Source organism: Micromonospora sp. U56 (assembly GCF_018070095.1).
GTDB lineage: Bacteria > Actinomycetota > Actinomycetes > Mycobacteriales > Micromonosporaceae > Micromonospora > Micromonospora purpureochromogenes.
Genome location: NZ_JAGPYL010000029.1, coordinates 1 through 57,499, shown reverse-complemented (window position 1 = coordinate 57,499; position 57,499 = coordinate 1). Strand labels below are relative to the sequence as shown.

General features: G+C 72.7%; 51 protein-coding genes (1 of these 51 cut by a window edge). 22 read left to right on the top strand and 29 right to left on the bottom strand.

Going from position 1 to position 57,499, the window contains the following annotated elements; genetic code table 11:
* Positions 1-523 carry the final stretch of a metallophosphoesterase gene (locus KBX37_RS13120; protein WP_210776170.1) on the top strand. It extends 1,256 nt beyond the left edge of the window, so only the last 523 of its 1,779 coding nucleotides appear in the window; the start codon falls outside the window, past its left edge; its stop codon occupies positions 521-523.
* Positions 524-580: 57 nt separating this feature from the next.
* Here KBX37_RS13120 and KBX37_RS13115 read toward each other — a convergent pair whose 3' ends face one another.
* The 6 genes from KBX37_RS13115 to tmk all read right to left on the bottom strand — a co-directional run bounded on the left by KBX37_RS13115 (position 581) and on the right by tmk (position 6,594).
* Positions 581-1,420: a regulatory iron-sulfur-containing complex subunit RicT gene (locus KBX37_RS13115; protein WP_210776169.1), complete on the bottom strand. Its 840-nt coding sequence runs from the start codon at positions 1,418-1,420 to the stop codon at positions 581-583.
* Between the two features lie 260 nt (positions 1,421-1,680).
* Entirely contained in the window at positions 1,681-2,346 is a 666-nt protein-coding gene (locus KBX37_RS13110; RefSeq protein WP_210776168.1) for a hypothetical protein, read from the bottom strand.
* Positions 2,346-2,651: a hypothetical protein gene (locus KBX37_RS13105; protein ID WP_210776167.1), complete on the bottom strand. Its 306-nt coding sequence runs from the start codon at positions 2,649-2,651 to the stop codon at positions 2,346-2,348. The genes KBX37_RS13110 and KBX37_RS13105 overlap by 1 nt, the downstream gene beginning before the upstream one ends.
* A gap of 1 nt (position 2,652) precedes the next feature.
* Positions 2,653-2,979, bottom strand: a complete 327-nt coding sequence (locus tag KBX37_RS13100; protein ID WP_210776166.1) for a YbaB/EbfC family nucleoid-associated protein — start codon at positions 2,977-2,979, stop codon at positions 2,653-2,655.
* Positions 2,980-3,253: 274 nt separating this feature from the next.
* Complete coding sequence (locus KBX37_RS13095) at positions 3,254-4,495, bottom strand: DNA polymerase III subunit delta' (RefSeq protein ID WP_210776165.1); 1,242 nt, start codon at positions 4,493-4,495, stop codon at positions 3,254-3,256.
* Complete coding sequence (gene tmk, locus KBX37_RS13090) at positions 4,495-6,594, bottom strand: dTMP kinase (RefSeq protein ID WP_210776179.1); 2,100 nt, start codon at positions 6,592-6,594, stop codon at positions 4,495-4,497. The genes KBX37_RS13095 and tmk overlap by 1 nt, the downstream gene beginning before the upstream one ends.
* A 276-nt stretch (positions 6,595-6,870) precedes the next feature.
* Here tmk and KBX37_RS13085 point away from each other — a divergent pair, with 276 nt between their 5' ends.
* Entirely contained in the window at positions 6,871-8,079 is a 1,209-nt protein-coding gene (locus KBX37_RS13085; protein ID WP_210776164.1) for an alanine racemase, read from the top strand.
* Positions 8,080-8,102: 23 nt separating this feature from the next.
* Here the strand turns inward: KBX37_RS13085 and KBX37_RS13080 are convergent, their stop codons facing one another.
* The gene (locus tag KBX37_RS13080; protein WP_088959222.1) at positions 8,103-8,675 is read right to left on the bottom strand and encodes a TetR family transcriptional regulator; all 573 of its coding nucleotides are present in this window, start codon (positions 8,673-8,675) and stop codon (positions 8,103-8,105) included.
* A gap of 227 nt (positions 8,676-8,902) precedes the next feature.
* On the opposite strand from KBX37_RS13080, the gene KBX37_RS13075 reads away from it, so the two are divergent.
* Positions 8,903-10,207, top strand: coding sequence for a D-arabinono-1,4-lactone oxidase (locus tag KBX37_RS13075; protein WP_210776163.1), 1,305 nt, complete (start codon positions 8,903-8,905; stop codon positions 10,205-10,207).
* A 33-nt stretch (positions 10,208-10,240) separates the two neighbouring features.
* On the opposite strand, the gene topA is transcribed toward KBX37_RS13075, so the two are convergent.
* From topA to KBX37_RS13045, 6 genes are all read right to left on the bottom strand, one after another.
* Positions 10,241-13,066 carry a type I DNA topoisomerase gene (gene topA / locus KBX37_RS13070; protein ID WP_210776162.1) on the bottom strand — a complete coding sequence of 942 codons (2,826 nt, stop codon included), beginning with the start codon at positions 13,064-13,066 and terminating at the stop codon, positions 10,241-10,243.
* A gap of 429 nt (positions 13,067-13,495) precedes the next feature.
* Positions 13,496-14,113: a hypothetical protein gene (locus KBX37_RS13065; RefSeq protein WP_210776161.1), complete on the bottom strand. Its 618-nt coding sequence runs from the start codon at positions 14,111-14,113 to the stop codon at positions 13,496-13,498.
* The gene (locus tag KBX37_RS13060; protein ID WP_210776160.1) at positions 14,104-14,646 is read right to left on the bottom strand and encodes a hypothetical protein; all 543 of its coding nucleotides are present in this window, start codon (positions 14,644-14,646) and stop codon (positions 14,104-14,106) included. Before KBX37_RS13060 ends, KBX37_RS13065 begins: the two co-directional genes overlap by 10 nt.
* A 114-nt stretch (positions 14,647-14,760) precedes the next feature.
* Complete coding sequence (locus KBX37_RS13055; RefSeq protein ID WP_210776159.1) at positions 14,761-17,112, bottom strand: sodium-translocating pyrophosphatase; 2,352 nt, start codon at positions 17,110-17,112, stop codon at positions 14,761-14,763.
* Between the two features lie 319 nt (positions 17,113-17,431).
* A complete protein-coding gene (locus tag KBX37_RS13050; protein ID WP_210776158.1) occupies positions 17,432-17,869 on the bottom strand; it encodes an ATP-binding protein in 438 nt (145 codons plus the stop codon).
* A complete protein-coding gene (locus KBX37_RS13045) occupies positions 17,866-18,222 on the bottom strand; it encodes an STAS domain-containing protein (RefSeq protein ID WP_179802793.1) in 357 nt (118 codons plus the stop codon). Before KBX37_RS13045 ends, KBX37_RS13050 begins: the two co-directional genes overlap by 4 nt.
* A gap of 131 nt (positions 18,223-18,353) precedes the next feature.
* Here KBX37_RS13045 and KBX37_RS13040 point away from each other — a divergent pair, with 131 nt between their 5' ends.
* The 3 genes from KBX37_RS13040 to KBX37_RS13030 all read left to right on the top strand — a co-directional run bounded on the left by KBX37_RS13040 (position 18,354) and on the right by KBX37_RS13030 (position 21,888).
* Positions 18,354-20,909: a DEAD/DEAH box helicase gene (locus tag KBX37_RS13040; RefSeq protein ID WP_374103737.1), complete on the top strand. Its 2,556-nt coding sequence runs from the start codon at positions 18,354-18,356 to the stop codon at positions 20,907-20,909.
* 146 nt (positions 20,910-21,055) lie between these two features.
* Positions 21,056-21,262 carry a hypothetical protein gene (locus KBX37_RS13035; RefSeq protein ID WP_210776157.1) on the top strand — a complete coding sequence of 69 codons (207 nt, stop codon included), beginning with the start codon at positions 21,056-21,058 and terminating at the stop codon, positions 21,260-21,262.
* A 47-nt stretch (positions 21,263-21,309) separates the two neighbouring features.
* On the top strand, positions 21,310-21,888 hold the full coding sequence (locus KBX37_RS13030; RefSeq protein ID WP_210776156.1) for a hypothetical protein: 579 nt from the start codon (positions 21,310-21,312) through the stop codon (positions 21,886-21,888).
* A 449-nt stretch (positions 21,889-22,337) separates the two neighbouring features.
* Here KBX37_RS13030 and KBX37_RS13025 read toward each other — a convergent pair whose 3' ends face one another.
* The 7 genes from KBX37_RS13025 to ssd form a co-directional block, all read right to left on the bottom strand.
* The gene (locus KBX37_RS13025) at positions 22,338-22,658 is read right to left on the bottom strand and encodes an Rv3654c family TadE-like protein (protein ID WP_307849053.1); all 321 of its coding nucleotides are present in this window, start codon (positions 22,656-22,658) and stop codon (positions 22,338-22,340) included.
* 101 nt (positions 22,659-22,759) lie between these two features.
* Positions 22,760-23,128, bottom strand: coding sequence for a TadE family type IV pilus minor pilin (locus tag KBX37_RS13020; RefSeq protein WP_210776155.1), 369 nt, complete (start codon positions 23,126-23,128; stop codon positions 22,760-22,762).
* Complete coding sequence (locus KBX37_RS13015; protein ID WP_208418639.1) at positions 23,125-23,253, bottom strand: DUF4244 domain-containing protein; 129 nt, start codon at positions 23,251-23,253, stop codon at positions 23,125-23,127. The genes KBX37_RS13020 and KBX37_RS13015 overlap by 4 nt, the downstream gene beginning before the upstream one ends.
* Positions 23,254-23,317: 64 nt before the next feature.
* A complete protein-coding gene (locus tag KBX37_RS13010; protein WP_210776154.1) occupies positions 23,318-24,058 on the bottom strand; it encodes a type II secretion system F family protein in 741 nt (246 codons plus the stop codon).
* Positions 24,055-25,335 carry a hypothetical protein gene (locus KBX37_RS34440; RefSeq protein ID WP_247657869.1) on the bottom strand — a complete coding sequence of 427 codons (1,281 nt, stop codon included), beginning with the start codon at positions 25,333-25,335 and terminating at the stop codon, positions 24,055-24,057. Before KBX37_RS34440 ends, KBX37_RS13010 begins: the two co-directional genes overlap by 4 nt.
* The gene (locus tag KBX37_RS13000; RefSeq protein ID WP_210776153.1) at positions 25,332-26,537 is read right to left on the bottom strand and encodes a TadA family conjugal transfer-associated ATPase; all 1,206 of its coding nucleotides are present in this window, start codon (positions 26,535-26,537) and stop codon (positions 25,332-25,334) included. The genes KBX37_RS34440 and KBX37_RS13000 overlap by 4 nt, the downstream gene beginning before the upstream one ends.
* Positions 26,534-27,589: a septum site-determining protein Ssd gene (gene ssd, locus KBX37_RS12995; protein ID WP_210776176.1), complete on the bottom strand. Its 1,056-nt coding sequence runs from the start codon at positions 27,587-27,589 to the stop codon at positions 26,534-26,536. The genes KBX37_RS13000 and ssd overlap by 4 nt, the downstream gene beginning before the upstream one ends.
* Positions 27,590-28,041: 452 nt before the next feature.
* Here ssd and KBX37_RS12990 point away from each other — a divergent pair, with 452 nt between their 5' ends.
* A complete protein-coding gene (locus tag KBX37_RS12990; protein ID WP_210776152.1) occupies positions 28,042-28,842 on the top strand; it encodes a hypothetical protein in 801 nt (266 codons plus the stop codon).
* 58 nt (positions 28,843-28,900) lie between these two features.
* A complete protein-coding gene (locus KBX37_RS12985; protein ID WP_210776151.1) occupies positions 28,901-29,644 on the top strand; it encodes a cyclopropane-fatty-acyl-phospholipid synthase family protein in 744 nt (247 codons plus the stop codon).
* A 63-nt stretch (positions 29,645-29,707) separates the two neighbouring features.
* Here KBX37_RS12985 and KBX37_RS12980 read toward each other — a convergent pair whose 3' ends face one another.
* Positions 29,708-30,238: a hypothetical protein gene (locus KBX37_RS12980; protein WP_210776150.1), complete on the bottom strand. Its 531-nt coding sequence runs from the start codon at positions 30,236-30,238 to the stop codon at positions 29,708-29,710.
* A gap of 82 nt (positions 30,239-30,320) precedes the next feature.
* Between KBX37_RS12980 and KBX37_RS12975 the strand changes: the two genes are divergently transcribed.
* The 6 genes from KBX37_RS12975 (at position 30,321) to KBX37_RS12955 (ending at position 35,873) form a co-directional block, all read left to right on the top strand.
* Complete coding sequence (locus KBX37_RS12975; protein WP_374103736.1) at positions 30,321-31,346, top strand: alpha/beta fold hydrolase; 1,026 nt, start codon at positions 30,321-30,323, stop codon at positions 31,344-31,346.
* Positions 31,347-31,607: 261 nt separating this feature from the next.
* Complete coding sequence (locus KBX37_RS12970) at positions 31,608-32,807, top strand: low temperature requirement protein A (RefSeq protein ID WP_247657866.1); 1,200 nt, start codon at positions 31,608-31,610, stop codon at positions 32,805-32,807.
* A 600-nt stretch (positions 32,808-33,407) separates the two neighbouring features.
* Positions 33,408-33,755, top strand: coding sequence for an RRQRL motif-containing zinc-binding protein (locus tag KBX37_RS12965; RefSeq protein ID WP_210776149.1), 348 nt, complete (start codon positions 33,408-33,410; stop codon positions 33,753-33,755).
* Entirely contained in the window at positions 33,755-34,228 is a 474-nt protein-coding gene (locus KBX37_RS34435; RefSeq protein WP_247657865.1) for a hypothetical protein, read from the top strand. The genes KBX37_RS12965 and KBX37_RS34435 overlap by 1 nt, the downstream gene beginning before the upstream one ends.
* Positions 34,191-34,745 carry a site-specific integrase gene (locus tag KBX37_RS12960; protein ID WP_307849052.1) on the top strand — a complete coding sequence of 185 codons (555 nt, stop codon included), beginning with the start codon at positions 34,191-34,193 and terminating at the stop codon, positions 34,743-34,745. Before KBX37_RS34435 ends, KBX37_RS12960 begins: the two co-directional genes overlap by 38 nt.
* Before the next feature lie 324 nt (positions 34,746-35,069).
* On the top strand, positions 35,070-35,873 hold the full coding sequence (locus KBX37_RS12955; RefSeq protein ID WP_210776148.1) for an HAD family phosphatase: 804 nt from the start codon (positions 35,070-35,072) through the stop codon (positions 35,871-35,873).
* Positions 35,874-36,026: 153 nt separating this feature from the next.
* Here the strand turns inward: KBX37_RS12955 and KBX37_RS12950 are convergent, their stop codons facing one another.
* Positions 36,027-36,773 (bottom strand): oxidoreductase, encoded by a 747-nt coding sequence (locus tag KBX37_RS12950; RefSeq protein WP_210776147.1) that lies wholly within the window; start codon positions 36,771-36,773, stop codon positions 36,027-36,029.
* A gap of 347 nt (positions 36,774-37,120) precedes the next feature.
* On the opposite strand from KBX37_RS12950, the gene acs reads away from it, so the two are divergent.
* The 5 genes from acs to KBX37_RS12925 all read left to right on the top strand — a co-directional run bounded on the left by acs (position 37,121) and on the right by KBX37_RS12925 (position 48,147).
* Positions 37,121-39,085, top strand: coding sequence for an acetate--CoA ligase (gene acs / locus KBX37_RS12945; protein WP_210776146.1), 1,965 nt, complete (start codon positions 37,121-37,123; stop codon positions 39,083-39,085).
* Positions 39,086-39,356: 271 nt separating this feature from the next.
* Positions 39,357-42,149 carry an immune inhibitor A domain-containing protein gene (locus tag KBX37_RS12940; protein ID WP_247657864.1) on the top strand — a complete coding sequence of 931 codons (2,793 nt, stop codon included), beginning with the start codon at positions 39,357-39,359 and terminating at the stop codon, positions 42,147-42,149.
* Between the two features lie 370 nt (positions 42,150-42,519).
* Positions 42,520-44,826 carry an immune inhibitor A domain-containing protein gene (locus tag KBX37_RS12935; RefSeq protein ID WP_210776144.1) on the top strand — a complete coding sequence of 769 codons (2,307 nt, stop codon included), beginning with the start codon at positions 42,520-42,522 and terminating at the stop codon, positions 44,824-44,826.
* A gap of 320 nt (positions 44,827-45,146) precedes the next feature.
* Positions 45,147-47,534, top strand: a complete 2,388-nt coding sequence (locus tag KBX37_RS12930) for an immune inhibitor A domain-containing protein (protein WP_210776173.1) — start codon at positions 45,147-45,149, stop codon at positions 47,532-47,534.
* 202 nt (positions 47,535-47,736) lie between these two features.
* Positions 47,737-48,147, top strand: coding sequence for a hypothetical protein (locus KBX37_RS12925; protein ID WP_307849051.1), 411 nt, complete (start codon positions 47,737-47,739; stop codon positions 48,145-48,147).
* A gap of 7 nt (positions 48,148-48,154) precedes the next feature.
* On the opposite strand, the gene KBX37_RS12920 is transcribed toward KBX37_RS12925, so the two are convergent.
* The 3 genes from KBX37_RS12920 to KBX37_RS12910 are packed head-to-tail and all read right to left on the bottom strand — an operon-like array spanning position 48,155 to position 49,531.
* A complete protein-coding gene (locus KBX37_RS12920; RefSeq protein WP_210776143.1) occupies positions 48,155-48,730 on the bottom strand; it encodes a TIGR03086 family metal-binding protein in 576 nt (191 codons plus the stop codon).
* Positions 48,717-49,184 carry an SRPBCC family protein gene (locus tag KBX37_RS12915; RefSeq protein WP_210776142.1) on the bottom strand — a complete coding sequence of 156 codons (468 nt, stop codon included), beginning with the start codon at positions 49,182-49,184 and terminating at the stop codon, positions 48,717-48,719. The genes KBX37_RS12920 and KBX37_RS12915 overlap by 14 nt, the downstream gene beginning before the upstream one ends.
* On the bottom strand, positions 49,181-49,531 hold the full coding sequence (locus KBX37_RS12910; protein ID WP_210776141.1) for a metalloregulator ArsR/SmtB family transcription factor: 351 nt from the start codon (positions 49,529-49,531) through the stop codon (positions 49,181-49,183). The genes KBX37_RS12915 and KBX37_RS12910 overlap by 4 nt, the downstream gene beginning before the upstream one ends.
* A 169-nt stretch (positions 49,532-49,700) precedes the next feature.
* Between KBX37_RS12910 and KBX37_RS12905 the strand changes: the two genes are divergently transcribed.
* Positions 49,701-50,633 carry an alpha/beta fold hydrolase gene (locus tag KBX37_RS12905; protein WP_210776140.1) on the top strand — a complete coding sequence of 311 codons (933 nt, stop codon included), beginning with the start codon at positions 49,701-49,703 and terminating at the stop codon, positions 50,631-50,633.
* 16 nt (positions 50,634-50,649) lie between these two features.
* Here KBX37_RS12905 and KBX37_RS12900 read toward each other — a convergent pair whose 3' ends face one another.
* Entirely contained in the window at positions 50,650-51,015 is a 366-nt protein-coding gene (locus KBX37_RS12900; protein ID WP_154940315.1) for a hypothetical protein, read from the bottom strand.
* Positions 51,012-54,194, bottom strand: coding sequence for an SseB family protein (locus KBX37_RS12895; protein WP_210776139.1), 3,183 nt, complete (start codon positions 54,192-54,194; stop codon positions 51,012-51,014). The genes KBX37_RS12900 and KBX37_RS12895 overlap by 4 nt, the downstream gene beginning before the upstream one ends.
* A gap of 140 nt (positions 54,195-54,334) precedes the next feature.
* On the opposite strand from KBX37_RS12895, the gene mycP reads away from it, so the two are divergent.
* Entirely contained in the window at positions 54,335-55,558 is a 1,224-nt protein-coding gene (gene mycP / locus KBX37_RS12890; protein WP_210776138.1) for a type VII secretion-associated serine protease mycosin, read from the top strand.
* A gap of 67 nt (positions 55,559-55,625) precedes the next feature.
* Here mycP and KBX37_RS12885 read toward each other — a convergent pair whose 3' ends face one another.
* Together KBX37_RS12885 and KBX37_RS12880 are read right to left on the bottom strand one after the other, a co-directional pair.
* Positions 55,626-55,919, bottom strand: a complete 294-nt coding sequence (locus KBX37_RS12885) for a WXG100 family type VII secretion target (protein ID WP_210776137.1) — start codon at positions 55,917-55,919, stop codon at positions 55,626-55,628.
* A gap of 26 nt (positions 55,920-55,945) precedes the next feature.
* Positions 55,946-56,263 (bottom strand): WXG100 family type VII secretion target, encoded by a 318-nt coding sequence (locus tag KBX37_RS12880; protein WP_088959256.1) that lies wholly within the window; start codon positions 56,261-56,263, stop codon positions 55,946-55,948.
* Between the two features lie 266 nt (positions 56,264-56,529).
* On the opposite strand from KBX37_RS12880, the gene eccE reads away from it, so the two are divergent.
* On the top strand, positions 56,530-57,499 hold a 970-nt coding region (gene eccE / locus KBX37_RS12875), incomplete at its 3' end, for a type VII secretion protein EccE (protein ID WP_210776136.1).

The following is a 57,499-nucleotide window of genomic DNA, read 5'->3' as shown; positions in this document are numbered from 1 at the left end:
GCTCGGGGCGGCCCTCTTCGCCAAGCCACCGAGCGCCGGCGGGAAACGGCACGTCCGGCACTGGATCCTCGGGGTGAGCCACGGGCTTGCACAGGTGGGGCTCGCCGCCGCCGGCACTTGGGCCTGGCTTGCCCTGCCCTTCTACGACTGGCCCTGGCCGCTGCCGGCGGCCGCCGCGGCGGTCGTCTACGGCCCGGTGATCGGTCTGGTGTCCAGCCAGGTGGTGGCGGCGTACCTGCTGGTGGCGGGGGCGTTCGGAGTGAACGTCAACGAGCTCTTCGCCGGCCAGGGCATCGAGGACTCCAAGTCGTTCCTGCGAATGCGGATCGACCCGGACGGCTCGCTGACCATCTACCCGATCGCCGTCGACCGGGTGTCCCGGGACTGGCAGTTGAACCCCGACCAGTCCCCCACCGCCTCCTGGCTCACCCCGAAGACCACCCTCACCTACCGCCTGGCCGAACCCCCGGTCACCCTCGACGGACCCTCAACCCGCGTTGATCATGAAGTTGGCCGCGGTTGAAGAGATCGACTTCGCCTTCATGGTCAACGGAGCCGGAGAGGGAGGGGGGAGAGGCGGTCAGGTGGAGTAGTGCTGGTCGTGGGCCTGGCGGGGGGCGCAGACCGAGGCGCGGGAGCAGGAGCAGCGGGAGCCGTCGGCGTCCAGCCGTACCGTGACCGCGTCCCGGGGGACGCTGTGCCCGACCACCTTGCCGTCGCCCTCGGGCGTGGAAACCCGGGTGCCGACCGGCGGGGCGGACTCCTGGAACCGCTGGTAGAGCGGGTGCTCATACTTCAGGCAGCACATCAGCCGGCCGCAGGCGCCGGAGATCCGCAGCGGGTTGAGCGGCAGGTCCTGGTCCTTCGCCATCCGGATGGTCACCGGCTCGAAGTCGTTGAGGAAGGTGGCGCAGCACAGGTCGCGACCGCAGGACCCGATGCCGCCCTGCACCCGCGCCGAGTCCCGGGCGGAGAGCTGGCGCAGCTCGACCCGGCAGCGCAGGGTCGCGCCCAGGTCGCGGACCAGGGAGCGGAAGTCCACCCGGTGCGGGGCGGTGAAGTAGACGGTGGTCCGGTCGCCGCCGGCGTCGCCCTCGCCCAGGACGTGGTCCACGGCGACGACCTTCATCGGCAGCCCGTGCTCCCGGATCAGCCGCTTGGCGGCCACCTTCGCCTCGGCCTTGCGCCGGCGCAGCAGCTCGTCGCGGCGCAGGTCCTCCTCCTGGGCCAGCCCGGCCAGCTTCGGGAAGCCGTCGGTCTCCTCCGTCACCCACTGCGCCGCCCAGACGCACTCGGCCACCTCGGGCCCGTCGTCGGTCGGGACCAGCACCCGGTCGCCGACCTGCGGCCGCAGCTCACCCGGGTCGAGGTAGTAGAGGCGCCCGTACCGGTTGAAACTGACCGCGCAGAGCATGCCCATGCGGTCCACCCTACGACGGACGACCGGCGCCGGCCCGGCCACCCGTCGCCACGTGGTTACCCCGTGCAGTCATCCACGATCGTCGACTCGTTTCCTTGCACCTCGCCCGGACGGCTGAATCGGGCCCCGGGGCGGGACAAACGCCGGGGTGGAGGCGTTGAGTGGAGGCAGACCTGCGGGGGGTGCAGGGAATGGCCACGGCGCTGCCGCCGGGCCCCGGTCCAGGCCGGGCGCCGCGCGCGGCGCCGTGGACCACCCGGTCAGCGGCCCACCCGGGTGGTGCTGTCGTAGCGGACCGGGCCGCCGGCCGACGCCCGCCAGGTCGACTCGGCCAGGCTCGGCGACCACTGGCGCAGCAGCGTCTCCGCCCCGTCGTACGCCACCCCGAGCACCGCGAGCACCCTGGTGGCGATCTCGGCCGCCGCGCCGGCGCCGCTGGCGGAGTCGCCGCCCGGCGCGGTCGCGGCGAGGACGCGTACCGCCTCGGTGGAGCCGAGCACCTCGGCGAGGACCCGGGCCACCGCCAGCCGGCTGCCCTCCACCCAGTGGGCGAGCGCGTCGGCGTACCCGGCAGTCGACTCGATCCGCCCGACCAGGCTCTCCGGCCCCTCGTCGAGGTGGCGCAGCAGCGCCGAGCGGGCCTCGTCGTACGCGGCGGCGGCCGGGCCGGACCACAGTCCCGGATCGGTGAGGGCGGCGCACGCGTCGTCGTACCCCCGGACCAGCCGGCGCACGGCGTGCCCGGCGGTCGTCAGCGGCGCCGGGTGCAGGTCGAGGAAGGCGCGCAGCGCGTCGCCGGGCAGCACCTGCATCCGGCGCAGCAGCGGCCAGAGCCGGTGGCCCTCGGGAGCGCCGGCGGCGAGCAGGTGGTCGACCCGGCGCAGCAGTTCCAGGCCGGGCTCGGCGAGCCGGTCCAGGGCGTCCATCAGCGGTCCCCGAACAGCCGCCGGCCGGCGGTGTCGTCGGTGCCGGCGTAGCGGTCGGCGGCGCTGCGGACGGCGGCGGCCGCGGCGGCGAGCCGGGCGGCGGCCGCCCCCGCCTCGCGGGCCCGGTCGCCGGTGGCGGCGGTCCACTGCCAGTGCAGCGCCCGGCCGACCTCGCCGGGGCGGCCCGGGGCGTCCGCGCCGAACGCCGGGTGGGCGGGGTCGGTGGCGGTCACCGTGCGGGCGAGCACGGCCAGCGTGTCGCTCGCCTCTTCCAGGCGGGCGGCGAGGGCGCGCAGCGCGTCCATCTCAGGCTCCCGCCAGCGGCCGGTACGCCGCGAAGGTCTCGTTGTGCAGCTTCTCCCGGGCCCACTGTGCGGCGTCCGCCGCGGCGGTGACGGCGGCCTGCACCGAGCCGGCGACGTCGCGCGGGTGGCGGGAGTGCAGCGGGCCGAGGAAGCGGACGTCGGTGATCCGGCCGCCGGCCGTCACCACCACCTCGACCAGCCCGTCCGGCGACCGGACGGTGACCTCGACGGTGTTGATCGCCTGGTCGAACTCGGCCTGGAGGGATTCGATCCGGCGGTAACGCCGCACCGCCTCCTCGATCCACGCCTCGTCGATCTCGCGCGGCATCGGTTCTCCCCCCGGCCGACCATCACCCTGCGTGCCCTCACCGTCACCACGGCACACCGGACCGTACCGCACGCCCGCGACACCTGTCGATGCCTGTGGACAGCGGAAACCAGGCCGCGTTTCACAAGGGCGGTCGAGCCGAGGCGGAGCCCAGGCGGCGGTCCGGCAAGGCGCGGCTTCGGCCGGATACCGGTGTTGTATCCGGCCGAAGCCGCAACGCCGCCGGCCGTCGTCTGGGCCCGCCGCAGGCCGGCCAGTCCTTGTGAAACGCGGCCTAGCCCTTCCAGAGGGTGAGCATCATCGCCTCGACCGCGATCCGGGGCTTGACGTTCGCCTCGATCGCCGCCCGGCACTCCAGCACGGCCTCCAACCGCCGCAGCGCGCCCTCGGCGTCCCACTTCTGCGCGCCCGCCTCGGCCATCGCGGCGGTGTCGGTGTGCACCGGGGCCACCGGGGCGCGCAGCGCCATGGTGAGCGCATCCCGGTAGAAGGCGGCCAGGTCGACCAGGGCCCGATCCAGCGCGTCCCGCTGGGCGCGGGTGGCCCGGGACTTCTGCCGCTTCTCCAGGTCCTTGAGCTGCCCGGCGGCGCCGCGCATGGCCCCGGCCGCGCCCCGCCCGGTGCCGCCCGCGCCGAGCGCGGTCTGCAACGCCGCCCGCTCGGCCGCGTCGGCCTCGGCCACGGACGCCTCGGCCTCCGCCTCGGCCGCCTCGATCAGGGCCGACGCCGCGTCGAGCGCGGCACCGACGCCGGTCAGCCGGCGGGGCACCGCCAGCACCGCGTCCCGGCGCTGCCGCGCCTCGGGGTCGCGGGCCAGCCGCCGGGCCCGCCCGACGTGCCCCTGCGCGGCAGCCGCCGCCCACTGCGCCACGTCGGGCGCGATGCCGTCCCGGCGCACCAGCACCTCGGCCACCGCGGCGGCCGGCGGCTGCCGCAGCGGTACGACCCGGCAGCGCGACCGGATGGTCACCGACACGTCGTCCGGGTGGGTGGACGGGGCGCAGAGCAGGAAGACGGTCCGCGGCGGCGGCTCCTCGATCGCTTTGAGCAGGGCGTTGCCGGCGGCCTCGGTGAGCCGGTCGGCGTCCTCGATGATCACGATCTGCCAGCGTCCGCCGGACGGCGTGCTGGCCGCCCGGAGCACCAGCGCGCGCATCTCGCCGACCCCGATGGAGAGCCCCTCGGGCACCACCAGGCGCACGTCGGCGTGGGTGCCGGTCATCGTGGTGTGGCAGCCGGGACACTCCCCGCAGCCGGTGCCGTACGCGCACTGCAGCGCGGCGGCGAAGGCGCGCGCGGCCACCGACCGGCCGGAGCCGGGCGGGCCGGTGAAGATCCAGGCGTGGGTCATCCCCGCACCCGGGTCGACCCCCGGCTCTCCCTCGACCTCGGCCTGTCCCGATCCGACGGCGGCCGGGTGGGCGGCGCGCAGCACGGCGGCGGCCGCCGCGGCGGCGTGGCGCAGGGTGGCGACCGCCTCGTCCTGACCGACCAGGTCGGCGAAGACGTCCGGCATCAGGTCCGGTGCTCCATCGTCACCAGCTCCGCGTCGGATAACTCGGGCTGCACCGAGGTGTCCGGCCCGTGGGCGGGGCGCGGGTGCACGATGGCGGCCGGGTCCACCAGGAACTCCTCGACCCGGCGGGCGACCAGGGCGGCGATCTCCTCGGCCGGCCGGGCGGCGTCCAGCACCAGGTAGCGCTTCGGGTCGTTGGCGGCGAGGTCGAGGAAGGCGTACCGGACCCGCTCGTGGAAGGCGAGCGACTCGGCCTCCAGCCGGTCGGTGCCCTGGTTGCGGGACTCCACCCGGGACAGGCCGGTGCGCGGGTCGACGTCGAGCAGCACCACCAGGTCGGGCTTGAGCCCCCCGGTGGCCCACGAGGAGAGCCAGGAGACCTCCTCGACCGGCAGGGTACGGCCGGCGCCCTGGTAGGCCAGGGAGGAGTCGACGTAGCGGTCGCTGATCACCACCGCGCCCCGGACCAGCGCCGGGCGGACCACGGTGGCGACGTGGTGCGCCCGGTCGGCGGCGTAGAGCAGCGCCTCGGCGCGTGGCGAGGGTGCCTCGGCGCCGGCGTTGTCGAGCACCAGCGACCGGATCCGCTGGCCCACCCCGGTGGCGCCCGGCTCGCGGGTGACCACCACGTCCCGGCCCTGCCCGCGCAGTCGCTCGGCGAGCGTGTCGAGCTGGGTGGACTTGCCGGCGCCCTCGCCGCCCTCGAAGACCACGAAGAGGCCGGAGGAGACGAACGGCTCGGCGGGCATCAGCGGGCGACCCCGGATCGAGCCCCAGAGGTCGGCGAGGACCGGCACGCCCTTCTTGTCGTCCATCTGCCCGAACGCGCTGATCCCGGCGAAGATGCCGGCGGCACCGGCCGCGAGCAGCAGCAGCCGGGTGGAGGAGACGGAGACGCCGAGGTCGGCGATGGTGAGCTTGCGGGAGCCGCCGACGCCGACCAGGAGGCTGCTCAGCGCGATGGCCAGGATCAGCACCAGCCGGGTGCCGATCTGCACCACCGCGAAGACCCGGCCGCGTACCTCGTCGGCGACCTCGCCGCCGAGCAGCGTGGTGCCGGCGAGGAAGGCCATCCCGGCCCCGGCGCCGACCAGGATCGCGCCGAGCATGGCCATCGACAGGTGGATGGCGAAGGCGAGCACCAGCACGGACGCGCTGGCCAGCACGATGCTCATGCCGAACCAGCGGCGGCGGGACATGTCCCGGACGATCATCGGGCCGAGCCCGATGCCGAGGGCCAGGCCGATGAAGATCGCTCCGAAGAGCATGTAGAAGGCGGCGTCGCCGGCGCCGAGCGAGGCGGCGAAGAACTTGGCCGTGCCGATCACGATGCCGCCGCCGGCGAACGCGCCGAAGATGCCCAGCACCAGGCCGCGTACCAGCGGGGTCTGCTTGATGAACTTCCAGCCCTCGGTGAACTGGCGCATCATGCTCTGCTCGGTGCGCTCCCGCTCGCCGGCCTGCGCCTGGCTGATCTCCTTGATGCCGAACGCCACCACCAGCGCGGTGGCCAGCCGGGAGATGGAGTTGAACCAGAGGGCGAGCTGGGCGGGCTCGGCCCAGCCCGGCATCTCGCCACCGGTCGCCGCGCGGACGCTGCGGTCGAGCACCGCCAGGGCGATCGCGGCGGCCACCGGGGTCAGCCCGTACGTGGTGATCAGCGTGAGCTGGTTGGCGCTCTCCAGCCGGGCGCGCGGGATCAGGTTGGGGACCGCGGCCTCCTTGGCCGGGATCCAGAGCAGGGTGACGGTCTCGATCAGGAAGGTGGCGACCGCCGCCCAGCTGACCACCACGGCACCGCTGGCCCCGGTGAGGGCGAGCAGCGGGATCGAGGCGAAGAGCACGAAGCGCAGCAGGTCGCAGATGACCATCGTCCAGCGCCGGTCGAAGCGGTCGGCGAGCACGCCGGCCACCGGCCCGAGAATCAGCGCCGGCAGCAGCCGGACCGCGATCAGCGTGCCGAAGGCGGCACCCTTGGCGGTGCTGCCGGAGACCTGGGCGGCGGCGAAGACGGAGGTGGCGAGCAGGCCGAGCCAGTCGCCGAAGGAGGCCGCGCCGAGCACGATCCAGAGCCGACGGAACGGCCGGATGCGCAGCACCGAACGGATCGCGGCGGCGCCGGACCGGTCGGCCTGGGCTGCCCCGGGCGTCGACACGCCGGGCGACTCGCCGTTCTTCTGGCTTTCGATGGCCGTACCTCCACGTGCCGGCCCAACGCTGGGCAGTCCCGGTGCAACACTCTAGTCCCGGTGGGGGGCCTCCCCACCGGCGACATTCTCCTGCTCGCCGAGCGTAGGCCGCCAGGACCAGCGACCGCAGCCCGGCGGTACATGAGGGTATTTCGCATTACTATCCCGGACAGTTAGCGTGCACCCGTGGCCATCGACAGCGACACCCTGCGCGAGCGCCTCGACTCGGCGACCGCCCACCTCGACCCGCCGTACGCCGTGGTCGACCTCACGGCCTTCAACGCCAACGCCGCCGCGCTGGCCGACCGGGCGGGCGGCAAGCCCGTCCGCGCCGCCAGCAAGTCGATCCGCTCCCGGGAGCTGACCGCCCGGGTGCTGGGCCGACCGGGCTGGGCCGGCGTGATGGCGTTCACCCTGTCCGAGGCGATCTGGCTGGTCCGCTCCGGGGTGACCGACGACGCGCTGGTCGCGTATCCGACAGCGGAGCGGGCGGCGCTCGCCGAACTGGCCGCCGACCCGGCGCTCGCCGCGGCGGTCACCCTGATGATCGACGGCACCGAGCAGCTCGACCTGGTCGACGCGGTCCGCGCCCCCGGCTGGCGGCCGGAGCTGCGGGTCTGCCTCGAACTGGACGCCTCCTGGCGACCGCTGGGCGGGCGGGTGCACATCGGGGTGCGCCGCTCACCGGTGCACAGCGCCCGGGCCGCCGGCGCGCTCGCCGCCGCCGTCGCCGCCCGGCCGGGCTTCCGGCTGGTCGGGCTGATGGCGTACGAGGCGCAGATCGCCGGTCTCGGCGACGCGCCGCCGGGGCGGGCCGTCATGGGCGCCGCGATCCGGCTGGCGCAGCGCGGGTCGTACCGGGAACTGCTGGCCCGCCGGGGCGCGGCGGTCGCGGCGGTACGCGAACACGCCGACCTGGAGTTCGTCAATGGCGGCGGCACCGGCAGCGTCGCCGCCACCAGCGCCGATCCCGCGGTCACCGAGGTCACCGCGGGATCGGGCCTGTACGGGCCGACGCTGTTCGACGCCTACCGCGCCTGGCGGCCGACCCCAGCGGCGTTCTTCGCCTGCGCCGTGGTCCGCCGACCGACGCCGCAGCTGGCGACGGTGCTCGGCGGCGGCTGGATCGCCTCCGGCCCGGCCGAGCGGAGCCGGCTGCCCCGGCCCTGGCTACCGGCCGGGCTGACCCTGGTCGGCACCGAGGGAGCCGGTGAGGTGCAGACCCCGCTGGCCGGCGCCGCGGCGGCCGGGCTGCGGGTCGGCGACCGGGTGTGGTTCCGGCACGCCAAGGCGGGCGAGCTCTGCGAGCACGTCAACGAGTTGCACCTGGTCTCCGGTGACGAGGTGGTCGCCACCGTGCCCACCTACCGCGGCGAGGGGCACGCCTTCCTCTGACCGGGGCCGCCCGGCCGGGGCCGTCAGCCGGGTTGGACGGCCTCGGTGGCGTCCACGTGGCGGTGCAGGTACTCGCGGATCAGCGCCTTGGCCTCGGCGAGGACCCGCTCGTCGCCCTCGGGCTTGCGGCGGAACGCCAGCTTGATCAGGGCGTCCGCGGCCTCGACGGCGATCTCCAGGCAGAACCGCAGCCGCGGTTCGTCGGTCATGCCGAACCGCTCGGTCAGCACCCGGGCCAACTGGTCGGCGATCACGCCGTTGTTGTCCCGCTGCTCATCGAGCAGGTGCAGGTCGACCACGTCGCCGAAGTGCAGGGTACGGAACCCCGGGACCGTCCGGTGCATCGTGATGTACTCGTCGATCCCCGCGTCGACACCGTCCCACCAGTGGGTCAGGTCGTCCGAGGCGAACCGCTCGTCGAGCCGCTGCAGGTAGGACTCCATCGTGCGCAGGGTCAGCGCCTGCACGATCGCCCGCTTGTCCGGAAAGAACTGGTAGACCGACCCGATCGCCACCTCGGCACGTTCGGCGAGCAGCGTGGTGGTCAGTCCCTCGTACCCCACTTCGTCGACGAGTTCGGCACAGGCGTCCAACATCCGCTGGACCCGCGCGACACTTCGACCCTGCACCGGAACGCGGCGCAGCGGCCCGGTCGTGGCGGCTGGTGTGGACACTCGGCGCCACCCCCCTTCGACGGAAGAAACTATCTGGTTGTCACGAGTCCGTGACTACCGGTACAACGAGCGGACCTCGATTGCGGTATTTACCAGGAACAACGTTCCTGATATGAAGTCAGTTCATATTCATGTCGAGGAGCGCGCCGATGGCCGGTACCGCCACCGCATGGTCCAACTGGGCCGGCAACCAGCACAGCACCGCCACCGCCATCCTGCGCCCCGCCACGCTGGACGCCGTCACCGAGGCCGTCCGGGACGCCGCCGCCGCAGGTGTTCGCATCCGGGTGGTCGGCAGCGGCCACTCGTTCACCCCGATCGCCGTGGCCGACGGCCGGCGGATCGAGTTGACCAGCCTGGCGACCGACGTCCGGGTCGACCGGGACCGACGCCTGGTCACCGTGCCCGCCGGGATGAGCCTGCACACGCTCAACGCACTGCTCGCCCGGCACGGGCTCGCGCTGCCCAACCTCGGCGACATCGACGCCCAGACCGTCGCCGGCGCGATCTCCACCGGCACCCACGGCACCGGAGCAGGATACGGCTGCCTGTCCACCTTCGTCACGGCGCTGACCCTGGTCACCGGCACCGGCGAGGTGCTGCGCTGCTCCGCCGACGAGCAGCCGGACGTCTTCGCCGCCGCCCGGGTCGGGCTGGGCGCGCTGGGCGTGCTGGTCGAGGTGACCCTGCGCTGCGTCGACGCCTTCGTGCTGCGCGCCCACGAGCGCCCGGCGCCGCTGGACTCGGTGCTCGCCGAACTGCCGACACTGATCGACGCGCACGACCACGTCGAGTTCTACTGGTTCCCGTACACCGCACGGGTGCAGGTCAAGACCAACGACCGGGTGCCCGCCGACGACCGGCCGCTGCCCCGGTGGCGCGGCTGGCTCGACGACGACCTCCTCGCCAACACCGTCTTCGCCGGGGCCTGCCGGCTGGGCCGCGCCGTGCCGGCGCTGGCCCCGACCATCAGCGCGGTCTCCGCCCGGGCGCTCACCGAACGCACCTACACCGGCCGCTCCGACACGGTCTTCTGCACCCCGCGCCGGGTCCGCTTCGTGGAGATGGAGTACGCCCTGCCGCGCGCCGCCCTGCCGACCGCGCTCGACGCGCTCCGGCGGATCGTCGACGGGCTGCCGTTCAAGGTGCTCTTCCCGGTCGAGGTGCGGTTCACCGCCGCCGACGACATCTGGCTGTCGCACGGCTACGGCCGGGAGTCCGCGTACGTGGCGATCCACCAGTACGTCGGCATGCCGTACGAGCCGTACTTCCGGGCCTTTGAGCAGGTGGCGACCGACCTCGGGGGCCGGCCGCACTGGGGCAAGCTGCACTACCGGGACGCGGCGTCGCTCGCCACGGCGTACCCGCGCTTCGCCGACTTCCTGGCGGTCCGCGACCGGCTGGACCCGGACCGGCTCTTCACCAACCCGCACCTGGACCGGATCCTCGGCTGAGTGCTCCCCGGGCGCCGAGGCGCCCGGGGTCCGTCACTCGGCGGAGCTGGCCGCCTTCTTCGGGGCGGCCTTCTTCGCCGGGGCCTTCTTGGCCGCCGTCGCCTTGGCGGTGGTGGTCTTCTTGGCCGCGGTCGACTTGGCCGCGGCGGTCTTCTTCGCCGCCGTCGCCTTCTTCGCCGGGGCCTTCTTGGCGGCCGCCTTCTTCTTCGGCGCCGGACCCTTCGCCCGCTTCTCGGCCAGCATCTCGGAGGCCTGCTCGATGGTCAGCTCCTCCGGGGTCTGGCCCCGGCGCAGCGACGCGTTGAACTCCCCGTCGGTCACGTACGGCCCGAACCGGCCGTCCTTGATGACCAGCGGCATCTCGGTCAGCGGGTCGACGCCCATCTCCCGCAGCGGCGGCGCGGCGGCACGCCGCTGGCGGGCCTTCGGGGCGGCCAGCAGCGCCAGCGCCTCGTCCAGCGTGACGGTGAACATCTTGTCTTCCGAGTCCAGCGAACGGAACTCGTCACCGCGCTTGACGTACGGGCCGTAGCGGCCGTTGTTGGCGAAGACCTCGACCCCGTCGGGAGCCACGCCGAGCAGCCGGGGCAGGCTGAGCAGCTTCAACGCCTCGTCGAGGGTGAGCGAGTCCGGGGTCTGCGAGCGCAGCAGCGAGGACTTCCGCTCGCCGCTGGCCACGTACGGGCCGAACCGGCCGGACTTGAGCAGGATCGGCTCGCCGGTGGCCGGGTCGTCGCCGAGCTTGCGCTCGCCCCCGCCGCCGAGGAACAGCTCGTGCACCTTCTCCGGGGTCAGCTCGTCGGGCGCCAGCCCCTCGGGGATCGGTGCCCGGTCGCCCGGGGCGCCGCCCTCCTCGCCCTCCGCCTTCGGCGCGGGCTGCTCGCCCGGCACCGCCCGCTGCAGGTACGGCCCGAACCGGCCGACCCGGACGACGACCTCGCGGCCCTCGTCGTCGGTGAAGAGCGGGATCGAGTTGACGCTGCGCGCGTCGATCTCCGTGATGTTCTCGGTGACCAGCTTCTTCAGCCCGCCGGCGTGGGCGATGGCCTGGTCGCCGGTGCCGTTGGCGCTGCCGAAGTAGAAGGAGGTGAGGAAGTCGACCGCGGCGTGTTCACCGCCGGCGATCTCGTCCAGCTCGTTCTCCATGCTGGCGGTGAAGTCGTAGTCGATCAGGCGCGGGTAGTGCCGCTCCAGCAGCCCGATCACCGCGAACGCCAGGAAGGACGGGATCATCGCCTGGCCGCGCTTGGAGACGTACCCGCGGTCCTGGATGGTCTGCATGATCGACGCGTACGTCGACGGGCGGCCGATGCCCAGCTCTTCCAGCGCCTTGACCAGCGACGCCTCGGTGTAGCGCGACGGCGGCTGGGTGTGGTGGCCCTGCGCGGCCAGCTCGTCGGCGGTCAGCGGCTGGTCCTTGACCAGGGTGGGCAGCCGGCGCTCGGCGTCCTCGGCCTCGGCGTTCTCGTCGTCGCTCGACTCGACGTACGCCCGCAGGAAGCCCGGGTCGGTGATGGTCTTGCCGGTCGCGCCGAAGTCGGCCTCCTCCTGAGCGGAGGAGACGGCGCGGATGCGCACCGAGACGCTGGAGCCCACCGCGTCGGTCATCTGCGAGGCGATGGTGCGCCGCCAGATCAGCTCGTAGAGCTTGAACTCCTCGGCCGACAGCTCCTTGGCCACCTCGCCCGGGGTGCGGAAGTTGTCCCCCGCCGGGCGGATCGCCTCGTGCGCCTCCTGCGCGTTCTTCACCTTGCCGGTGTAGCGGCGCGGCTCCGGCGGCACGCTGCGCTCGCCGTACAGCTCGACGATCTGCCGGCGGGCCGCCGCGATGGCGGTCTCCGACAGGTTCACCGAGTCGGTACGCATGTAGGTGATGTAGCCGTTCTCGTAGAGGCGCTGCGCGGTGCGCATCGTCTGCTGCGACGAGAGGCGCAGCTTGCGGGCCGCCTCCTGCTGCAGCGTGGAGGTGATGAACGGCGCGTACGGGCGGCGGCGGTAGGGCTTCTCCTCGACCCGGGTGACGGTGAACGGCCGCCCGTCGAGGCGGGCCGCCAGGCCCCGGGCGCCGCCCTCGTCCAGGTGCACGACGCCGGCGCCGGCCCGGACCCGACCGGTGGTGGGCTCGAAGTCCTTGCCGGTGGCGATCCGGTCGCCGTTCAGCGCGACCAGGGTGGCGTTGAAGGTGCGCGGACCCTCGCCGGCGTTCACCACGGCCAGGGTGGCCAGGATGTCCCAGTACTCGGCGGTGCGGAAGGCCATCCGCTGGCGCTCCCGCTCGACCACGATCCGGGTCGCCACGGACTGCACCCGGCCCGCCGAGAGCTTCGGCATGACCTTCTTCCACAGCACCGGCGAGACCTCGTAGCCGTACAGCCGGTCGAGGATGCGGCGCGCCTCCTGGGCGTCGACCAGGTCGCGGTCGATCTCGCGGGGGTTCGCCACCGCCGCCTGGATCGCCGGCTTGGTGATCTCGTGGAAGACCATCCGCTTGACCGGCACCTTGGGCTTGAGCGTCTCGACCAGGTGCCAGGCGATCGCCTCGCCCTCGCGGTCCTCGTCCGTCGCCAGGAAGATCTCGTCAACCTCCTTGGCCAGCTTCACCAGCTTGCTGATCTGCTGCTTGCGGTCGGCGGAGACGACGTAGAGGGCCTGGAAGCCGTTGTCGACGTCCACCCCGAGCCGGGCCCACGCCTCGCCCTTGTACTTGGCGGGCACGTCGGCGGCGTTGCGCGGGAGGTCCCGGACGTGGCCGAAGCTGGCCTCCACGACGTATCCCGGGCCGAGGTAGCCCGAGATCGTCTTGGCCTTCGCCGGTGACTCGACGATGACCAGACGGGTGGTTCCAGCGTTGCTCGGCACGTCTCTCCCCGACCTCACTCCTGCTCCATGCCCGATTCGGGCCCTGTTGCACCCCACCGGACCACCGGCGGTCCGGATGTCCAACGTAACGCGCCGCCGGGGTTTCGGGTTTCGCGGGCGGCAAACAGCCTCCGCGCGGCGGGCGCCACGGCGCCGCGCGGGCTTCACGGGCCGGACGGCGCCACCGTACACCGTGGGTAGGGCCGGAAGCGGGCCACTGTGACGATGGCGGACCCTCGGCCGAGGGTCACCGAGCCGTTTTACCGGCCGAGACGCCGCCCGGCTGTCCCCGATCGGACACCTTGTCGCCGCGCCCGCCCGACCCGGCGTGATCGACTCCGTTACGGCGGGACGGCGGTGTCCCGGTGGCCCTGATGCCGCCATCTCGCCGGCCTGGGCTCGATCTTGCACACGTGCCTGAGCCGGCGGTCAGGTCGGGGTCGGCCAGGCCTCCGGCGGGGCGGCCGACGGCCGCTCGCCGACCAGCTCGGCCAGCCGGGTCAGCCGCCGACGGCCGGCGATCCGGAAGGCCGGCGCACCGTCGTCGGGCTCCGACACCGCCGTCGGCAGGCCCACGGCGGCGAGCGCCGCCCGCACCGTCGGCCACCACTCCTGGTCAGCCGGGCCGAGCCCGAGCAGGAACCCCGCGGGGTCGGACCGGCCGGCGGCGGCCAGCCAGAGCCGCAGCCGCCGACCGTTGAGATGGAAATGCGCGGGCGGGCGCTTGCGGTCCGCGTCGGTCAGCCAGGCCGTCGCCAGCGGCGCGAGGGTCCGCGCGTACGAGGTGCGCACGCCGTAGCGCTGGTCCTCGGTCGCCTCCCAGCTCGCGGCCAGCCCCCGCAACCCCAGCTCGGCGACGAGCACGTGCACCCGCCAGGCGGCGTCGACCACGACCGACAGTCGGGCGGTACGCCCCATCCGGCCCACCTCGCCGGGGCCGGCGAGCAGGCCGGCCAGATCGGCGACGGATGGGTCCGCCGCCTCGGTGCCGAACAGCGAGAGCTGGCGCACCGGTTCGGGGGGTGAGTCGGGAGGGGTCAGCGACACTCCGGAACCTCGGCGAAGGCCTGTTTGAGCTCTTGATCGTTGAGCCGGCTGGTGTCCAGCGCGCTCGCGTCGTAATCCCTGGTGAGCGTCTCGACCGTGGCCTTGACGCCGTCGTAGAAGGTGGTGGCCTCGCCGGTGCCGAGCCCGTCGATGGTGTCGCGGGCCCGGCCGTACGCGTCCCGGACCTTCTCCAGGGTGGTCTGGAACCCCTTGGAGATCTCCTCGCCGTGCTCGGTCTCCGGCACACCGGCGTCGGCGACCCTGCGCCGGGCGGTCTCGCTGGCGTCCGCCGCACCGGCGAAGAGCCGGACCAGGTTCTCCTTGGCCTGCGCCGGGGTGGTCTGCGCGGTCATCTGCTGGTCGGTGCTGCTGGTCAGCTTGCTGATCTCGGCCCGCCAGGGGGTGAGCGCCTCGCAGACCGAGGCGGCCCAGGCCCGCGGGGTGGGCCCACCGCCGCAGGCGGCGACGGCGAGCACGAGCGTGGCCAGGACCACCGTGAGCTTTCCGGCGGCTGCCGCCCGGCACGTACGCATGCGTTGCAGCGTACGGCCTCCGCGCCGATGCGCCACCGCTCAGGTTTGCCACCCTCCGGGCGTGGCGGACGGGTTCCCGGCCGGCGGTCGGCCGACCGGGAACCCACCGTCGCCTCAGGCGTTGACCGTCTCCGCCCGCTCCGGGCTGCCCGCGCCGGAGCCGCCGTCGGAGGAGTCCATCGCCACGCCCTTGCGCTTGCTGAACACCACCGCGGCCACCACGATCAGGGTCGCGACCAGCGCGATCGTCACCCGCAACGGGGTGTTGCGGTCGTCGCCGACGCTCCAGGCCACCACGGCCGGCGCGATCAGCAGCGAGACCAGGTTCATCACCTTGATCAGCGGGTTGATCGCCGGGCCGGCGGTGTCCTTGAACGGGTCACCGACGGTGTCGCCGATGACCGTCGCGGCGTGCGAATCGGAGCCCTTGCCGCCGTACGCGCCGTCCTCGACCAGCTTCTTGGCGTTGTCCCAGGCGCCACCGGAGTTGGCCAGGAAGACCGCCATCAGCGTGCCGGCACCGATCGCCCCGGCCAGGTACGACGCCAGCGCGCCGGGCCCGAGGCCGAAGCCGACCGCGATCGGCGCGAGGATGGCGAGCAGGCCCGGGGTCATCAGCTCACGCTGCGCGTCCCGGGTGCAGATGTCGACGACCTTGCCGTACTCCGGGCGCTGGGTGCGGTCCATGATGCCGGGCATCTCGCGGAACTGGCGGCGTACCTCCATCACCACGGCACCGGCCGAGCGGGAGACCGCGTTGATGGCCAGACCGGAGAAGAGGAAGACCACCGCCGCGCCGATGATCAGGCCGACCAGGTTGCGCGGGTTGGCCACGTTCAGCGCGTTGAGGATCTCGGTGCCGACGTCGCCGACCCCGGCCGTGGCGTACGAGCTGCGCAGGCTGTCGGTGTACGAGCCGAAGAGCGCGGTCGCGGCGAGCACCGCGGTGGCGATCGCGATGCCCTTGGTGATGGCCTTGGTGGTGTTGCCGACCGCGTCGAGTTCGGTGAGCGTCCGGGCGCCGTGCTCGTCGATGTCGCCGGACATCTCCGCGATGCCCTGTGCGTTGTCGGAGATCGGGCCGAAGGTGTCCATGGCGACGATCACGCCGACGGTGGTGAGCAGGCCGGTGCCGGCCAGCGCCACCGCGAAGAGCGAGAGCGTGATGGAGCTGCCGCCCAGCAGGAACGCGCCGAAGACGCCGGCGCCGATCAGCAGCGCCGAGTAGACCGCTGACTCCAGGCCGATGCTGATGCCGGCGAGGATGACGGTGGCCGCACCGGTCTGCGAGCTCTTGCCGATGTCCTGCACCGGGCGCCGGTTGGTCTCGGTGAAGTAGCCGGTGAGCGCCTGGATCGCGGCGGCCAGCACGATGCCGATGACGACCGCGCCGATGGCGACGAGTCGCGGGTTCTGGTCGACGTCGGTGAGCCCGCCCTCCAGCTCGGCGAAGGTGGCCGGCAGGTAGGCGTAGGCGGCGATCGCCACCAGCACCGCGGAGAGGACCGCGGAGAGGTAGAAGGCCCGGTTGATCGCGGTCAGCGCGTTGCGGTCCGCGGAACGCAGCCGGGTGATGAAGACGCCGATGATCGCGACGAGGACGCCGATGGTGGAGATGATCAGCGGGAAGACCAGGCCGTCCTCGCCGAACGCGGCGCGGCCGAGGATCAGGGCCGCGACCAGGGTCACCGCGTACGACTCGAACAGGTCGGCGGCCATGCCGGCGCAGTCGCCGACGTTGTCGCCGACGTTGTCGGCGATGGTGGCCGCGTTGCGCGGGTCGTCCTCGGGGATGCCCTGCTCGACCTTGCCGACCAGGTCGGCGCCGACGTCGGCGGCCTTGGTGAAGATGCCGCCGCCGACCCGCATGAACATGGCCAGCAGGGCGGCGCCGAAGCCGAAGCCCTCCAGCACCGTCGGCGCGTCCCCCTTGAAGAGCAGGACGACCATCGCGGCGCCGAAGAGGCCGAGCCCGACGGTGAGGAAGCCGACCACGCCGCCGGTGCGGAAGGCGATCTTCATGGCGGCCTCGCGCCCGCCCTGCGCCTCGCGGGCCGCCGCGGCGACCCGCAGGTTGGCGCGGGTGGCCAGCCACATGCCGGCGCCACCGATGGACGCGCTGAACAGGGCCCCGACCACGAAGAACGCGGACCGGCCGAGCTTCACCGCCAGCTCGCTGCCGTCGGTGTCGTGCACCGGGAGCAGGAAGAGGAGCACGACGGCGACGACGACGAAGATCGCCAGCGTCCTGAACTGCCGGAGCAGGTAGGCGGAGGCGCCCTCCTGTACCGCTCCGGAGATCTCCTGCATGTTGGTGGTGCCCTTACCGGCTGCCAGCACGGCCTTGGTCAAGGCGGCGGCGAAGACGAGTGCCACCAGCGCGATCACCGCGGCGATGACGACGTACGTCAGGTTTCCTCCGGAAAGGGACAGCGCGCCGCCTTCGGCGGCCAAGGTCCCGGACATCTATGTCCTCCTGTACCGAACACTGTCGCGCCGGCCAGCGGACGCACTGACCCGACGCCTGGATGCGGTTGCGCAAGCGCACCAACCCACCCCACCGGACCAGCGATGAACGCACATACCCGCTGGTTGCGGGAAGGAGCACTTGCTGACAACCCCGGTACTGTAGCGCCGCCGAGTGTTGGAGGTCACAACCGGGGGACACCCTGTCCGGATGATCTTTGTAACTGTGTTATGAGGAAAAATCTGATATAGGAGCCCATCAGCACGTCGAGGCCGCGACCCCGAAGGGTCGCGGCCTCGTAGACGCAGAGTGCGCAGGTCAGCGGCCGACCGGCCACACCATCCGGACCTCGGTGCCGACGCCCTCCTCGACCGGACGGACCTGGAGGTCCTCCACGAAACCGGCGAGCAGGGCGAAGCCGACGCCGGTCGTCAGCGCCTCGTCGGTCAGCGACTCGTTGGCCAGGTCGTCGGCGTTCAACGCGGCCAGCCCGATGCCGGCCTCGATCGGCGCGCGGTCCACCACCCGCACCGAGTACGCCCCGGAGTCGGACATCTCCACCAGCACCGGGTCGGGCAGCCCGTACTGCCGGTGCAGCGCGACCGCCCGGGTGCACGCCTCGCCGATGGCCAGCCGCACCTCGTCGAGCAGGTTCTCGCGCACCCCGGCCCGGCGGGCCACCGCGACGCCGACCAGGCGGGCGGTGCGCACGTGCACCGGAGCCGGCGAGAAGGAGAGTCGGACCGTCGCCATCACGCGCCGGCGCCGGTGGGGTCCGCCGCGATCGCCGCCTCGACCGTGGGGTGCAGCGGGAACACCTGATCCAGCGCGGTGATCCGGAAGATCTTGAGCAGCGGCTCCTTGTCACAGACCAGGGCGAAGGAGCCACCGGCCGCGCGGAGCCGCTTGAGGGCGCCGACCAGCACGCCGAGACCGGTCGAGTCGAGGAAGTCCACCCGGCCGAGGTCGACGACCACCCGCCGGGAGCCACCGTCGATCAGCTCGAGAAGCCGTTCGCGCAGGCGGGGGGCGGTGTAGACGTCCACCTCACCGCCGACCTCGAGCACCGTGTGCTCCCCCACGGTGCGGGTCGCCAGCGACAGCTCCATCAGTCCCTCCTCCGAGAGCCGTAAACTCTCCTGGGCATCTAACCATCCCCGCCACGACGGCCTCTGGTCACCGGCGGAGGCTCCTCCTTACCCACGCCCGGAGTTGTTCACCTCCGAACACCAGTGCGAGAGTGCAGGACGTGAATCCCGCAGCCACCGTATCCGCAGGTCCCGACCCCGGGCGACCGCCGACGGCGGCCCCGGGCGACCTGCTGCGCCGGCTGCGCGCCCGGCACGGCGACGATCCGGTCACCCACGTCGAGCGGGTCCCGGCCCGACCCGGCGAGCCGGCCCCCTGGCCACGGTGGGCTCCCGAGGACCTGCGGGCGGCGTTCGCCCGACGCGGCGTGGTCGCGCCCTGGCGGCACCAGGCCGAGGCCGCCGAGCTGGCGTACGCGGGGCAGCACGTGGTGGTGGCCACCGGCACGGCGTCCGGCAAGTCGCTGGCCTACCAGCTGCCCGCGCTGGCCACCCTGCTCGCCGACCCCAGGGCCACCGTGCTCTACCTGGCCCCGACCAAGGCGCTCGCCGCCGACCAGCTCCGCGCCGTCGCCGGCCTCGAACTCGACGGGGTACGCCCCGCCACCTACGACGGGGACACCCCGCGCGCCGAGCGGGAGTGGATCCGTCGGCACTCCCGGTTCGTCCTGACCAACCCGGACATGCTGCACCACGGCATCCTCCCCGGCCACGCGCACTGGTCCGGCTTCCTGCGCCGGCTGGCGTACGTGGTGATCGACGAGTGCCACACCTACCGGGGCGTGTTCGGCTCGCACGTCGCGCACGTGCTGCGCCGCCTGCGCCGGCAGTGTGCGAAGTACGGCCGTACCCCCGTCTTCGTGCTGGCCTCGGCGACGTCGGGCGACCCGGCGACGGCGGCCGGGCGGCTCACCGGCCTGCCGGTGGCGGCCGTCACCGAGGACACCTCGCCGCGCGGCGGGGTGACCTTCGCGCTCTGGGAGCCGCCGCTGCTCCCCAATTCCTCGGGGGAGGTCGCGGACCTCGCGCCGGTCCGCCGGTCGGCGCTGCGGGAGACCGCGGACCTGCTCGCCGACACCGTCGCCGAGGGGGTACGCACGCTGGCCTTCGTCCGCTCCCGCAAGGGCGCCGAGGTGGTGGCGGCGAACGCGCGGCGGGCGCTCGACGAGGCGGTACCCGGGCTCGGCGATCGGGTGGCCGCCTACCGGGCGGGCTACCTGCGCGAGGAGCGGCGCGAGTTGGAACGCGCCCTGCTCCACGGCGACCTGCTCGGCCTCGCCTCCACCAACGCGCTGGAACTCGGCGTCGACCTGGTCGGCCTGGACGCGGTACTGATCTGCGGCTGGCCGGGCACCCGGGCGTCGCTCTGGCAGCAGGCCGGCCGGGCCGGCCGCTCCGGCGACGAGGCGCTGGCGGTGCTGGTGGCCCGGGACGACCCGCTCGACACCTATCTGGTGCACCACCCGGAGGCGCTGTTCGGGCGGCCGGTCGAGGCCACCGTGCTCGACCCGGCCAACCCGTACGTGCTCGCCCCGCAGCTCGCCTGCGCGGCGGCGGAGGCCCCGCTCACCCCGGCCGACCTGGACCTCTTCGGCGACGGGGCGAAGGAGGCCGTGGAGGAACTGGTCGCGGCGGGGGCGCTGCGGCAGCGGCCGACCGGCTGGTACTGGCGGCACCGGGAGCGGCCCGAGGTGGACCTGCGCGGCGAGGGCGGCGCGCCGGTCTGCGTAGTGGAAGCCTCGACCGGGCGGCTGCTCGGCACCGTCGACGGCGGCTCCTCGCACTTCCTCATCCACCCCGGCGCGGTCTACCTGCACCAGGGCGTCTCGTACGTGGTCGACTCGCTGGACCTGGCCGACGGGTGCGCGCTGGTGCACGCCGAGGAGCCGGACTGGTCCACCCACGCCCGCGACGTCACCTCACTGTCGGTGGTGTCGGTCCGCTCCTACGTGGACGCCGGGCCGGTCGGGCTGTTCCTCGGCGAGGTGGACGTGACCAGCCAGGTGGTGTCGTACCAGCGGCGGCGGATCGCCTCCGGGGAAGTGATCGACACCCGACCGCTCGACCTGCCGGCCCGGGAACTGCGCACCGTCGCGGTCTGGTTCACCCTCTCCCCGCAGTCGCTGGCCCTCGCCGGGGTGGAGGCGGCCGACGTCCCCGGGGCGCTGCACGCCGCCGAGCACGCCGCGATCGGACTGCTGCCCCTGATGGCCACCTGCGACCGCTGGGACATCGGCGGGCTCTCCACCGCCGTGCACCCGGACACCGAGGCCCCGACCGTCTTCGTCTACGACGGCCACCCTGGCGGTGCGGGCTTCGCCGAGCGGGCGTACGGGACGGCGGCGGCCTGGCTGCGCGCCACCCGGGACGCGATCGCCGAGTGCGGCTGCGAGGCGGGCTGCCCGTCCTGCGTGCAGTCGCCGAAGTGCGGCAACGGCAACAACCCGCTCTCCAAGCCGGACGCCGTCCGGGTCCTCGACGTGGTGCTCGCCAACCTGCCCCGCGACGCCGAGCCGTCGCCGGCCCTGCCGGACGGCGGCGTTCCGTCCGGGTCGGGTGTACCCGCGGCGGTAGACCTGTCGGCCGTCCCGGCCGCGACCGTCGGTTCGCCGGTCGATGTCCCGGCCGCGCCGCTCCTGCCGCGTCAGGACGATCGGACCGACGCCCGGTCGGGCACGGACGCCGAGGTCACTCCGGGCGCGAGCTGAGCTGGGTTCGCTTTCCCGGATACGTGCATGACCGGCCCGGCGGGTGGGCATTGATGCATGGGAGCGCTTCCATGGATGGCTGCTCCATCCTCGGGACGCGCTCAGCAGAAAAGCCGACCCGTCGTTTCCGCACCGGAGGAGGAGCCGTGGCCGACACCATCGCCGAAACCGTCGACCTGCTCTATACGATCGACCAGGAGAAGCTCACCCCCGACCAGCAGATCGCCCTGGGCCCCGCGCTGGCCAGCCTGGCGCAGGCGGAACGCCTCGAACAGATCAACGAGCGGCTGCGCGGAATTCACCAGGTGCTCAACGCCTGGGCGCTGAAGGCGACGGTCGAGGGCGGACGCTGAGCCGCAGGTTGTGCGAGACTCCGGCGCAAACTTCGGAGGAGATATACATGCAGCTCGACAACTTGCAGACGCAGCACCAGTTCCACGTCCGGCAGCGGATCCGGATGATGGTCAACCAGTACGAGGTCCGCGCCGTGGCCCCCGACGGCACCGAGGGAGAGCTGCTGGCGTTCGCGCAGCAGAAGCGGCTCGCCTTCAAGGAGCAGGTCACGATCTACACCGACGACTCCAAGCAGCAGCCCCTGCTCGGCTTCAAGGCGCGACAGCGGCTCGACCTCGGCGCCACGTACGACGTCACCGACGCGGCCGGCAACTCGATCGGGCTGTTCCGCAAGGACTTCGCCCAGTCGCTGCTGCGCTCGACCTGGCACGTCGAGCAGGCCGGCCTGCCGCAGATCACCGGTCAGGAGCGGAGCATGCCGGTGGCGCTGCTGCGCCGGTTCGTGGACTCGCTCTCCTGGCTGCCGTACCACTTCGACTTCGTCGCCGGCGGTCAGCCGGTCTTCACGGTCGTCAAGAAGTGGGGCCTGCGCGACAAGTACGTCGTCGAGGTGCAGAACCCGCAGGTGGACCGCCGCCTGGTGATCGCCATGGCGATCGGGCTGGACGCTCTCCAGGGCCGCTGACCCGCCGAGCGGCCGGGGGCGGGTCCCGCGGGGCGCGCCCCCCGGCCGCTCTGTCACGGCCCCGGCGGCTCTGTCGCGGCCCCGGCCGCTCTGTCGCGGCCCCGGCGGCTCTGTCGCGGCCCCGGCGGCTCTGTCGCGGCCCCGGCGGGGCACTCGGGGCGGTTCGTCGCCGCCCGCGAACCGGTCTGCTGCCACAGGGCAGTGCCGGCTGGGCCGTGCCGGCTGGCAGTGCAGCCGGACAGCGCCTCGCCAGGCAGTGCCGGCTGGCAGTGCCGCCTGGCAGTGCCGCCGGACAGCGCCTCGCCGAACGGTCGGCCTAAACCCGCCGCTGTGGCCGCCGCCCGCAGGCGCGGCCAGGGATCGTCGTCAGTCCCCCGCCCCCAGTCGGCCCGCCCCCAGTCGACCCGCCCCCCAGGCGACCCAGGCCCCAGGCGACCCGGGCCGACCAGTCAGTCCCGGATCGGGCCGGCGCGGGAGGTTGCCGTGGCGATCCGCCGGAAACCTGGTAGCGGGGTCACCGGCACGTGCACGGTCACCAACACGTCCAGGCCGTCCAGGTGACAGCCGGCCAGTCGGGCACCGTTGGCCCGGGCGATCTCGGCGGCCGCGGCGCAGGCCACGCCGTCCCCGTCCAGCGCCCGGCCCGCTCCGGCGAGCGCCGCGAAGTCGGCGCCGACCCGGGCCTGGTGGCGGGCCGTCCGGGCAGTGCCGATCGCCGCACCGAAGACCCCGACGAGGACGAACACCAGGCCCACGACGAGCAGGCACACCGTCGCCCCGCCTCGCTCGGACGCGCCGGGTCGCCGCAGGCATGCCCGCGATCGTCGACACCGTCGCTGCTGGACCTGTACGGCTACCCGACGTCGCGGCGTCACGGCTGCGCCCCGGGCGAGCCCGGCTCGACGGCGGCGACCGTTGTGGCGGCCACGGTGATCCGGGGTAGTCGCGCACCGAGCGCCCGGACGGGCGCCCGAACAGTGGCGGTGACGCGCTCGCCGTTCACCGACACCGAGACGACCGCGCCCTGAGGTGCGATCCGCGTTCCGGCCGCCGTGCCGCTCTCGCCCCGGGAGGCGGCGAGTGCCGCCTCCCGGGCCGCGTCCAGGCAGGCGGCCTTCGTGGTGACCGCGTCGACCGCGGTGAGGCCGGCGAGCAGGAGCAGGAGCAGCGCCGGCAGGCCGGCCGCCAACTCGGCGGTGAACGAACCCCGGTCACGGCCGGCCGGCCGGCGCCGGCTCACTTCAGCGCCCGGTCGATGACCGCGGTCAGGGCGGACTGCACGTTGCCGGAGGTGAGCACCTTGAGCAGGATGCCCGCGAAGGCGACCGCGGCGAGGGTGCCGACGGCGTACTCGGCGGTGTTCATCCCGGCGTCCCCCCGGAGCCGGGCGAGGAGTTTGCGCACTGGTGTGTCCCTTCTCGATGGTTTCTCAGAGCACGTCGCCGAGGACGGCGACGATCACCGGCACCAGGCCGGCGAGAATGAAGGCCGGCAGGAAACAGAGCCCCAGTGGCAGCACGATGAGCACCCCTGCCCGCCGGGCCGACGCCTCGGCGGCGATGGACCGGTCCGCCCGCAGGTCGTCGGCGACCCGGGTGAGCGCACCGGCGAGCGCGGCTCCACTGCGCGAGGTGCGCAACGCGGCGGCGACCAGCCGGTCGGCTCCCGGTACCGCGCCGAGGTGCGCCCAGGCCTCGTCGGGTGCGCCGCCGAGCAGCAGCGTCCGGCCGATCCGGTGGAGCCGCTCGGCCAGCGGCCCGCCGAGGGCGTCGGCGACCTCGAGTACCGAGCGGTCGACCGGCGCGCCGGCACGTAACGTCGCCGCCAGCAGGTCGGCGGCCAGCGGAAGGTCGGCGGCCTCGCGCAGCCGGCGGTCCCGGGCGGCCGGGGACTCGATCCGCCGGAGCAGCCGGTCCGCCACCAGCGCGGCCACCGCTGCGACGAGGCAACCCGACACCCCGCCGAGCAGGACCGCCACCGCCACTCCGGCCAGCCCGGCGCCGAGCCGTATCCGGTCCGGCCACCATGTCGGGCGCCGGTCCGCCGCCGGCCGGACCTGGGGGCCCAGTCCCCGCAACCGTCGGGAGGGGCGGGCGCCCGGCGCACGGAGCGCCACCACCAGGGCCGCCGCGGCGACGAGAGCGCCGGCCGCCCACTCCTGCCGGATCATCGGGCGCTCGCGTCCGGCGTGCCGCCCAACCGCTCCGCCCAGAGCAGACCACCGATCTGCAAGCCCATGGCGGTCAGCGCACTGACCGCCCCGACCGGGGTGTGCAGCAGCACCGCGACCGGATCGGCGCCGATGCCGTAGCCGAGGCCGATCCCGCCGAGCGGCAGGGCGGCGAGCAGCAGCGCGGTGGCCCGGGCGCCGGCGGCCTGGGCCGAGGCGGCGGCCAGCCCCCGGTCCAGTGCCCGGGCGTCGGCTTCGACGCGTTCGAGGAGTTCGGCCAACGGTGCACCGGTCCGGTCGGCCAGCCGCACCGCGGCCCGGGTCAGGCTCCCGAGGCGGTCACCGTCGTCGTCCGGCGTCGGGACGGGCAGGCCGGCCCGCAGGTCGGCGGCGAGACCGCAGAGCTGGTCCAACCTGCGGCGGCGTTCCCCCACGGCGTGCCGCGCCGCCCGCCGCCGGAGCACGGCCCGGGCGCCCAGCACGCCGTACCCGCCGAGGAGGACCCCGGCGACCGGCCCGGCGGCGATGACGCCGAGCGCCGCCGCCACGAGCCCGACCAGGAGCAACGTCCGGCGTGGGCGACTCACCAGCGGCGCGAGGAGCCCCCTGAACCGCTGCGCGGCCTGCACCCGCATCGGCGGCCGGCCAGTGGTCAACGCGCCCGACCACCGCGCGGCGGTGTCGGCGGCCCGGACGCCGTCCGAACCGGCGGCTCGATGGAGGCGGCGGATCTCGCCAGCGCCGAGCCGCAGCGGCTCCACCGGTCGGCGGGAGTCGCGCCGACCGGGCGGCCGGAACGACGGTGGCCTGGTCAGCGCCGCCGCCGGACGGGCAAGCCGGCCGCCGGCCATGGGAGCAGGCGTCGGGCCTCCGACGACCACCGCCACGGTGCACGAGCGGTCGGGAGCCGGCGTGGGCCGGCTCGATCTCGTCCCGACGGACCGGCGCGGGCCGGGCGGTACGACCGCGGCCGGGGCGGTGCCGACCGGCGGCGGTGTCTCCGTCACTCCGATGGCGGGCCCGGAGGCGAGGAGGGCGGCCGGGGCGGCGACAACCGGTGGCGGTGTCTCCGTCACTCCGATGGCGGGCTCGGACGCGAGGAAGGCGGCCGGGGCGGTGCGGAACGGCTCGCCGTCGTGCGGCGTGAGTGCGGGTTGGCCGGGTTTGCCGACCCCGAGCAGGGCGCGGCGTCGCCGGCGGCTGCTGCGGACCGGCCAGGCCACCACCGCCGCCGCGCCCACCAGCAGCGCCGCCACCAGCCAGATCGGAAGACTCATGCCGGCCCCGCCGATCCCGGCCACGGCTCGCAGAGGATCGGTGGCACCGCCACGCCCCGGTCCCGCAACAGCGTGCCGAGGGCCCGACCGGCCAGTCCCAGCCCCCGTCCACGCACCCAGGCGGGCACGACGGTGACCAGGCGGTCGGGCCCCTCCGGCAGCAGGAGGCAGATCGACTCCAGCACCCGGCCGCGCGGCCCACGGCGTACCTGGAGCACCACCTGGAGCGCGGCGGTCACCTGGGCGTGCAGCGCGGCCCTGGGCAGCCCGCCGAGCAGTCCGAGCGCCTCCAACCGGGCCGGCACGTCGGCCGGGGTGTTCGCGTGCAGCGTCCCGGCACCGCCGTCGTGACCGGTGTTGAGGGCGCCGAGCAGGTCGACCACCTCCTTGCCCCGGCACTCCCCGACCACCAGCCGGTCGGGGCGCATCCGCAGCGCCTGCCGGACCAGCTCGCTGAGCCCGACCGCGCCGGTGCCCTCCACGTTGGCCGTACGGGCCTGGAGCCCCACCACGTGCGGGTGCACCGGGTGCAGCTCGGCGGCGTCCTCCACCAGCACGATCCGCTCGGTCGAGGGCACCAGCCCGAGCAGCGTGTTGAGCAGGGTCGTCTTGCCCGAGCCGGTGCCGCCGGTGACCAGGTACGCCAGCCGGGCGGCCACCACGGCCGCCAGCACCGGGGCGACCGGTCGTGGGACGGTGCCCTGGCGTACCAGGTCGTCGAGGGTGAACGGCCGCTGTCGGAAGGTACGCAGGGACAGGTAGGGGCCGTCGGTCGCCACCGGGGGCAGTACGGCGTGCAGTCGGGTGCCGTCGGGCAGCCGCGCGTCCGCGTACGGGGAGCCGTCGTCGAGCCGGCGGCCGGCGGCCGCGGTGAGCCGCTGCGCCAACCGCCGTACGTCGTCGAGGGAGCCGAGCGGCACCGCCACCTGCCGCAGGCCCTCGCCCCGGTCGACCCAGACCCGGGTGCCGTTGACCAGCACGTCGGTGACCTGTGGATCGGCCAACAGCGGGGCGAGCGGCCCGGCACCGACCAGGTCGTCGCGGACCTGGTCGGCCATCCGCAGCACGGCGGTGTCACCGAGGACGGCGGCGGTGGGCTCGGCCCGGACGGCGGAGACGATGGCGGCCGGGGTGACGGGGGTGGCGGTGCCGGCCATCCGCTGCCGGACCCGGGCGGACAGGTCGTCAGGCCGGCCGGTCATGCCGCACCCGGGACCGGCAGGCCGGTCAACTCGGTGACGATGCGCCGGCAGAGCGCGGCGAGCGGGCCCCGCCCGGCCCCGGCCGGCGCCTCACCCCGTTCCAGTCCTCGGCACAACGCCGGCTCGGGCCGCAGCGTGCCGGCGAGCGGGAGACCGAGGGCGCGGGCCACCTCGGTGGCCTTCAACCGGCCGGGTGCTGGCCCGCGCACGATCACGCCGAGCGCGGCACAGTGCGGGGCGGCCGCCGCGACCACCCGGGCCGCCGCCGCGGTCGCCCGCAGCTCGGCCGGTACCACCAGGTACGCCTGGTCGGCCGACTGCAACGCGACCACCGCCGCGTCGTCGAGCTGGCGGGGCACGTCGACCACCACGAAATCCCGGCCACGCCGGGCGGCGTCGACCGTGGCGGCCATCGCCTGGGCCGGCAGGGCCAGCAGGTCTCCCCGGTCCCAGGAGAGGACCACCAGGTCACCCCGGCTGGGCAGGGCGCGGACCAACGCCGGCGCGTCCACCCGGCCGTCGGCGTCGGTCAGCGCCGGCCAGCGCAGGCCGTCCAGCTCCTCCCAGCCGAGAACGAGATCGAGGCCGCCGCCGAGCGGATCGGCGTCCACCAGCAGGGTGCGCAGGCGGGCCCGGGCGGCGGTGACCGCGAGAGCGCCGGCGAACACGCTGGCCCCCGCGCCGCCCCGCCCGCCGAGCACCGCGACGGTCCGCGCCGGCCCGCCGAACGGACGATCGGATCCGCACTCGGTGAACCGGTCGACCAGCCAGGGCTCGGCCGCCGGGAGGGTGGCCACGTGTTCCGCGCCGAGCAGCTCGGCGACCTCCCATGCCGGGTCGAGCTCCCCGGTGCGGCCGACCAGGACCGTGCGCGGCCGCCGGGGCAGCCGCGCCCGCAGGCACGCCTGCGCCTGGTCCCGGCCGACCAGCACCAGCGGTGCCGGCAGCCACCGGGCGCGGGCGGCGGCGGGATCAGCCGCCAGCTCGACCTCCGTACCGCCCGCGGCGGCGAGCCGGAGCAGCTCGTCGAGGAGGTCACCGTCCGCGGTCACCAGGAGCGGCAGCCGCCGGTGCGGCGGAAGTGAGGTACGGGGTGGCATCGCGGCCTCCAGCGGTCCGGCTCGGGGGTGCTGACCCAGACCCTGCTCCGAAGACCCTCCGGTCCACCGGCCTCGACCGGTCGCCTGTGGACAACACCAACCCCTGTGGACAACCCGCGCCCAGCCGGTGGATCTGCTAAGGCGATCCGCTTCCCGCGTCGTTGCCGGAGACCGACGCAGCGCCGCTCGGAGACGCCGCGTCACGTCGCCGCGCCGGCCCGGCGGACAACTGCCCGATCGACCGTGGAAGATTGCCGGCGTCGCAGCTCACCAGCCCCGGAGGCCGGACAATCATCGTCCCGTCCTCCACCCCGTGGCCCATTGACGACCGGCGACACGGCCCGCCGATAATCGGTTTTCCCATGCCACCGACCGGGGTGGCTGCGCTGCCCGGGAACGGGGCCATGGCCGATCCGTCCGACGAGACCCACCGCCCCGACGCGACTTTGCGCATCGGGGGCTGGCTGCCCGAGCCTCGCCGTGCGGGCGGGCTCCCGCCGTACCCGTCGATCACGCCTGGAGAGGCACGGCGCCGCGCCGGCGATCCCGCGCCGGGACCGGCGCGGCAGTTCGCCCGGGAGCCGTCACCTCGCGCCGGCGGTCCGGGGCGGGCGCTGGTGCTGGGCTGCGCCGTGGTCGGCGCGCTCGCCACCCTCGCCGTCGCGGCGTGGCCGATCTGGACGGCTCCGCCGCGCCCTGAGGAAGGCCCGCCGGCCGCCGCGCCGGCAACCGGGCTCGACCAGGCGGTCACGCCCGAGCCGGCGAGCGGCCAACCCACCGTCAGCTTCTCCCCCGCGCCGGTGTCCCTCTCCACCCGGGCCTCGGTGCGGTCGCCCAGCCCCACCGCCCGGCCACGCAACCCCGGCGGGGGTACGACCACCCGCCCGCGCCCGTCGACCACCCCACCCGGGCAGCCGCGCTCGGACGAACTGCCGCCGCTGCCCCCGTCGCGCGAACCGTCGCTGCGCTCCAGCGGCGGCGGCGCGGAGACGTTCGTCGACTTCGTCAACCGGCGAAACTCCGAGGTCGTGGTGCACTGGCTCGACTACGACGGTCAGCGGCGCCGGTACGCCGTCCTGGAACCGGGCCGGTCGTACCGGCAGCAGACCTACCTGGGCCACCCGTGGGTGGTCACCGACGCCGGCGGACGCGGACTGGTCTGCTTCCTGCCCGCGCCCGACGTCAGCCGGGCGGTGATCCGATAGGCCGTGGTGGTCGCGAAACGGGGATGCGCCGCTGGTCAGGAGTTGCCACCCTCGACGGATGCAGACGACTGAGGACCTTGCCGCTGTGCGCTATGCGCGGATGCGCTGGAACACGCCACTGTCGGAGGAGCATGCCGCTCTGCTTCTGCAGCGGCTTGACATCCGGCCCGGCGCGCGAGTACTTGACCTCGGTTGCGGGTGGGGCGAGTTGCTGCTGAGGGCGGTCGCCGCCGGAGGAGTGAGCGGCGCGACCGTGACGACGGGCGTCGGTGTCGACACGGACGACGCTGCTCTCGCGAGGGGCCGGGCACTGGCGGTTGACCGCTCGCTGGACAGGCACGTCACCTTCATGAAGGGGGAAGCGGCCTCCTCGCGGGAGACCGGCGACCGCGTCCTGTGCGTTGGCGCCTCGCATGCCTTCGGTGGAACGGCCGGTGCCCTCACGGCACTCGCCGAGTCCGTACGGCCTGGTGGCCGCCTCCTGTTCGGCGACGCGTACTGGGAGCGGCCCCCGACGGCCGAGGCGGTAGAAGTCTTCGGGGAAGAGACGGTGCCGCTGGCGGATCTCATCGAGCTCGCCCGTGGACTGGGCTGGAGAGTCCTGCACTTCAGCACCGCGGACCAGCGGGAATGGGACGACTTCGAGTCAACCTGGCGCGCGGGGCAGCAGGAGTGGCTACTGCAACACCCGGAAGACCCTCGCGCGACGGAGGTACGCGAGGAACTCGATGACCGGCTGCGCGAGAACGTCGGCGTCTACCGCGGCGTCCTGGGTCTTGCGTACTTCGTTCTCGGTCGCTGAACTGCGACAGCCCATCGTGCTCGTTTCCGCCCGCGTAGCTACCTTACCGATTTGCTCGCGCCATCAGGCCTGCGCGATCGGCAGGACAGGCGCGGCCCCCTGCTCCGGCGGACGCCAGGCTCGGATCCTCCGGTCCGGCAGGTTTCTCCTGGTGGGCCAGAGCTGCACCCGCCAGACGTCGCCGGGTCTCGTGGATCCGGGCCAGCCCCGGTTGACGAAGCCCCGACCGCAGATGCGGACCCCGTACCGCCCGTCGGGCACCTCGCACCCCCGGGACCCCATCGTCGGCGAGCCGTACGACAGCTCTCCGCCGTCGACCTCCAGCGCGCACTCGAAGATCTCTTCCCACTGCCCGAAGTCCCGGGGCGGCGGTTCGGCCCACACCTCGACCCGCAGCGCCATGTCGAAGTTGTTCTGGTGCGGCACGCAAACGAGCACCGTGTGATCGTCGCTGGCGATGCACGGGCCGATTTGCGCCTCCCGTCCGAGCATGCTCAGGTCCGAGTCGCCCTCCGACGTGCCGGAGAGCGTGAACTGCCCGTAGTCCAGTTCGACCGTCATGTCGTGCACCGTGACCGGCGCTGGCGTCCCCACGTCGGACAGTGTGCCGGGCCAGCGGTCATCCCGTCGCCCCCACGATCGGGTCACTGCCCACCGCTACAAGATCGCGAAATGGATGACCCCCGGTGGTGTCGAGGTCGGCTCTCGAACCCTTCCCGCGTTCGCCGATCCGGCAGCATGGTTTACGCAGTGCCACCTAGCATCGGATGAACCCGACATCGCGGGTGCAGGCCGCTGGAACCTCTCTGTCCCGACATTTCGGCCGGTATCGGCCGGTCCGGCCTGCATGCTGACTGTGACGAATCGGAAGGAAAGCGGCATGGGCTACATCACGGCCAAGGACGGCACCGAGATCTACTACAAGGACTGGGGTGCGGGCCCGGTTGTCACCTTCTCCCACGGCTGGCCCCTGAACGCGGACGCGTGGGACGGGCAGATGCTCTTCCTCATGCAGAACGGTTTCCGGGTCGTCGCGCACGACCGCCGCGGTCACGGCCGGTCGAGCCAGGCGTCCGGCGGCAACGACATGGACGGTTATGCCGACGACCTCGCAGCGGTCATCGAGGCGCTCGATCTCACCGACGCCACGCTGGTTGGGCACTCGACCGGCGGTGGTGAGGTCGCGCGCTACATCGGCCGCCACGGGACGGGACGGGTCGCCAAAGCCGTCCTCATCTCCGCCGTGCCGCCGATCATGGTGCAGACGCCGGACAACCCCGAGGGCCTGCCCATCGACGTCTTCGACGGGCTGCGCGCCAACCTGATGAAGGACCGGTCGCAGTTCTACCAGGACCTGGCGCAGATGTTCTACGGCGCCAACCGACAGGGGGCACAGGTCTCGAAGGGGATCCTCGACCAGTTTTGGCTGTGGAGTATGCAGGCCGGCCTGTGGAACGCGTACGCGAGCATCAAGGCCTTCTCCGAGACGGACTTCCGCGACGATCTCGCCAAGTTCGACATCCCCACCCTGGTGCTGCACGGCGAGGACGACCAGATCGTCCCGGTCAAGGACTCGGCGAGGAAGACGGCTCAGCTCATCGCGAACGCCAAGGACATCTACTACCCGGGCGCGCCGCACGGCATCACGTCCACGCTCCAGGACCAGGTCAACAAGGATCTGCTCGCGTTCCTGAAGAGTTGACCGAGGCGACATAGCCTTGGGCTCACCCACTGCGCACTCGCTGACAGCGCCCCCATCAAGGAAGGAGACGCCCTGTGAGCTGGGCGGGAGCACATACCCCGAATAGGGACGACCCCGGTCGGGGGGAGCCTGATCCGTCGCGTTGCTGGGTGTCGGCGCGTGCTGTCTACTCCGATCCCCTGCATGGAATGCACCGTCTCAGGTGGTCGTCATCGTATTACTGCCTAGACACGTATAGAGCTGGTAGAAACGGGCGAGCTGATGACGACAAGCAGGGCGGCCGCGGTAATGCGGAAACCAGGGCAACCGCAGCGGCCGACCTTCCTGGACCTCTTCTTCGACCTGGTGTTCGTCTTCGCGCTCACCCGGGTCTCACAGCGGCTACTCACGGACATAACTTCCCAGCGGCGAGTTGTCCTCACCGAAGTCGGCCAGACGCTGGTGGTGCTGCTGGCCCTGTTGATCGTCTGGTTCGTCACAGCGTGGGTAACGGATCTGTACGACCCGACGCGGCCGGAGATCCAGCTGGTGGTCGTCGGGACCATGTTCGGCGCCTTGGTGATGGCGGTCGCGGTGCCCGAGGCGTTCGGCGCTCGGGCCCTGGGCTTCGCCGGCGTGTACGTCGCGATCCATATCGGCCGTCAGCTCGTCCTCGTGCCGGCCCTACGCGGCCACAAGGCGCAGCGTCGATCGGCGGGGGTTCTCCTATGGTTCGCGGTATCCGCCGTGCCGTGGATAGTCGGGACGACCTTTCCCGAGAGTCCAACACGTGGGGTGTTGTGGACGCTGGCGATAGCCATCGACCTCGCGGGAGCCATGCTGCTCTGGCCCACACCGTGGGTTCGTCGCACGGCATCCCAGTGGCCCGTCGTGGCCGAATACCTGTCCGAGCGCTACCGGCAGTTCTTAGTCATCGCCCTCGGCGAGTTGATCCTGGTCACCGGTATCACCTACAGCACCAAATACCTCCCAGGAGGCCACGCCGCCGCGTTCGGAGTTGCGTTCGCCACCACCGCCCTGCTGTGGCGGATCTACATGTACCGGGCCGGCGACCTACTGCCCGATGCCATCGCGGTGGCTCCCGATCCACGCCAACTCGTCCGACGGGCGATCCTCGCTCACCTGCTCATGGTGATCGGCATCGTCGCCGTCGCCGTCGGCTATGAGTTGGTCATCGAGCATCCGTTCGGACGTACCGACTCGGCCTGGATCGGCGTCATCCTCGGCGGGCCTGTCCTGTTCCTAGCCGGACGCGCCCTCTTCGAGTACGCGGTATTCGCCCGGGTGTCCCGCTCCCGGCTGATCGGGGCACTAGTGCTCGCCGGCATCTCACCAGCGATGATCCTCCTGCCGCCACTGGCCGTCGCCATCACCGCTGCTGTCGTCCTAGCCGGCATCGCCACCTCCGACGGGCTCCGCGCCAAGGGACGTCCACCCGAACCGCCGTCACCACCCCGCTAGACAATCGGAACGGCCTCTCCAGCCGAGACGCCCGCACACCGCGATCAATCAGCCCGCTTAGAGAGTCGGCCGGGGCGGGGTTCCGGTGTTGCCACCGACCCGTTTCCCTGGGCCGCTCACCGAACCCTTTGTCGTCGGGCCAGCGCCAGCGGGGCTGACGGGTAGGGGGCGCCTGCCCGGTCCTCGTCCGGATCGACCGGGTTACCTCGATGTTGTCTGTGAGCGTCTGGGAGCGGCCCCGATCGCCGTCGAGATCGACAGGACCGACAAGCAATGGTCGTCACGCAAACTGCTCTGCGAAGCCGACGCGGGAGCTGTCGCAGTCTGGGTTCGCTGGGGTAGCCCTCGGACCTGGATCGTGCCGCATCCGGTGGCCCTGGTCGGCATTCCCACCACCCGCCGCCGTGTCGCCGGCCGCCTCCTCTACTCCCGCGCCGAGGTAGACGCGCCCGTTGCAGCGGCAGCACCAGCACCACCCACGGCTGTCCGCTGCCGTGCCACCCGAAAGGGCGCTCCCTGCTTCGGCTACTCCTGGGCCGAAATTGGTCAGCGCCTCGGCATCACCCGCCAGGCCGCTCAGCAGCGCTGGGGGGACCGGCCATGACGAGCACCTTCTACGACCCGGCCGGCACCCGATACGGCATGCCCACCTACCCCTACCGGATGGCACCCGAGGGCCTGGCCACCCGCCGGCAACTGCGCGCCGCCGGCCTGCGCCCCGCGGGACACGAACCGGTCGCGCAACTGCTGTGGAGGCGCGGCAAGCGCGTCGCCTACCTCTACCGGGTTTCCCTCGCCGCACCCAAACGCGTCGCCACTCCCGCCCAGCGACAAGCGATCGCCAAGGCGCTTCGCGCCCGTCGCACCTGCCGTGTCTGCGGGCTGGTGCAGCCCTACTACATCCCCCGCCGCTACGGCTGCTGCCTCGACTGCCAGGGAGGCGACTGATGACCACCGCCATCACGAACCTCGCCGCTCAGGAGCGGATGACCCCGGACGGCTACGTCGTGACCGCCATCGCCGGTGACTTCGCCGCCCGGGGCGAGCTGCCCTTCGAACGGTTCCTGTCCGGCTACTACGCCGAATCGCTGCGCATCATCCACGAAGCCCACCTCACCGACTGCACCGCCGCCGACGGCCAGCACTGCGCCACCTGCAACGGCATCCGCGTCGGCCTCGCCGGCCTCACCGCCGAAGAACGCATCGTCACCGGCGGGCCTGCACTGGGGCGAGTGCGCCGGATTGCCCTGGTCGTCGGTGGACCTCGATCGTGCCGTGCTGGGCGTGGTCCAGGTCGCCGAGGAGACCCACGGCGGCATCCTGCTCCGCTCGTACCCGAAGAGGCGCGCTGGCGTGCGGACCGTGCCTCTGCCGGGCTTCCTGGTGTCCGCGCTGCGTCGGCTGCGAACCGACGCCGGTGATCCCGACCCGCGAACGCTGGTGTTCCGTGACCGCGTCGGTCGCCCACTGCGCCGGTCGAACTTTCGCCGCCGGGTCTGGCTGCCCTCGCTGGTCCGTGCCGGGCTGCTCGGCCAGGTCGTCAACACCGGCCCGCACCGGTACCGCGCCGTCTGGCCCGACCGGGAGGGCGTCGAATGGTCGGCCGAGTTCACCACCGAGCGGGAGGCCGTCGCCAGCGTGGCAGCCAAGGGGGTCGGCGGGATGCGGTTCCACGACCTGCGGCACACCTACGCCACCTGGCTGGTCACCGACGGCGTCCCGATCAACCTGGTGCAACGGGTCATGGGGCACGAGCAGGCGTCGACGACGCTGGATCGTTATACGCACACCCCGGCCGACTATGCCGCTCGGATCTTGGATGCCTTCACGCTGCCTGCTGACGATCTGCTGACTCCGGCCGGGGAAAGCCCTCTGAGAGCGCGTTGGATGAGGGCGAGGAGGGCCTGTGAGCTGCGGCGGAGCATTTACCCCGAATAGGGACGACCCCCGTCGGGGGGAGACGGGGGTCGTCGGGAGGTTCGGCTCCGGGGGGGTTGAGCCGAACCACTCAGCGGTCACGGGGGGTGCAACCGCCGAGGGCCTGCGAGTTGTCCGAGATATGAATACTCGTCGTGAGGACAAGCATGCCCGAGCCGAGTGTTCACGTCGAGTGGTGTCGACCCCACTCAGGGCGAAAATGTGACCACAGCGTGTGATTGCCGTCACGTAGAGCAGGGGTTGCAACGGCTCGCCCGCAGGTCGGAGGGGCTGGTGACCCCGGGCACCCGCCGACCTTAGACCATCGGGCTAGACTTTCGCGCCGTGGGCCGAAGTGCCGCTTTCTTCGATCTGGACAAGACCGTCATCGCCAAGTCGAGCGCCCTGGCGTTCGGTCGGCCGTTCTACCGGGACGGGCTGATCACTCGGCGTGACGTCGTCAAGTCGGCGTACGCGCAGCTGATGTTCCGGCTGGGCGGCACCGACGAGCAGACCATGGCCCGGACCAGGGACTATCTCGCCACGCTCTGTAAGGGCTGGCCGGTGGAACAGGTCCGTCAGATCGTCGCGGAGACGCTGCACGAGCTGATCAACCCCTACGTGTACGCCGAGGCCGCCGCCCTCATCGAGGAGCACCAGGCCGCCGGCCGGGACGTCGTGCTGGTCTCCGCCTCCGGCGAGGAGATGGTCCGCCCCATCGGTGAGCTGCTGGGCGTGACCGACGTGATCGCCACCCGGATGACGGTCGAGGGCGGCCGCTACAGCGGCGAGGTCGAGTTCTACGCCGCCGGCCCGAGCAAGGTCGAGGCGGTCAGCGAGCTGGCCACCGCCCGGGGCTACGACCTGGCCGACTCGTACGCCTACTCCGACTCGTACAGCGACCGGCCGTTGCTGGAGTGCGTCGGCCACCCCACGGTGGTCAATCCGGACCGGGCGCTGCGCAAGCTCGCGGTGGAGAACGCCTGGCCGGTGCTGGAGTTCCGGCACCCGATCCCGCTGGGCCGGCGACTGCGGGAGCGCCCGGCCGTGCCGGTGGCCGCGGCGGCGCTCGGCGTCGGCGTGGGAGTGGCCATCGGCATCGCCTGGTACGGCCGGCACCGCCGCGCCAAAGCCACCCCGGTCGCCTGAGCACACCCGCCGGCCCGAGCGGCCCGGAAGGCGGCAGGGACCGCCGATCGGAGCAGGCAGGAAGGCGGCAGGGACCGCCGATCGGAGCGGGCAGGAAGGCGGCGAGGACGCCGGCAGGGCGACAGGGCCCCGCACGGGGTCAACCAGAAGGGGTCAGGCGGCGGCGAGGATCTCGTCGCCGATGACGGTGAGCTGGTCGGCGCCCACCTCGACGGCCGACATGTAGTGCCTCAGCCAGGAGCGCAGCCCGTCCGGGGTGCCGGTGGCGAAGGCGCCGGCCGCGCCGACGTACTCCGGCTCCCGCTCCCGGTGCCCGACGTCGACGGCGACCAGCCCGCGCGGGTCGAAGCCGCGGGACATCAGCACCAGCCGGGCGGCGGCGCGGGCCACCACGCCGGACGGGCCGGCGAACGGGCGCAGGTTCAGCAGCTCGCCGTGCACGACGGCGGCCAGCACCAGCGGGGGGACGTTGGTGCCCCCGGCGACCAGCCCGGCGAGGCCGTCCAGCCGCGCACCGACCACCGGGTCGGCCACCGGACGGCCCAGTTCGTCCTCGGTCACCACGTTGCGGGCGGCGAGCACGTGCAGCTTGGCCAGCGCCTGCCGGGGAGCCTTGGGCCACAGCTCGGTCAGTCCGGGCAGCGCCCCGGCCACCCGCAGCGCCCCCTGGAGCACCGGCTCGGTGACCGTGCCGGCGCGGACCGTCTCGCGTTCGTGGGCGTACCCCTCCAGGGCGGCGCTGGCCACCGCGGACCTCAGGCTGACCTCGGCCGCGACCTGGCCGCCGTGCCGGCGCAGCGCGCGGTGCCGCATCGCCTCGTCAACCCGCTCGCGGGCCCGCTCGACGGCGGGGGCGATGTCGGCGAGCGCGAGCAGCGGGGCGAGCGGGTCCGTGGTCACCCCGCCACGCTAGCGACCCGGCGGCCTCCACCGGCCGCCACCCGCCGGGAACGCGACCCGCGCCACCGCCCCGCGCCGGGCGACTGCCCGACCGCACCCCGGTTGACGTGCCTTGGCGGCATGTCGCGGCCACGAGCGCTCCGGACACCGCGCCACGCCGCAAACGGCGGGGTGGCGGCGCCGGCGGCGAGGGCGGGAAAGGGTGCGCTCCGGGCGGCGGAAGCCGCCGGGCGCGCGGTGCGGGCCGCTCGGCGCGTACCGGCCGGACGAGTTGTCGCGGCCTTCCGGGCCCACGACTACCCTCAGCCGGGTAGGAGACGCAGGTCACCCGACGAAGGAGTCACCGCATGAGCGAGGCATTGGCCAACCTGCTGAACGAGACGCGCCAGTTCCCGCCGCCGGCCGCACTCGCCGCGGAGGCCAACGTCACCGCCGACGCGTACGCGGAGGCCACCGAGGACCGGCTGGCCTTCTGGGAGCGCCAGGCCGGGCGGCTGGCCTGGGCGAAGCAGTGGGACCAGGTGCTCGACTGGTCGAACCCGCCGTTCGCGAAGTGGTTCGTCGGCGGCCGGCTCAACGTGGCGTACAACTGCCTGGATCGGCACGTGGAGGCCGGTCGGGGCGACAAGGTGGCGATCCACTGGGAGGGCGAGCCGGGTGACACCCGCACCCTCACCTACGCGGACCTGCACAGGTTGACCTGCCAGGCGGCGAACGCGCTGACCGAGCTGGGTGTCACCGCCGGCGACCGGGTGGCGATCTATCTGCCGATGATTCCGGAGGCCGCGGTCGCGATGCTGGCCTGCGCCCGGATCGGCGCGACGCACAGCGTGGTCTTCGGCGGCTTCTCCGCCGACGCGCTGACCAACCGGATCCAGGACGCCAGCGCCAAGGTGGTGATCACCGCCGACGGTGGGTACCGGCGGGGCAAGCCGTCGGCGCTGAAGCCGACGGTGGACGAGGCGGTGGCGAACTGCCCGTCGATCGAGCACGTGCTGGTGGTCCGCCGTACCGGCGAGGACGTCGCCTGGTCGGCGAAGGACCACTGGTGGCACGAGACGGTGGAGACCGCGCCGGCCGAGCACACGGCGGAGGCGTTCGACGCCGAGCACCCGCTGTTCATCCTCTACACCAGCGGCACCACGGCCCGGCCGAAGGGCATCCTGCACACCACCGGCGGCTACCTGACCCAGACGGCCTGGACGGCGCACGCGGTGTTCGACCTGAAGCCGGAGACGGACGTCTACTGGTGCACCGCCGACATCGGCTGGGTCACCGGGCACTCCTACATCGTGTACGGGCCGCTGGCCAACGGCGCCACCCAGGTGATGTACGAGGGCACCCCGGACACCCCGCACAAGGGCCGGTTCTGGGAGATCGTCGACAAGTACCGGGTCACCATCCTCTACACCGCGCCGACGCTGATCCGCACCATGATGAAGTGGGGCGAGGACATCCCGGCCGGCTTCGAGCTGTCCTCGCTGCGCCTGCTCGGCAGCGTCGGCGAGCCGATCAACCCCGAGGCCTGGATGTGGTACAGGCAGCACGTCGGCCGGGGTGAGCTGCCCATCGTGGACACCTGGTGGCAGACCGAGACCGGCGCGATCATGATCTCGCCGCTGCCCGGCGTCACCGCGGCCAAGCCGGGCTCGGCGATGACCCCGCTGCCGGGCATCAGCGCCGACGTGGTGGACGACCAGGGCAGGTCGGTGCCGAACGGCGGCGGCGGCTACCTGGTGCTGCGCGAGCCGTGGCCGTCGATGCTGCGCACCATCTGGGGCGACGACAACCGGTACATCGAGACGTACTGGAGCCGGTTCGAGGGTATGTACTTCGCCGGTGACGGGGCGAAGAAGGACGACGACGGGCACATCTGGCTGCTCGGCCGGGTCGACGACGTGATGCTGGTGTCCGGGCACAACATCTCCACCACCGAGGTGGAGTCGGCGCTGGTGTCGCACCCCTCGGTCGCCGAGGCGGCGGTCGTCGGCGCCACCGACCCGACCACCGGCCAGGCGATCGTCGCGTTCGCCATCCCGCGCGGCACGACGGACACCGCCGGCGAGGCGGGCGAGAAGCTCATCACCGAGCTGCGCAACCACGTGGCGAAGACGCTCGGGCCGATCGCCAGGCCCCGGCAGATCATGCTGGTGCCGGAGCTGCCGAAGACCCGCTCCGGCAAGATCATGCGGCGGCTGCTGCGGGACGTGGCGGAGCACCGTTCGCTGGGCGACGTCACCACGCTCCAGGACTCCTCGGTGATGGAGCTGATCTCCTCGGGGATGGGCGGCGGCAAGTCCGACGAGGACTGACGGCAGGCGTACCCGATCGGTTGGGTGACGGTCCGGGCGGACCGTCACCCACCGTCGTTTTCTGACGGGTACGTCGCGGCGCGTGCCGTCGGCGTCACATCGGTCGGTCGGGGGAGGCCGGAGAAGCTGAACGGCCACAGGAGACGTCGACCCCTGTCGTTCAATCTTTTTCTGATTTAGGTTCACGCAGGTCGGGTCGGTTCGATGGACATCACATCGATACAGTGCGCCGGCCGACTCCTCCCTCCCCATGCCCGAGAATTGGAGCGGCATGAACACATCTCCGCAATCCGGGTCGCGTCGACGCCTACTCGTCGCGCTGCCCGCCATCGCCCTCGCGGCCACGTCACTGACCGTGACGAGCAGTGCGGCGGCCCAGACGTCCAGCCCCCCGAGGGCCACCATCGGAGCGGACGAGTTCTACATCAACTACGCCGAGCCCGCCGTGCAGCCGGACACCACCGGTCCGGAGGTCAAGGGCGCCGGCGGTATCTACGCCCCGGCCCTCGACAAGGCGAAGGCCTACGACCGCAAGTACGCCGGGGGCAACCCGGTGGCGGCGCGGGAGCTGGCGAAGCTCGAGGCCAAGGCGATCAAGACCGGACAGAACCCGCGTCAGATCAAGGGAGCCAAGGGCACCCAGACCGCGAAGCTGCTGACCCTGCTCGTGGAGTTCAACGACCAGGCGAACGACGACTTCACCGACGTGATGGTCCCCAAGACGGTCTTCGAGGACCGGAGCTGTGTCCTCGGCGCCGTGCAGAACGGACCGAAGCACAACGGCATCCCGGACCCGGCGACGCTGCCGCACGAGGACAACAACTCCATGTGGGTGCCGGACTTCTCGCCCGAGCACTTCGACAAGATGCTCTACACCAAGGAGGGCATCACCGAGCGGGTCCGCAAGGACCTGACCGGCCCGGACGGCAAGCCGGGTGTCAGCCTCGCCGGCCGGACGATGCACAACATGTACCTGGAGATGTCCAAGGGCGCGTACACGGTCGACGGGCAGGCCAGCCCTTGGATCACCGTGCCGCACTCGGAGGCCTGGTACGCCGCGTCCCGCTGCTTCCAGAACGAGCAGGGCGAGTGGGTTGCCGGCGCGATGCAGTCGATGAACGGTCACCCGGACAACCCGCTCGGCGCGGGCCGGCTGGCCACGGACGCGGTCGACGCGCTGGCCAAGATGGACCCGAGCTTCCCGTGGGCCGACTACGACATCGAGGACCAGGGTGACGTCGACGGCGACGGCAACTTCAACGAGCCGGACGGCGTGATCGACCACCTGGTGCTGGTGCACGCCGGCATGGGCAAGTCCCGCGGCGGCGGCGACCAGGGCGTCTACGCGGTCTGGGCGCACTCGTCGGCGGTGGCCGGCGGCTACACCGTCCCGGGCACGCAGCTGAAGGTCTCGAACTACATCGTGCAGCCGGAGGACGCCGGCGTCGGCGTCTTCGCCCACGAGTTCGGCCACGACCTCGGCCTGCCGGACCTCTACGACACCTCCGGCACCCCCGGCTCCGACTCGGACGTCGACTTCTGGGACCTGATGGCGTCGGGCTCGCACTCCGGCGAGATCTTCCAGGCACTGCCGACCCACATGGGTCTCTGGGACAAGTGGGTGCTCGGCTGGGCCGATCCGCTGACCGTCACGCCGGGTTCCGTCCCGCGTGACGTGCAGCTCGGGCAGACCTCGAACACCCCGGTCGGCACCAAGGACGGCATCAAGGTCAACCTGCCGAACAAGGTGATCACCCTGGCCACCCCGCACAGCGGTGCCAACATGTGGTACGGCGGCGCCGACCAGGACTGGGCCGACGTGAAGCTGTCCCGCCAGGTCGACGTGCCGGCCGCGGCCGACGCGAAGTTCTGGATGTGGAACAACTACGTCATCGAGGAGGACTGGGACTACGGCTTCGTCGAGGTCTCGACCGACGGCGGGACCACCTGGTCCGAGCAGAAGATCTACGACGCCGCCGGCAACCTGGTCTCCACCGACGACGGCTACTCCGACCCGAACGGCCGGATGGGCGACTACGGCGGCAAGAAGTACGGCCTGACCGGTGACAGCCACGGCTGGCGTCACGACTACGTCAACCTGTCGGCGTACGCCGGCAAGACCGTGCAGCTGCGGCTGCGGCAGGCCACCGACGCCGGGTTCCTGGAGCGGGGCTGGTTCGCCGATGACTTCTCGGTCACCGGCGGCGGCGCCACCACCTGGAGCGACGACGTCGAGGGCGGCGCGAACGGCTGGACCCAGACCGGCGGCACCTGGGCCGGCACCACCGGCGCCGGTTGGCACTTCGACTCGGGCACCCAGGTCAAGGCGCACTACTACCTGGCCGAGTGGCGCAACTTCGACGGCTTCGACAAGGGCCTGAAGTACGCCTACGACACCGTCTACTCGCACGAGGCCTGGAAGGTCGACCGGATCTCGTACAACGCTCCGGGCATGCTGGTCTGGTACCGGGACACCGCGCTGGGCAACGTCAACCACGTGAGCGCCCAGCTCACCGCCCTGCCGAGCTACGGCGCCAAGGGCGGCCTGCTGATCGTCGACTCGCACAACCAGCCGCTGCGCCGGGCTGGTGAGGCGGCGGTCAAGGACACGTCGACGCTCGACAACCTGCCCAGCCGTCCGCAGTCCTCGAACGCGGCCTTCTCGCTCACCTCGACGTACCCCTTCCAGGAGTGCCTCGAGGCGACGGACGAGCCGTACAGCGAGTACTGCACCAGCTTCGGCGCCCAGGCGCCGGTGGCCGGCTTCAGCGACGCGAAGGGCTGGTACCCGGGGATCGAGGTTCGCAGCGGGAAGCTCTTCGCCCGGGACCCCGACGCTTCAGTGGTCATCCCGTCGAAGGGCGGCGTGCCGTACACCACCCGGATCACCAACCCGGACGGCAGCCCGGCCACGGGGCTGTACGGCACGAACCTCGGGTTCACCGTGCTGGGCTCGGGCAACCCGGGTGACCAGGGTGCCGCCTACGGCGTCACCATCACCATCAAGCGGACGGCGAAGGACAACTCGTACGCCACGGTCCACGTGACCCCGGCAACGAACTGATCCGTCCGGTTTCGTCCCACGGGACACACGGCGGGGCCCGTTCGGAGCACACTGCTCCGGACGGGCCCCGCTCTCTTACGCCCTCCTACATCTCCCCGCAATCGGTGTGACATTTTCTCGACCACCAGCGCTCCATTTTGGGGACCCATAACCGCCGTCACTCTAAGTGATCGTGGCCGAACCGTAACCAAAGTTGACGGTTGATTTGCGGGCTGGTTGGTGCCGATTTGACCCGGAATGATGGGCGCTCCTCGGCGTAATTGACCCGTGACAACTGTTTGAACCTCTGTCATGGTGAGTGACGCATGACATGACAGAGACGGCTCTGGTTGTCCCCGTCATGTAACAGTTCCACAAAGGAGGAGGACCTTTGAGGAGACGAGTCACGGCGGGCCTGGCCTCGGCCGCGGCCGCGCTGCTGGCGGCCGGCGTCGTTACGGCCCCGGCGTCCGCCGCCCCGGCGGCGGAGCCCACCCCCGGCGCCGACAAGGCGAAGCACGGCAAGGACAACCTCCCGGATCCGAAGGCGGATCAGCAGCGGGAGCTCAAGAAGCAGGCCATCGCCGACCTGCTCTCCGGCAAGGCCAAGCTTCAGACGCGCAACGGCTCGAAGGTCATCCAGGTCAAGGAAGACCTGTTCGTCGAGTACCAGCAGGCGCCGAAGACGGACCCGATCTTCACGATGCTGGTCGAGTTCGGCGACAAGACGGATCCCCGGACCGGTGGAGCTGCCGGCCCGATCCGTAACCAGATCCCCCAGCCGGACCGCAACTGGGACGGCGGCGCCACCGACGACAACAGCACGCTGTGGCGGTCCGACTTCAACCGGGCCCACTTCCAGGACATGATGTTCGGTCCTGGCGAGTCGATGCGGGACTTCTACTTCCAGCAGTCCGGCGGGCGCTACACCGTCAACGGTGACGTGAGCGACTGGGTCAAGGTTCCCTACAACGAGGCGCGGTACGGCAGCAACGCCATCTCCGAGGCCGACGGGTACTGGAACTTCGTCAAGGACAGCGCCACCTCCTGGTACAACGCCCAGGTGGCGGCGGGCAAGACCCAGGCCCAGATCAAGGAGTACCTGGCCCAGTTCGACATCTGGGACCGGTACGACTTCGACGGCGACGGCAACTTCAACGAGGCCGACGGCTACATCGACCACTTCCAGGCGGTGCACGCCGGTGAGGGCGAAGAGGCCGGCGGCGGCGCCGAGGGCGAGGACGCCATCTGGTCGCACCGGTGGGCCGCCTTCCCGAACCTCGCGGGTTCCGCGGGTCCGGCGGGCAACCTGTCCGGTGGCGTGCAGATCGGTGACACCGGCCTCTGGATCCGGGACTACACCACCGAGCCGGAGAACGGCGGTCTGGGCGTGTTCGCCCACGAGTACGGCCACGACCTCGGTCTGCCGGACTACTACGACACCGCCGGCGGCGACAACGGCGTCGGTTTCTGGAGCCTGATGGCCTCGGGTTCGTGGCTGGGCCACGGCACTGAGGACATCGGTTCGACGCCGGGCTACATGGACCCGTACTCCAAGCTGTTCCTCGGCTGGTTGAACTACTCGACCGTGGAGTACGGCAAGGGCAGCACCCAGGTGACGCTCGGGCCGGCCGGCGACAGCGACGGGCCGAAGGCCCAGGCGGTCGTGGTCAACCTGCCCTCGCAGACCCAGACCACCTCGTACAACACCCCGTTCGGGGGCTCGTACGAGTGGTGGGGCGGCAGCGCGGACGACCTGAACAACACGCTGACCCGTCAGCTGGACCTGACCGGTGCGACGTCCGCGTCGATCACCGCGAAGGCGTCGTACGACATCGAAGAGGACTACGACTACGTCTACGCCGAGGTGTCCACCAACGGTGGCGCCAGCTGGACCTCGCTGAGCAACTCGCTCATCGACGCCGGTGAGACCGGCGTCGACGGCTCCACCAGCGGCAACTGGGTCGACCTGACCTACGACCTGTCGGCGTACGCCGGGCAGACCGTGCAGTTCCGCTACCGCTACCAGACCGACGGCGGCGTGCACCTCGCCGGCGTGTTCCTGGACAACGTCTCTCTCGTCAAGAACGGCGCCACCGCCTGGACCGACGACGCCGAGACGCTGGACGCGGCGTGGACCGCGAAGGGCTTCACTCGGATGACCGGTTCGATCACCGACGTGTACCCCCGCTTCTACATCGCGGAGAACCGGTCCTACGTCGGCTACGACGACACCCTGCGCACCGGTGGGTACAACTTCGGATTCGGCAACACCCGGCCGGACTTCGTGGAGCGCTTCGCGAACCACCCCGGCATGCTGGTGTGGTACGTGAACCTCGCGTACGGCGACAACAACACCTCGCAGCACCCGGGCTACGGCCTGAACCTGCCGGTGGACGTTCGCCCCGACAAGATCAACGTTGGCGGCCAGGGCACCATCAGCAACCGTCGCAACGGCTTCGACGCGACGTTCAGCCTGTACGCCAAGCCGGCGCAGACCTTCCACCGCAACGGTGTGGCGGTCACGCTGCCGGAGCTCGCCCCGAACCCGATCTTCAGTGACAGGGGCATCGCCAAGTACTGGACCTCGGGCAACGCGTGGAACTCGGTGAAGGTGGCCGGCACCGGCACCACCATCGAGATCCTGAAGCAGGGCACCAACCCGACCGACGACATGGTCGTGAAGGTCAGCAACTGATCAATGTGTTAACAGTGGGGCCGGTGGCGTTGACGCCACCGGCCCCCGTTGTTTTGCACCCGCCGCAATCTGATCGAAATCTGTCACTATGATCCACCACTCGCGGATTCGCCCTGCTCATCGCATTGATGAACCGCACCGGTGTGACGGTGAAAAGCATTCCCAACAAAATCTTGCAACAAATCGACGCCTCTGTCTTCCCACGCGTCCCAGGAGTGTCTATCTTCACCATCAGTCCCACTAGTGGGACGACTTCACCGGCCCGTACCCCCGTTGGGCCGGTTCCCTCACACCGGAGGTACCACGTGCGCAAAGTCGCAGTGGGTCTGCTCGGGCTTTCGCTGACGGCGACAGGACTGGTGGCGGGCACGTCCGCCAGCGCCGCGCCGACACCGAAGTTGCCGGCGGCCGCCCCGTCGGTCGCCGAGCCTGCCCATGTCGACCACGATCTGCCCAACCCGCTCGAGAACAAGCGGCGGGCGCTGCGCCAGGAGGGCCTGAGCGAGGTCCTTTCCGGCAAGGCGAAGGCACAGAAGATCAACGGCAGCACGGTCGTCAAGGTCGGCAAGACCCAGGCCGAGGGGCAGGCCGCCCGCACGGCCACGGCCACCAGCCTGACGCAGGACCAGTATGTCGAGCTCTCCAGGGAGCGGACCGACAAGATCTTCGTGATCCTGGCAGAGTTCGGCAACGATCGGCACCCGAACTACCCGGACCAGGACACCGACCCGGACACCGCGGGCCCGACCCGGTTCGACGGGCCGCTGCACAACGAGATCCCGGCCCCCAACCGGGCGGTGGACAACTCCACCGTCTGGCAGGCCGACTACAGCGCTGACTACTTCCGCAAGCTCTACTTCGGAACGGGTCAGGGCGACGAGTCGCTGAAGCAGTACTACGAGGCCCAGTCCTCGGGTCGCTACAGCGTCGAGGGTGAGGTCACCAACTGGGTCAAGGTGCAGTACAACGAGGCCCGGTACGGCCGCTCCGACGGCTACCCGTGCGCCTCGAGCGTCTGCACCAACACCTGGGCGCTGGTCCGCGACGCCGCGAACCAGTGGGTCGCCGGCCAGAAGGCGCAGGGGCGCTCCGACGCGGAGATCGCCGCCGACGTCAAGGCGATGGACGAGTGGGACCGCTACGACTTCGACGCCGACGGCAACTTCAACGAGTCGGACGGCTACATCGACCACTTCCAGATCGTCCACTCCGGCGGCGATCAGGCCGACGGTGACCCGTACCAGGGCGAGGACGCCATCTGGAGCCACCGCTGGTACGCCTTCGCCTCCGACCAGGGCAACACCGGCCCGGCCAACTTCCCGGCCGGCGGTACCCAGATCGGCAACACGGGCGTGTGGATCGGTGACTACACCATCCAGCCCGAGAACGGCGGCCGCAGCGTCTTCTACCACGAGTACGGCCACGACCTCGGTCTGCCGGACGACTACAACGTCACCAGTGGTGGGGACAACAACAACGAGCACTGGACCCTGATGGCCCAGAGCCGGCTCGGCGCCAAGAACGACGGTGGCATCGGCGAGCGGGGCGGCGACCTCGGCGCCTGGAACAAGCTCCAGCTCGGCTGGCTCGACTACGAGGTGATCGTGGCCGGCCAGAAGCGCACCCTGGAGCTCGGGCCGCAGGAGTACAACACCGCCAAGGCCCAGGGCGCCGTCGTGGTGCTGCCGCAGCGGGAGTACACCTTCCAGAACGGCCAGCCGTTCGAGGGCACCAAGCAGTTCTTCTCGGGCAACGACGACGACCTGAACACCACGATGACGCGGACCATCGACCTCACCGGGAAGACCAGCGCCGCGCTGTCGATGAAGGGTCGCTACAACATCGAAGAGGACTACGACTACCTCTTCTTCGAGGCGTCCACCGACAACGGCCAGACCTGGGCGACGCTGCCGGGTACGGCCAACGGCAAGGCCCTCAAGGAGATCTCGCCCGGGCGCTTCGCCCTGGACGGCTCCTCCGGCGACAACTGGGTCGACGTCTCCATCCCGATGGACGCCGCGGCCGGCAAGGTCGTGCAGTTCCGGCTGCGCTACCAGACCGACGGTGGTGTCTCCTCGGGTGGCTTCTACGGTGACGCGATCACCGTCACCGCCGACGGGCAGACGGTGCTCAGCGACGGTGCCGAGGCCGGCGCCACCGGCTGGACCCTGAACGGGTTCTCCGTGGTGGAGGAGACCTACAAGCGGACGTTCGACAACTACTACATCGCCGGCAACCGGTCGTACGTCTCGTACGACCAGTACCTCAAGACCGGCCCGTACTTCTTCGGCTACGCGAACACCCGGCCGGACTACGTCGACCACTACGCGTACCAGACGGGTCTGCTGATCTCCTACTGGAACCTCCGGTGGGCCGACAACGACACGTTCGTCCACCCGGGCGAGGGTCGTAACATGATCATCGACGCGCACCCGCGGCCGATCTACAACCTGACCGGCAACCCCTGGCGAGCCCGGGTCCAGGTCTACGACGCGCCGTTCAGCCTGAAGAAGGCCGACTCGTTCACGCTGCACATCAACAGCCAGCCCTCCTACATCCGGGGTCAGGCCGCGCAGCCGCTGTTCGACGACACCCAGAAGTACTGGTACGCGGAGCTGCCGAACCACGGCGTCAAGCTCCCGGCCACCGGCACCAAGATCCGGGTCCTGGAGCAGGACGGCACCTCGCTGAAGGTCCGCTTCTCCTGAGCCACTGATCAGCGCTCCACCGATGCCCGGGCAGGTCACCTGCCCGGGCATCGCCCTTTCCGCCGCCGGCACGTCCGGGACGGAACCGAGGAGGCCCCCGGCGAGTCCCATCCGGGTGACACCACGAACCGCCGCCCTGCCGGCCGCTGTCGCGCTGGCGCTGCTCGTACCCCTGGCGGGCTGCGCCGGGAAGGGAGACTCCGTGTCCGACGACCCGACGCCGGTCAACCCGCCCGCCTCGGCCGGCGCGGCGTCCCCGCCGCCGTCCCCGCCCGCGACCGCGCCCTCCGGCCCCCCGGTCCCGTCGGCGGGCCGGCCCACCCCGCTCTCCGCGACCGAACCGCCGGCCCTGCCGCGACCCCCCGGGCCGCCGAAGAAACCCACCGACAGCCGGGTGACCGACGTGCTCGCCGGCCGGATCACCCGCGGCGGCTCCGGTCCCTGCTACGGCCTGGTCACCGACGACGGCCGGGAGTACGCCCTGCACGGCAGCGGGATGGGCGTCTTCGGCACCGGGACCACGGTGCTGGTCACCATCGCGCCGGGCGACCCGGCACACGACTGCGGGCCGGGCACCCGCGCGAGCATCGTCAAAATCAGCCGGGTCGGCTGAAATACCCCTAGGCGGGCGTCCAGAGCGGATCGCGGCCGATGAACCCGATCAGCCGGGTTTGCGCGTCGGCGTCGGCAGGGGTGGGGACGCGGAGGCCGTACTGGCCCGACGAACGGATCACCTCCTCGATCGGCTCCATCCCCGCCAACAGCACCGCGCAGAAGTCGGTGTCGAGCTGATCGTCCTGCCCGGTGGCGCGGGCCAGGTCCCACGTGTGCATGAACACGTCGGAGGTGTAGAACCGGTCGATCGCCTGGTCCAGTGGCACCTCGCCCAGGTGCCGATTCGTGAGCATCCGTAGCGCGGTATCCGGATCGTCCAGCAGCGCCTGCACCCCATCGCAGTGTGCCTGCCAGGCGGCGACCGGGTCGTCGTGCACGCTCGGCCCGCTGGGCAGCTCGACGCCGGCGCCGGCGGCGAGGAACGGTGGGAACCATTCGACGAGGTGGCCCACCACGTCGCGGGCCGTCCAGCCGGGCACCGGCGAGGGAGCATCCCAAGCCTTGGCATCGCGGACGCGGTCGGTGAACGTGGCCGCGATGCGGCGGTGCCGCTCCGCGGGGTCGAGGTCAGACAGCGCCATTGGCCAGCATCCTCTCGAGCTTGGTGTAGCCGTCTTCCACGCCGATTTCCATGCCGCTCTTCAGCCAGGCGTCGCGGCTGGAGAAGCTGTCCACGAGAGACTGGGTACGGAGCCTGCTCCGGCCGTGGCCGAGGTCCTCGAACCAGAGCGTCTCCAGGGCCACCCCGTCCGGGTCGCCCTCGAAGGTGAACGTCTGCACGATGCGATCCGGCCGTATCTCGTGGAAACAGCCACGGAAGCCGAACTCCGATCCGTCCCGGATGGAGACGAACCGGAAGCTGCCGCCGGTACGCGCGTCCCAATGGTCGATGCGGGTGTCCATGGTGTTCGGGCCGACCCACTGGGCGAAGAGCTCCGGGTCTGTGTGCGCCCGCAGCAGCCGTTCGGGTGTGGCCTGGAAGTCGCGGGTGATCCGGATGATCGGAACCGTGGGATCCGCTTCCACCGTTGTCATGACTGGCGCTCCTCGTCCTCGTTGGTATCGCTCATCGCGGCCAGGACCCGGTCGAGGCGCTGGTAGCGATCCTCGGCCTGGCGGCGGTACCGCTCGATCCACTCGTCCATCAGATCGAGCGCTCCGATCTCCAGGTGCACCGGGCGCGGCTGCGGGCCAGGTGATCGCCGCACCACACCCGCCTCCTCCAGCACCCGCAGGTGCTTGTACACCGCCTGCACGCTCATCTGGTACGGCTCGGCGAGCTGGTTCACCGTGGCGTCGGCGACCGAGAGCCTCGCCACGATGTCGCGACGCGTCGGGTCGGCGAGGGCCGCGAAGACCTTGGACAAGGTGTCGAGCGACATCAGCGCCCCCGTTTCAACCGATTGGTTTAAAGACACGTTAGGCGGCCGGTGCAACGAGGTCAAGGGCATGCGGCACCAACACCAGGGACCGCCATCCGCACCCGGTGGGACCGGGACGAACAGGAACGCCTTTGATGATCCGCAGGACAGAACACCTAGGCTGTGCCCCATGACCGAGCAGCGCCGCGGGCCCGTTGACGAGTCCTGCGTCCTGACCGAGGGGCCGTGGACGCACCGGTTCGTCGGCGCGAACGGCAGCCGCTTCCACGTCGTCGAGGCCGGCGCCGGCCCGATGGTGCTGTTCCTGCACGGCTTTCCCGAGTACTGGTGGGCCTGGCACCAGGTGCTGCCGGCGGTCGCCGACGCCGGCTTCCGGGCGGTCGCCGTCGACCTGCGCGGCTACGGCGCCAGCGACAAGCCACCCCGGGGGTACGACGGCTACACCCTCGCCGCCGACGTCGCCGGACTGATCCGGGCGCTGGGCGAACGCTCCGCGACCGTGGTCGGCACCGGCGCGGGCGGCCTGATCGGCTGGACGGCGGCCTCGTTCCACCCCAGCCTGGTCCGCCGGCTGGTGGTGCTCGGCGCGCCGCACCCGCTGCGCCTGCGGGCCGCCATCTTCGCCGACCCGCGCGGCCAGTTCGCCGCCTCCACGCCCACCCTGAAGTTCCAGCTGCCCCGCTACGAGCACCTGCTGACCCGGGACGGCGGGGCCGCCGTCGAGGAGATGCTGCGCCGCTGGGGCGGCCCGCAGTGGACCCGGGGGCCGGAGTTCGACGCGTACGCGCGGAGCTGCCGGGAGGCGATCCAGATCCCGCAGGCCGCGTTCTGCGCGCTGGAGGGCTACCGCTGGGCGTTCCGGTCGGTGCTGCGGCTGCACGGCTACCGGTTCGTCCGGCTGATGCAGAAGCCGCTGGTGACCCCGACCCTGCAACTGCACGGGGCGCTGGACACCGCCTCGTTGCCGCGTACCGCCCAGGGCTCCGGCCGGTACGTCACCGCCGAATACGAGTGGCGGCTGCTCGACGGCGTGGGGCACTTCCCGCACGTCGAGGCCCCGGAGACGGTGCTCGGCGAGATCCTCCGCTGGTCGAAGTCGTGACCGGGCGGGCGGCGGATCAGACCCGCTGCTCGCGCAGGTCGGCCACCTCGCTGGCGGGTGCCCAGCCCTGGTAGACCCCGAAGTCGAAGACCTCCAGGCCCATCGCCTGCGCCACCGGCCAGCGCCCACCGGTGTACTCCACCCGCAGCCAGCCGTCGTGCTCGCCGAGCACCACGAACGGCTGCCCCTGCCAGGTGCAGGTGGTGCGCACGTACGCCAGGTCCTCGACCTCGCCGGCCGGGACCACCCGGACGTGCCGGCCGGGGCGTACCTCCTCGAAGCCGTCCCCCGGTTCGGGCTGGTAGATGCGGACGTCGTCGCCGTCCGGGCTGGCCTGGTACTCCCGCCCGCGCCACCGGGCCACGTAACCGTCGCGCATCACGGCTCACCCACCTGTCGCCAGAGCAGCGCGTCGGTGTCGAGGAGGGCGACCACCCGCTCGGTGCCGTCCGCGCCGATCCGCCACAGCTGCGCGCCGTGCGGCAGCCGAGCGCTGTCCACCTTGAACTCGGCCACCACCTCGGTGCTGTCGCCCGGGGCGAAGCCGTTGCCCCGGAACGGTGGGCGCTCGATGACCCAGCCCTCCATCGCCCGCATGGCGGCCTCGTTCTGCCCGCCGTACGGGATCCGGTAGAGGCTCGGCCGGTACGCGGGCCAGCGCAACACGTAGATCCGGTCGGCGTCACGCGCGAACGGCGAGGCCGGGTAGCCGAGACCGAGCGCGTCGTGCAACTGCGCCGGGGTGTTGAGGTGCGCCAACTCGTTGGCCCGGTGCACGAAACCGGAGACCCGGTCGTACCCGCGCTCCAGGTAGTAGGCGAGCTGGCTCGGGGCCACCGCCTTCTGCATGGTCACCGGCCGGGTCGGGTCGGCGACCTGCGGGGCGTACCGGGGCCGCTCGGCCGGTTCCTCGACCGCGACCGCCTCCGGCTCGGTCTCGGTGTCGTCACCGAGCCCCACCTCGGCCGCCCAGTTGGCCAGCCCGACGATCTGCTCGCCGGGCAGTTTGGCCCCGATCGGGCTGCCGGGGTTGACCGCGAAGGACCACACCTCTTCCGGCCAGCGCCGGATCAGCTGCACGAACCGGACCTCGACGGTCTCCGCCGGCTCCGGGCAGTGGTCGGCCAGCCGCTCCGGCGAGGTGTGCACCACCACGTACGTCTCGCCGTCGAGTTCCTCCGTACGCCACACGAAACCGGGATCACCGGGACGGCTGCCGGGCGCCGAGTCCGGTGCCACCGGCAGGAGCACCCGGGCCAGGAGCAGCGTGGAGAGGAAGGTGTCGGTGCTGCCGGAGCCGGCCGCGTCCAGCAGGTCCTCCTCGACCGCGTTGGCGGGCTGGAACGCCTCGGCCGCCTGAGCCGGAGTGACGCGGCCGGCACCGCTGGACGGCGGAGCCGCCTCGCCCGGCCGGGTGTCGGCGGCGGCGGAAGGGCCGGTCAGGGTCGGCCCGGCGGGCTCGGCCACCGGAGTCTCCGCCGGCGCGCCGCCGAAGGCCGGGGCGACGGGCGGGGTGGGCACGGTCGCCGCCGGCTGACCGACGAAGGCCGGCGAGACGGGTGCGGCGGGAGAGGGCACCGTCGCCTCGGGCCGCGCGCCGAAAGCCGGCGACACGGGCGCGGTCGGGGCCGTGAAGAGCGACTGCGTGCGGTCGTCGGAAACCGGGGCGAGGGGCTCGGTGGGTTCCTCGTCGTCCGGAGCGGCCTGCGCCGCGGACCCGCCGCCCGGCACCGGAGCGATCGGCTCTGTCCGCTGCTCAGGAGCCGGGAAGACCGACCCGGTGCGCTGCCCGGCAGCCGGGAAGACCGGTTCCGTCCGCTGCTCGCGGGCCGGGAAGACCGGTTCCGTCCGCTGCTCGGGGGCCGCGAAGAGCGGCGAGGTGCGCTGCTCGGCGGCCGGGAAGACCGGTTCGGTGCGCTGCCCGGCGGCGGGGGAGATCGGCTCGGTGGGGTCGTCGGCGGACGGGGAGGCGAAGGCCGGGCGGGGGAAGGTCGTTCCCGCCGGGCCGGCGGCGGCGAACTGCCCGCCGCCGGCGGAGCCGTTCATGCTGGCGCTGTTGTCCAAGCCGGCCGTGGCCGGCGCGCTCCGCTCCGGCGCCGGGGTGACGGGCAGGTCCCGGGACTCGATGACGGTGCCCTCGATGACGATGGGCGAGAAGCCGCGACGCGGTGCCGGCGGCCCGGAGACCGGCTCGGCGATCGACACCGGCAGCTCCTCGACCGGCCGCGCGGACGGGTCGGGAAGGCGCTGGGTCTGCTCCTCGGCGGCCGGCGCCGCGGGCGTGGGGTGCCGTCGCGGCAGTGCCTGGGTCGCCTCGGCGTCCGGCGTCGGAACCCGGAACGCCCGGGTGGACTCCTCCGCCAACGGGTCCGGCCGTCGGTCCGCCGGCGCGGGGGGCGGCGCCTGTCCGTCGGGCCGGTCGAACTGGAACGCCCTGGTCGGTTCCTCCTCCGGCCGCGCGGACGCCGGGCGGCGCCGGGGGAAGGCCTGGCCACCGAGCCCAGGCCGCGGCGGCGGCGCGGCCCGCTCACCGGTACGCAGCGGGTCCCGCGACGCGCGGGGCGAGGCACCCCGCTCGGAGGCCGGCTCGAAGAACGAGCTGCGGCCGTTGGGCGGGCCGCCGTCCCCGGCGAGACGGGCGCCCAGCCCCTCACCGAGGAGCCGACGCCGGGGCGAGGTCATCCAGGGCGCGACGGGCGGCCGGGGAGCCTGGTCGGGATCGGACGGTGGCGTGGCGACCGGCCGGCCGTTGGCCGAGTCCGCCGGTGGTCGAGGCTCGCCGCCCGGCCGCGTCCCCCCGACGGTCGGCACGACCTCCGGGTACGACGCGGCCGCCGGCACCTCCGGATACGACGCGGCGGCCGGCACCACCGGGTCCGTACCCGACGACGGGCGCGGCCGGTCCGGTTCCGGCCGGTACGGCGCGGCCGAGGGGTGGGCGGGGTGCGGCACCCGCGCCGGCCCGGGAGCGCCGGGGCGGGCGGCCGAGGCGTCCGGTCCCGCGCCGATGGCGGGCGTGGGGGCCGGCGGCGCCACCGGGCGCGGCTGTGATCGGGCGTCCGGGGCGAGGTCCCGCGCCTCGTTCGCCGGGGCGGGGCCGGTGGTGTCGGCCTGACCGCGGGCCACCGACTCCACGCGCTCCAGGCGGGCGCGGGCGCCCATGGTGCGACCGGGCAGGCGGACGTCGCCACGGGAGAGCTGGGAGACGAACCACGCCGGCAGGTAGCCCTCGATCGGCAACCCCGGGTTGACGGCCAGCCACCACTCGTGGTTGGGCCAGGTGGCGGCGAGGTCGGCGTACGGGGCACGGCGGCTGGGACCGGCCGTGGCACCGAGGCAGCCGCGCAGCGCGGCGGTGGAGGTGAAGGCCAGCACGTGCGTGCGGCCACCCGTGGTCCAGGTGCCCCAGCCCAGCGGCGCCTCGCCGGCGAGGGCCTGTGCGGAGACCGGCAGGAGCAGCTCGGTGCCGGCCAGGATGCGGAAGTAAAGTTCCTGGTTGTTGGCGTGCAGCGCGTCGCGCATCGCCGTCTCGGCCTCGGTAGCCGGCTCCCAGTCGGTCACGGCCACCTCTCCTCCCGCTAACAGGCCATAGGCATCGCGTACAACCTACAAGGTACGAGCAAGATCACAATGGGCTGACCGCGTGCGGTCGCGAGGCGATAACATCGCGTTCCGGAGTCGACACGATACGGAGGCGGTCGATGCACCGGCCCAGCGCGCGGCCGACCTTCGCCGGCCTGGCGGCGGTCCTGCTGACCGGCCTGCCGGCGCTCGCCGTATCGTCGGCCACCCCCGCCCGGGCCGCCGCGCCGACCTGCTCCGCCCCGCTCGCCCCGGCCCGCTCGGTCACCGGCACCCCGTGGGCCCAGCGCCGGTACGCCCCGGAACGGCTGATCCCGCTGGCCACCGGCGCGGGAGTGACCGTCGCGGTGATCGACTCAGGGGTAGACCGGCGGCACCCGCAACTGCGCGGCCGGGTGCTCGACGGCGCGGACTTCCTCGACCCGGGCGGCGACGGCACCCGCGACTGCGCCGGTCACGGCACCGGGGTGGCCAGCCTCATCGCGGCCGCGTCCGTCGACGGCGTCGCCTTCCACGGGCTGGCCCCCCGCGCCCGGATCCTGCCGGTGCGGGTGAGCGAGCAGCAGGTGGTCGAGGGGCGGGAGTCGGGGCGCACGGTCGGCGCGGCGGACTTCGCCCGGGCCATCCGGTGGGCGGTGGACCACGACGCCGACGTGCTGAACCTCTCCGTCGTGCTGTACGCGGACAACCCGGCCGTCCGGGAGGCGGTGCGCTACGCGGTGCGCCGGGACGTGGTGGTGGTGGCCGCCGCCGGCAACCTGCACGAGAGCGGCGACCCGCGCCCGTACCCGGCCTCGTATGACGGGGTGCTCGGGGTGGGCGCCATCTCCCCGGACGGCACCCGCGCCGCCTTCTCCCAGACCGGCTCCTACGTCGACCTGGTGGCGCCCGGCAGCGACGTGCTGATGGCCGCGCCGGAGCAGGGGCACCACCGGGCCGAGGGCACCAGCTACGCCACGCCCTTCGTGGCCGCCACCGCGGCGCTGGTCCGGCAGTACCGGCCCGAGCTCAGCGCGACGGAGGTGGCGCGGCGGATCGTCGGCACCGCCGACCCGGCGCCGGGCGACGGTCGGGGCGGGTACGGCGCGGGCGTGCTGAACCCGTACCGGGCGGTCATCGAGACCGGGGCGGCCGCTACGGCGGGCGCGCGCGGAGCGGCGGCCCTGCCTGCGGACCGGCCCGATCCGGCGCTGCTGGCCCAGCGGGCGCGACGCGCGGCGGCGCGGGACCGGGCCCTGCTGGTCGCCGGGGTCACCGGCGCGGCCGTGGCGGCGGCGGTGCTGCTGACCCTGGTGCTGCCGCGCGGCGCCGGGCGGGGCTGGCGCCCGGCCGGACCGGCCTGACCCGCCGGTGGCCGGCACGGCGACGGCGGCGCCCACGGGATCGTCGGGCGCCGCCGTGCGGCCGGGCTCACTGGAACAGGCCGACGTTCTTCTTCTCCGTGTCGAGGTAGTCGGTGGCGGAGTCGTCCACCGCGAGCTTGATGTCGCGCAGCATGGCCTGCAGGTCCTGCGAGGCGGACCGCCACCGCGCCTGCCGCTGCTCGTACGCCTGCTGCGCCTCGCCGGCCCAGCCCGCCACCAGCGGGGCGGCGTCGCGCTCCAGCTGGCCGAGCTGCGAGTCGAGCGTGTTCAACGCCTTCTGGATGTCCGCGCTGGCCTGTTGCAGCGCGGCGAAGTTGACGACCAGGACACCGTGGTCCATCGGATGCTCCTCCCCCTGGGGTGTGGTTACAGCGGCAGCTGGATGCCGCGGTTGGTGCCGGAGACCCGGCTGGCCGCCTCGTCGTCGGAGACGTCGTACTGCCGGCCGGCGGTGCGGATCGCCGACGCGGTCTCCCGCAGGGCGCGCTGCAACGCCGCCTGGTCCTGCGACCACTGCTGCTTGACCTGCTCGAACGAGCGGCCACCGGCACCGCGCCAGGCCTGCTGCAACACCTCCAGCTCGGCCATCAGGCCGCTGAGCATGCTCTGCAGCGACTGGTCCACCTGCTCGAACTTCGCGGCGGTCTGCTGCATCACCGCGGCTTCTGCCTGGGTCTGGGCCACCCGGACGTCACCTCGTCTCTCCGTCGTGGCTGCCGCCGGACGATCCATGGACGCCTCGGGGGCGGGGCCCACGGCGGCGACGGTCAGCCGAACTCGTCGCTGACGGTAGCGGCCCGATCGTCGTTGTGCTACCCCCTCGTCCTCCCCTGTGGACAACCGGCACCGGCGGCTTCCCTTACCATGGGTCACGTCGCCGTCGCGGTACGGTGCGCAGCGGTGGTCCGGCGGCGGCCCGGCGGTCCGACACGTCGAGCGGAGGAGACGCGGTGACGGCGAGCACGACGGCACGGCCGGCCCACCGCCAGCCCCTCCCACCACAGTGGAACGCGGTCCCCGCCCGCCGGTCGACCGCCGTCCGCGCCGGTCAGGTGGTGGCCGCGCAGGTCGCGCTGGCGCTGCCGGTCGCGGCCCTCGGCCGGGGCGCGGCGGTGCTCGCGCTCGCCCTGCTCGCCGCCGGGCTGCTGCTCGCCACGGCCTGGGTGCGCTGGCGCGGCCGGTGGCTGTTCGAGTGGCTCGGCACCGGCGTCGGGTACGCCAGCCGCCGGCGGCTGCTCGCCCCGGCCGCCGGCCCGGCCGCGCTGCTGGACCTGGTGCTCCCCGGCGCCGTGGTGCGGTCGGTGGAGCTGGCCGGCGGGCCCGCCGCCGTGATCGACGACGCCGCCGGGCTGACCGCCCTGATCGAGCTGGGCGATCCCGGCGACCTGCTCGGCGACGGCCCGCACGCGCTGCCCGGGCCGGCCGCGCTGCTGCCGCCCGCCACGACCGAGCACCCGCCGCTGCGGGTCCAGCTCCTGCTGCACGCCGCCCCGGCCCCGGCGCCCGGCGCGGCGGGCGGGACGGCGGGGACGTCGTACCGGCAGTTGACCGAGGGGCGGCTGCCGGGGCAGGAGCGGGCGCTGCTCGCCGTCCGGGCGCTGCGGGTGGACGGCTGGTCGGACGAGGAGCTGCGCCGGGCCCTCTCCGGCACCGTACGCCGGCTGGTCCGCCGGCTCGGACCGGTCGGCGCCCGACCGCTCGGCGAGCACGCGGCGCTGCGCGTACTCGGGGAACTGGCCCACCACGACGGTGGCCGGCCGACCCGGGAGACCTGGCCGGCGGTGCGCTCCGCCGACCTGCTCCAGGCCGGCTTCCGGCTGGCCCGCTGGCCCGACCCGGGCACCGAGCTGGGCCGGCGGCTGGTGCCCCGGCTGCTGGCGTTGCCGGCCACGGCGACCAGCGTGTCGCTCTGCGCCGGGC

Excerpts from the sequence above, each read along its gene's own strand:
- KBX37_RS13115 (WP_210776169.1), bottom strand. The coding sequence starts at position 1,420 with ATGGGCATGCTCTGCGCGGTCAGTTTCAACCGGTACGGGCGCCTCTAC.
- KBX37_RS13110 (WP_210776168.1), bottom strand. The coding sequence starts at position 2,346 with ATGGACGCCCTGGACCGGCTCGCCGAGCCCGGCCTGGAACTGCTGCGC.
- KBX37_RS13105 (WP_210776167.1), bottom strand. The coding sequence starts at position 2,651 with ATGGACGCGCTGCGCGCCCTCGCCGCCCGCCTGGAAGAGGCGAGCGAC.
- KBX37_RS13100 (WP_210776166.1), bottom strand. The coding sequence starts at position 2,979 with ATGCCGCGCGAGATCGACGAGGCGTGGATCGAGGAGGCGGTGCGGCGT.
- KBX37_RS13095 (WP_210776165.1), bottom strand. The coding sequence starts at position 4,495 with ATGCCGGACGTCTTCGCCGACCTGGTCGGTCAGGACGAGGCGGTCGCC.
- KBX37_RS13080 (WP_088959222.1), bottom strand. The coding sequence starts at position 8,675 with ATGTTGGACGCCTGTGCCGAACTCGTCGACGAAGTGGGGTACGAGGGA.
- KBX37_RS13075 (WP_210776163.1), top strand. The coding sequence starts at position 8,903 with ATGGCCGGTACCGCCACCGCATGGTCCAACTGGGCCGGCAACCAGCAC.
- KBX37_RS13060 (WP_210776160.1), bottom strand. The coding sequence starts at position 14,646 with ATGCGTACGTGCCGGGCGGCAGCCGCCGGAAAGCTCACGGTGGTCCTG.
- KBX37_RS13055 (WP_210776159.1), bottom strand. The coding sequence starts at position 17,112 with ATGTCCGGGACCTTGGCCGCCGAAGGCGGCGCGCTGTCCCTTTCCGGA.
- KBX37_RS13045 (WP_179802793.1), bottom strand. The coding sequence starts at position 18,222 with ATGGAGCTGTCGCTGGCGACCCGCACCGTGGGGGAGCACACGGTGCTC.
- KBX37_RS13030 (WP_210776156.1), top strand. The coding sequence starts at position 21,310 with ATGCAGCTCGACAACTTGCAGACGCAGCACCAGTTCCACGTCCGGCAG.
- KBX37_RS13015 (WP_208418639.1), bottom strand. The coding sequence starts at position 23,253 with ATGAACACCGCCGAGTACGCCGTCGGCACCCTCGCCGCGGTCGCCTTC.
- KBX37_RS13010 (WP_210776154.1), bottom strand. The coding sequence starts at position 24,058 with ATGATCCGGCAGGAGTGGGCGGCCGGCGCTCTCGTCGCCGCGGCGGCC.
- KBX37_RS34440 (WP_247657869.1), bottom strand. The coding sequence starts at position 25,335 with ATGAGTCTTCCGATCTGGCTGGTGGCGGCGCTGCTGGTGGGCGCGGCG.
- KBX37_RS13000 (WP_210776153.1), bottom strand. The coding sequence starts at position 26,537 with ATGACCGGCCGGCCTGACGACCTGTCCGCCCGGGTCCGGCAGCGGATG.
- KBX37_RS12990 (WP_210776152.1), top strand. The coding sequence starts at position 28,042 with ATGGCCGATCCGTCCGACGAGACCCACCGCCCCGACGCGACTTTGCGC.
- KBX37_RS12985 (WP_210776151.1), top strand. The coding sequence starts at position 28,901 with ATGCAGACGACTGAGGACCTTGCCGCTGTGCGCTATGCGCGGATGCGC.
- KBX37_RS12975 (WP_374103736.1), top strand. The coding sequence starts at position 30,321 with ATGACCCCCGGTGGTGTCGAGGTCGGCTCTCGAACCCTTCCCGCGTTC.
- KBX37_RS12970 (WP_247657866.1), top strand. The coding sequence starts at position 31,608 with ATGACGACAAGCAGGGCGGCCGCGGTAATGCGGAAACCAGGGCAACCG.
- KBX37_RS12965 (WP_210776149.1), top strand. The coding sequence starts at position 33,408 with ATGACGAGCACCTTCTACGACCCGGCCGGCACCCGATACGGCATGCCC.
- KBX37_RS34435 (WP_247657865.1), top strand. The coding sequence starts at position 33,755 with ATGACCACCGCCATCACGAACCTCGCCGCTCAGGAGCGGATGACCCCG.
- acs (WP_210776146.1), top strand. The coding sequence starts at position 37,121 with ATGAGCGAGGCATTGGCCAACCTGCTGAACGAGACGCGCCAGTTCCCG.
- KBX37_RS12940 (WP_247657864.1), top strand. The coding sequence starts at position 39,357 with ATGAACACATCTCCGCAATCCGGGTCGCGTCGACGCCTACTCGTCGCG.
- KBX37_RS12920 (WP_210776143.1), bottom strand. The coding sequence starts at position 48,730 with ATGGCGCTGTCTGACCTCGACCCCGCGGAGCGGCACCGCCGCATCGCG.
- KBX37_RS12915 (WP_210776142.1), bottom strand. The coding sequence starts at position 49,184 with ATGACAACGGTGGAAGCGGATCCCACGGTTCCGATCATCCGGATCACC.
- KBX37_RS12910 (WP_210776141.1), bottom strand. The coding sequence starts at position 49,531 with ATGTCGCTCGACACCTTGTCCAAGGTCTTCGCGGCCCTCGCCGACCCG.
- KBX37_RS12905 (WP_210776140.1), top strand. The coding sequence starts at position 49,701 with ATGACCGAGCAGCGCCGCGGGCCCGTTGACGAGTCCTGCGTCCTGACC.
- mycP (WP_210776138.1), top strand. The coding sequence starts at position 54,335 with ATGCACCGGCCCAGCGCGCGGCCGACCTTCGCCGGCCTGGCGGCGGTC.
- KBX37_RS12885 (WP_210776137.1), bottom strand. The coding sequence starts at position 55,919 with ATGGACCACGGTGTCCTGGTCGTCAACTTCGCCGCGCTGCAACAGGCC.